The sequence below is a fragment of the Streptomyces sp. NPDC056296 genome (assembly GCF_042268605.1).
GTDB lineage: Bacteria > Actinomycetota > Actinomycetes > Streptomycetales > Streptomycetaceae > Streptomyces.
Genome location: NZ_JBHJRX010000009.1, coordinates 135108 through 191382, shown reverse-complemented (window position 1 = coordinate 191382; position 56275 = coordinate 135108). Strand labels below are relative to the sequence as shown.

Here is a 56275-nt window from a genome sequence, read left to right as displayed (position 1 = left end):
AACCAGCGCAGCCGGACCGGCGCGTGCCACTCGGCGTCGCCGATGTCCTGCAGCAGCGCGTCCAGCCGCGCGGTCTCGGCGTCGTACGGCGTGGCCCACTCGGGTACCGGGATGCGCGGCGGGCGCCGCTCCAGGCATCCGTCCAGGACGCGGGTGCGCAGGGCGGGGTCCAGGTCGAGGCTCTCCGGCCGCTGGAGCAGCCCGACCGCCTCACGCAGCCGCAGGGCCTCGTCGGCACAGGCGTCGCACTCGCCGAGATGCTCCTCGACGGCCGCGGCCTCCTCGGCCGAGCAGGCGGCCAGCGCCCACGCCCCGAGGAGCGACGTCAGCACGTGGTGCCCCAGCGCGACCGCCGCCCCGCCCGGCACCGCGTCGGGCAACGTCCGCCCGCCGTCCTCGACGGACGCGCGGGGCAGCGGTATACGCGGACCGGGACGGGATCCGCCGCCTCCGTCGTGGGACGCCGGCTCGTCGGGCCCACCGACCCCAAGGTGAGGCGTAGGTCCATCAAGCCCACCAGGCCGCCCACCAGTACCTTCGCCGGGCGCCGACCCGCCGGGCCCGTCGCCTCCTCCGTCATGGTGTTCCGGTCCTCCCGGGGCGCCCGGCAGGGCGTTGCCGCCTTCGGACGCACCGGGGCGGCCGGGACCGCCGAGCGTGCCGGGGGCATCGAGCGTGCCGGGTACGTCCGTGCCGGGTACGTCGGGCCCCGCCGACCCCGCCTGCCCCGTCGGCGCCCCAAGCCCCGCCTGCTCCCCGGCCCCCTCGGTGCCCGAGCCGTCGGGAGCCTCGAAGCCGCCGTTCTCGTCGTATGCCCCCTTCATGCCGCACCCCCGTATCCCGGCGGCGCCCCGGGGGTCTGCGGGGCGCCGGCGTCGCGGGCGGTGGAGAGGAGCTGGAGGCCGAGGCGGAGGCGGCGGCGGGCCTCGTCCTCCGTGACGCCGAGGTCGGCGGCGGTCTGGCGGTAGTCGCGGCGCTGGAAGTAGGCCAGTTCCAGGGCGGCCCGGAGCGGGGCCGGCATGGACTGGACGATGTAGTCGGCGCGGGCGGCGACCGAGGCGTGGCGCACCTTGCTCTCCAGCTCCTCGGTGGTGCCGGGGCCGCCGCGGGCGAGGGCGGCCGTCTCGGTGGCGCGCAGCCGCTGCACGGCCAGGCGGTGGGTCAGCGTGGCGACCCACGTGCGCAGCGGGCCCTGCCGGGGGTCGTAGGCGTCCGGATGCTCCCAGACGTGCGCGAAGACGTCGCGCGTGATGTGGTCGGCGGCCCGCTCGTCACCGAGCACGCGGTGCGCCAGGCCGTGCACGAGCGAGGCGAACCGGTCGTAGAGCTCGCCCAGAGCGGCGGCCTCCCCGCGCGCGAGCCGCTGCTGCATCTTGCGGTCCCAGCGCAGTGGTACGTCCCTCTTCGCCATACGGCCCCTTCACCCCCTGTGCGGTCCTCTGCTCGTTCCGTGCTCGTGCGTGCTCGTTCTCTGCCCGTGCCGGTCTCCAGCCTGCGGCCACCGTCTCCCCGAATGTAGTCGGCACGTCCGACACCGCACGCCCCTTTGTGTCAATGCGCGCCCCCGAGGGCCCGCAGGTGGTAAACGCCCCCGATCCGCCTCACCTACCCTCTATCGTGCGACCGGATTCGATCGAACAGGATCGAAACCGTCTGAAACAAGCCTCTTCTGACCAGACCCCGTTTCCGGTCGGGCGTTTGCGGGAACGGCCGGTGGGCAGGCGCGCGGCCAAGAAGCGTAAGCATGGCTTCCGTTTCGGGTGATTCCGGACGTTCCGACGAATGAAAGGCATGGTGGTGACGTTCAACGTGACCGGCGGCGAGCAGGGCCAGTGGGCCGTGCTCCAGGTGTCGGGCGAACTTGACCTGGTGACGTCACCGGTGCTGCGGCAGCGCGTGCACGACGAGGTGGCCGAGGGGCGGCACAGTCTTGTCCTGGATCTCTCCGAGGTCCTGTTCTGCGACTCCAGCGGGGTCGGCGTGCTCATCGCGTCCCGGCGGCTCATCCGCTCCTGTCAGGGTCGGCTGCGCCTGATACTGCCCGCCCAGGGAGCCGTCGACGGCTCCCACGTCAACCGCGTCCTCGGTGCGCTCGGGGTGCGCCGGCTCTTCGACGTCCACCCCGACATCGCCTCGGCGACCGGCGACGAACCGCGCCCGCTCTCCGCGTAGATCCCGCCCGCGGTCGCGTCCGGCGTCGTACGCTCCGAGCGTTACGCGGGAGCGATACGCACCCACCGAAACCGACGACGTGAGGCGGCCGGAGAAGACCATGGTCAACAGCGAGTACGAGCGCAGGATCGCCGCGCGGTTCGCCACCTTCGACCAGGACGGCAACGGGTACATCGACCGTTCGGACTTCAGCGGAGCGGCCAAGGCGGTGCTCGCCGAGTTCGGCACCGCCGCCCGTTCCGAGAAGGGCCAGGCCCTGTACGGCGGCGCGGAGGCGTTCTGGCAGGGCATGGCCGGCATCGCCGACCGGGACGGCGACCAGCGCATCACCCGCGAGGAGTTCGTCTCCGGAGCGGTCAAGCGGCTGCGGGACAACCCGGACCGGTTCGCCGAGATCGCCCGGCCCTTCCTGCACGCGGCCCTGGACGTCGCCGACACCGAGGGCGACGGAGCCGCCACGGTCGAGGCCGCCGCACGCGTGCTCACCGCGCTCGGCGTGCCCGGGGACGACGCCCGGTCGGTCGCCGAAGCGCTCGACGCGGACGGCGACGGTGAGGTGGGGGAGGCGGAGATCGTCCCGGCCTTCGCCCGGTACTTCACCGTGCCCGAGTAGCGCGTCCCGCGCCGACGGCCGTCGCCGCCTTCCCGAACAGATGTCGCGCGGGTGTCGCGGATCGTGGCAGGACGGCATCACAGAGCGTTGATACCGGGTTGTGTCCGCCGTGTGACCCGTCACGGCCCGGAGTCGGCGCCACATTCCGGTACCTTGTGTGGGATGCGAGTGGTCCCGAGCGCCAGCCGTGCCGGAGTTGCCCTTGGGGCGGCTCCGGAACCGGCGGTGTGCGCCTTGCCTCGCAGGGTGGAACGGCCGTCGGCCGCCGCCTGTTCGACTCCCCGGAACGAGCGTCGCACAGTATGCCGCACGGGTACTCCTTCGCGCTGGAATATGCCCGAAGCGCTTGTTGGGGTGACTGTACGTCAACCATGCTGTCCCACAGGGGATTCACGTTCCGTGATCCCTGACCCGGCCTTTGTTCTGGCCATGCAGAAAATGGCTACGATCGTGGCCCTCATGAGGCGCGAGCCTTTGTGTCCGCCGGTTCGGATGGTGTGAGCGGTGCAGGTGCTTCAAGTGCAGCTGGAGGTCGGGCCCGACCCCTCGGAAGTGGGGCGCGCGCGGCGGTGGGCACGCTCACGGCTCGCCGGGGCCGGGATAGAGGCCGACGAACCACTCGCCGAGACGCTGGTCCTGCTCGTCTCCGAACTGGTCACCAACGCCGTGGTGCACACCGGCAGTTCGGCCGTGCTGCGGCTGGTGCTGCCGGGGGCGGTGGCCGAGGGGGCCGAGGAGGCGACCGTCCGCCTCGAAGTGGACGACGCCAGCGACCGGGCCCCGGTGCCCCGTTGCGTGGACGGCGAGGCGACGGGCGGCCGGGGTCTTGCCCTCGTCGACGGCCTGGCCGACCGCTGGGGCTGGAGCCGGGAGGGCACCGGCAAGCGCATCTGGTGCGAACTGGACCGCTGCGCCGAGCGCGAGGACGCCGCGCCGGTCTGCGGAAGCGGTGGCGGCGCGGTGCCGTACGAGGGGTTCGCGTACGAGGTGGTGTAGCGGCCGGCGGTGCGGGATGCGCCGGGTGCACGAGCCTCCGCATCTTCCGGGGGTGATGCGGCGGTGCGCCGGGGCGTGCTTCCGTGCGCGTCCCGCGCATACCGGGCGTAAGTGATGAATCCCCCTTTGCCGGTTGACGGATCGTGACCGTTTCCTCACGCTTGTAGGCAACGATTCGCCGCGAGGGGACGACGAGGCCTCGGTGACGGAGCCCTCGACGAGCGTGGGTCGTGATTCGGCGGCGGTTCCCTCGGGGGCGACGGGAGCCGGGCGGGAGCGCCGGAGTCGGGTGGCGGCGCGCGATGCCATGCTCGGGGCGGACAGCGCCGCGCCGCCGTTCCGACGAGTCGGGGGAGTGCGGAGGATCCGGTGAGCGTGGTTCGGCTCCCGCTCACTGTCCACAGGCTGTGGACAACTCCGCGCGGAAAGTCCGCCGGTACGCGGTCGGGGTGACCCCGAGCGCCGCCTGCAAGTGCTGCCGCATCGACTGCGCCGTGCCGAAGCCGGCGTCGCGGGCCACCTGGTCGACGGAGAGCGCGGTGGACTCCAGCAGGTGCCGGGCCCGTTCGACGCGCTGCCCGGTGAGCCACTGCCCCGGGCTGACACCGACCTCCTCGCGGAAACGGCGGGTGAAGGTGCGTACGGACATCGACTCCTGGGCGGCCATGTCCCGCAGCTGGATCGGCTCCTGGAGGCGGCCGAGCGCCCAGGCGCGGGCGTTGGTCGTCGAGGACTGCTGGGGATCGGGCACCGGCCGCTCGATGTACTGCGCCTGCCCGCCGTCGCGGTGGGGCGGCACGACGGTGCGGCGGGCCACGTCGTTGGCGACGGCGGTGCCGTGGTCCCTGCGCACGATGTGCACGCACAGGTCGATCCCGGCCGCGACCCCGGCCGAGGTGAGCACGTCGCCGTCGTCGACGAACAGCACGTCCGGGTCGACCCGCACCTTCGGGAACAGCCGCTGGAAGTGCTCGGCGGACGCCCAGTGCGTGGTCGCCGGCCGGCCGTCGAGGTACCCGGCGGCGGCCAGGACGTAGCCGCCCGTGCAGATCGCGACGAGCCGGGTGCCGGGCCGGACGAGCGCCAGCGCGGCGGCCAGCTCCTCGGTGAGTACGCCCTCCTCGTGCACGGGGCCCAGCTCGTAGGAGGCCGGGACGACGACCGTGTCGGCGGTGGCCAGGGCCTCGGGGCCGTGCTCGACCAGGATCGCGAAGTCGGCGTCGGTGCACACCGGCCCCGGCGGGCGCACAGAACAGGTGACGACCTCGTACAGCGGGCGCTTCCGCTCGTCCTTCGCGCGCCCGAAGATCCGCTGCGGGATGCCCAGTTCGAAGGGGAGCAGGCCGTCGAGGGCGAGGACGACGACGCGGTGCGGCCGGGGAGCACGGTACGTACGGTCGGACGTCATGGCCCGATCCTAGCGAACGCTGTCTTTCGGGCCACTGGATCGGACGGACCGTGCATCGGAAGCTCAATGACGTGCCCCAGACAACCGACGCCGCCGCCGCATCCGTACACCGGCCGGAGCCCGCCCGCCCGCGCCGCCATGCCCGGGTGCACCGCGCCTGGTGGGTCGCCGCCGTCACCTTCGTGACGATCATCGGCGCCGCCGCCTTCCGCTCCCTGCCCGGCATCCTCATCGACCCGCTCCACCAGGAGTTCGGCTGGTCGCGCGGCACGATCGGCGCCGCCGTCTCCGTCAACCTCGCGCTCTATGGGCTGACCGCCCCCTTCGCCGCGGCGCTGATGGACCGCTTCGGCATCCGTCGCGTGGTCGCCGTCGCCCTGATCGTCATCGCGCTGGGCTCGGGCGCGACGGTGTGGATGGAATCCGCCTGGCAGCTCATCCTCTGCTGGGGCCTGCTGGTCGGCCTCGGCTCCGGTTCGATGGCGCTGGCCTTCGCGGCCACCGTCACCAACCGATGGTTCACCGAGCGGCGCGGCCTGGTCACCGGCGTCCTCACCGCGGCCTCGGCCTCCGGGCAGCTGATCTTCCTGCCGCTGCTGTCCTGGATCGTGGAGACGTACAAGTGGCGGCCGGCCGCCGTCACGGTCGCGCTCGCCGCCCTCGCCGTCGTGCCCTTCGTCTGGCTCCTGCTCCGCGACCACCCGGCGGACGTGGGCCAGAAGCCCTACGGCGCCAAGGAGTTCGTCCCCGCACCGGCCCCCGTGCCCGGCGCCGCCCGCCGCGCGCTCACGGTGCTCTTCTCCGCCGCCCGCACCGGCCCGTTCTGGCTCCTCGCCGGCACCTTCGCGATCTGCGGCGCCTCGACCAACGGCCTGATCCAGACCCACTTCATCCCCGCCGCCCACGACCACCACATGCCGCTGACGGCCGCCGCCTCGCTGCTCGCGGTCATCGGCGTGTTCGACGTGGTCGGCACGATCGCCTCCGGCTGGTTCACCGACCGCTTCGAACCGCGCCGCCTGCTCGCCGTCTACTACGCCCTGCGCGGCGTCTCCCTCCTCTTCCTCCCCATCCTGCTCGCGCCGACCGTCCACCCCCCGATGATCTTCTTCATCGTCTTCTACGGCCTCGACTGGGTCGCCACCGTCCCGCCCACCCTCGCCCTGTGCCGCGAGCACTACGGCGACGACAGCGCGATCGTCTTCGGCTGGGTCCTCGCCTCCCACCAGGTCGGCGCCGCCCTCGTCGCCTTCCTCGGCGGCGTCGCCCGCGACCACTTCGGCTCGTACGACGTGGTCTGGGTCGCCTCCGGCGCCCTGTGCGCGGCGGCGGCACTGATGGCGTTGGTGATCCGACGGCGCCCGGCTCCGGTGGCCGGCCTGTCGTGACCGTGACCGGGTCGCGGGCTGCCGGGCTGCCGGGCTGCCGGGCTGCCGTGCAGGGGTATGTGGGGACGACGCCCCGCCGCCGCTCAGCCAGGAAGCCGCGAGACCCGGCCCCCGTCCCTCTTCGCCACCGCCCTGGCTATCCGCCCCGCGTCGATCGCCAGCTCGCGGAGCATGCCGCTGATCGGGTTGGTGAAGCCGGTGAAGTACAGGCCGGGGGCGTTGTCGGGGAAGTGGGCGCCCTGGGTGACCGGTCTGCCGCGTGCGTCGAGTATGCCGAGGTGGCCGACCAGCCCCTCCAGGCCCCGGAGATAGCCGGTGGCGGCGATCACGGCGTCCGGTGCGACGCGGGTGCCGTCGGTGAGCACCACCTTGCCGTCCTCGAAGCCGTCCACGGCGGCCACGATCTCCACCCGGCCGCCGCGCACCGCGTCGATCAGGCCGACGTCCTGCACCGGGACGGCGCCCTCGGCGACCCGGGTGAGGAGGCCGGTGTCCGGGCGGGGCAGCCCGTGCGCCGACAGGTCGGGCGTGCTGATCCTGGCCAGCGGCCGGGCGAGCCGGTCGACGAGGCGGGTCGGCAGCCGCCGTACGAGGACGCCGCTGTACTGGGCGGGCCAGCCGGCGGTGGAGCGGCGGACGATGTGGGGCGCGGTGCGCACGGACAGCCGGACCCGGGCGGCCCCGCCCTCCACCAGGTCCACGGCGATCTCGGCGCCGGTGTTGCCGACGCCGACGACCAGGACGTCACGGCCGGCGTACGGGGCCGCGTTCCGGTACTCGGCGGCGTGCCCGACCTCGCCGGTGTAGGTGTCGCGGCCGGGCCAGTCCGGCAGGCGCGGAGTGTGGTTGTAGCCGGTGGCGACCACGACCGCGGCGCCGGTCAGCTCACGGCCGCCCGAGGCGTGCAGCAGCCAGCCGGCATCGTCGGGCGCGCGCTCGACGCGGTAGACCTCGACGCCGGTGACGATCTCCAGCTTGTGGTGCTCGGCGTACTTCTCCAGGTACCGCACCACGTCGTCCCGGGCCACCCACCGCCCGAAGCGGCGCGGCAGCGGCAGTCCCGGCAGCGCCGAGAGCCGGCGGGTGGTGTGCAGGCGCAGCCGGTCGTAGTGGCGCCGCCAGGAGGCGCCGACGTGGTCGGCCCGCTCCAGGACGACGGCCCGCAGACCCCGCGCGCGCAGCGCGTGAGCGACGGCGAGGCCGCCTGGACCGGCGCCGATGACGTACACGGGGCGGTCCGCGGGGTGTGCGGGCTGCGGTTCAGCGGACGCTGTGGAGTCGGCCATGCCGCGAGCGTAATCACGCTCTCGCTTGATGGGTCTCGGTCAAGACCGGAATCGGTTGCGGATCGGTCACGACCGCGCCGCCGGTCGGATTAAATGGCCCGATGGCCCACACACGCATGCAGACCCTCGCGCCCTCCCTCACCGAACCGCGCGGACACGGCCTCCACCTCCGGTCCTGGGACGCCGGCTCCGACGCCGACGCCGAGACGTGGCTGCGCGGCTGCCTGGACCCCGAGTTCCAGCGCTGGAACACACCGCTCAGGCTGTGGACGGACCTCGCCGGCGCCCGTGAGTCGCTGCGCGCCCGCGCCACGGAAGCCGGTCAGGGCAGGTCCGCGTCGTTCCGGATCACGGACGAGGCGAGCGGCACGGTGCTGGGTCACTTCGGCGTCAACGAGATCAACCTGCCGCTGAAGCTGGCACGGGTCGGCTACTGGGTGCTCCCCGAGGCCCGCGGCCAGGGGGTCGCCACCCGCGCCCTGCTCCTCGCGTCGCGCTGGGCCTTCGCGGAACTCGGCCTGTACCGCCTGGAACTGGGGCACGCGGCGGGCCACGACGCCTCCTGCCGGATCGCCGAGCGCTGCGGCTACGCCTGCGAGGGCACGCTGCGCGGGGCGATGTTCGAGGCCGGTCGGCACGACACGTTCCGCGACGCGCATCTGCACGCGCGGCTGGCGACGGACGCGGAGCCCTCGGCGCCTGCGGCGCCTGCCGGGCCCGCGGCGTCCTCGGCGCCCGCCGGGCGGTGAGGGCCCGCGACAGACGCAGAGCCCGCGGCGCCTGCCTGGCCCTGGGCGCCCGCGGCGCCTGCCTGGCCCTGGGCGCCCGCGGCGCCTGCCAGGCCCTCGGCGCCCGCGGCACCCGCCGGGCCCGCGACGCCCTCGGCCCCCGCCGGGCGGTGACCGTCGCTCACGGCCACAGCAGCCGCGTGCCCCAGCCGCCGCCTTCCTCCGTCCGCCGGTAGGACAGCCGTACGTGGCGGCGGCGGGCGTCCCCCTGGAAGAACTCCACCTCGTCGGGGCGCAGCCGGTACAGCGTCCAGGACGGGACGGGCGCGTCCGGCTCCCGGCCGGCCCGCTCCCAGGCCGCCTCGGAGGCGCGGGCCAACTCGTCCGGCGAGTCCAGGTCCGCGCTCTGCCGTCCGGTGAGGGCGGCGGCCAGGGCGCCCGTCGAGCGCGCGTGCAGGTCGGCGTGCGCCACGTCGGCCGGGGCGACGGCGACCGGGCCGCGCAGGCGCACCTGGCGGCCCAGCACCGGCCAGTAGAAGACGAGCGCCGCGTACGGGCGGGCGGCGAGGTGGCGGCCCTTGCGGCTGCCGGCGTGCGTGGCGAAGGACCAGCCGTCCGCGTCCACACCGTGCAGCATCACGACGCGTACGTCCGGCAGGCCCTCCGCGTCCGTCGTCGCCAGCGACACGGTGTGCGGCTCGGTCTGACCGGCCGCCACCGCCTCGGCGAACCACGCCGTGAACAGGGCCAGGGGATCGCCGGGCGCGGTGGCCGGGTCGAAGGGCGGCAGTTCGGTGACCGCGGGATCCCACACCCGCAGCGACCTCAGCGACTCGTGAAGATCGGTTCCCATGCCCCGATTGTCACGGTCGCCGGGCCCTGGTTCACACCGAGCCGAGGTCGGAGGAGACCCAGCGCTCGGGCCGCATGCGGACGATGACCTGCTCGCCGTGGTTCGCGGAGGCGAAGGCGACGTATCCGTCGACCTTCTCGGCGGGGAGGTAGCGGGCGGTGATCTCCCGCAGGTCCTCCTCGGTGGCGGTGACCGTCTCGACGACCGGCCCCTCCACCGACACGTACCGGATGGTGGGCTCCAGCCGGTCGACCATCAGGGAGAACCGGCCCGCCGCCTTGATCAGCTCGTTCTTGCGGCTGTCGAGGCCGGTCATGATCCATACGTCGCCGCCGGGCTCGTACTGGTACCAGATCGGCACGGTCAGCGGGGCGCGGCCGGCTCCCGCGTCGACCGCGAGCGCCGCGATGTGGGGCTCGGACAGGAACTTCTCACGCTCTTCGCGGGTCAGGGCCATTCCGGTCTCCTCCAGCGGTACGGACGTCGTTGCCCTGGCTCAACACGGGCCGGCCGGGCACAAGGCTGTTCCCCGTCAGGCGGCCGTCAGGCGTCCGTCAGGACATCGCTCTCCCGCCGGACGTCCGTCAGGACATCGCCAGGCGCTGCACCAACAGGAACGCGCCGATGCCCAGCATCGCGGCGCCCGACGTACGGGTGACCGCGCGGGCCGCGGCCGGGCGCGCGCCCAGGACGGCACGGGCGGCGAGACCGACCGTGAGGTAGACGGCGGCACAGCACGCCATGTGCAGCAGTCCCAGGACGACAGTCTGCACGGACACCGGCAGGTGCGCACCCCGGGTGACCAGGAACTGCGGCAGCACGGACAGGTAGAGCAGCAGGCCCTTGGGGTTGAGCCCGCTGATGGTGGCGCCGCGCAGGAAGACCCGGGCGCGGGAGCCGCCCTCCACGGTGGCCGGGCCGGCCTGCGCGGCACCCGGAGTGCCGGGCCGGCGCAGCACCGACCACCCCAGCCACACCAGGTACGCCGCCCCCGCCACCGTCAGCACCGTGAGCAGACCCGGCGACCCCGCCACCAGCACCGCCAGCCCGGCCGCCGCCAGCAGGGTGTGCAGCGCGTACCCGGCGACCAGGCCGCCCACCGCCCACGTCACCGACCGGTCGCGCAGCCCGGCGGTGATGGCGTACGCCCAGTCCGCGCCCGGCACGCACACCAGCAGGAGGTCCAGGGCGAGGAAGGAGATGAGGGAGTCCCGAGTCCATGCCGGGAAGATTAGGCGCATACGTCCCGAAGGTGTTCCCGAAGTTTTCGCTGGTCAGGGCATGTCGTGGAAGAATCTTCCCCGTGGACGACATGGACCGGAAGATTCTTGCCGAGCTCCAGCAGGACGGGCGGCTGACCGTGACCGAGCTGGCCGCGCGGGTGCGGCTGAGCGTCTCGCCGTGTCACCGGCGGCTGCGTGAGCTGGAGCGGTCGGGTGCGATCGGCGGCTACCGGGCGGTGGTGGACCCGGCCGCCGTGGGCCTGAACTTCGAGGCGCTGGTCTTCGTGTCGATGCGGCAGGAGGACCGGGACACGGTCGCCGAGTTCGAGCGGGCGGTCAGCGAGGTGGCGGAGGTGGTGGAGGCGCAGCGGCTGTTCGGGGAGCCGGACTACTTGCTGCGCGTGGTCGCCGCCGACCTGGCGGCCTACCAGCGGCTCTACGACGAGCGGCTCGCCACCCTGCCCGGGGTGCAGCGGCTGACGTCGACGCTGGTGATGAAGCATGTGGTGCAGGACCGGCCGCTGCCGGCGTAGCGCGGCGCGCGGCGCGCGAGGCCCGGATGACAGGCTGCCGGGCGTGCTGCTACTTGGTGGGCTTCTTGCCGGTGACGCCGAGGTGCATCAACAGCGCCAGGTTCGGCTTGAGTTCGGCCTGCTTGACGCCCCAGGAGGAGAACCCCTTCTGGTGCGACGCGGCGGCCGCGAGCATGACGACCAGCGAACCGGCGATCGCCGCGGGGCTCACGTCCTTGTCGACCTTGCCCTTGGCCTGGAGCTCGGCGACGGAGTCCGCGAGGGAGGAGTTCACCGAGTTCAGGATCTTCATCCGGATCTTGGAGAAACGTTTGTCTCCCTCCGCCGCGCCCAGGTCGACGACCCGGAGGATCGCGTCGTTCTTCCGCCAGAACTCCAGGAATCCGTCGACGAGTTCCTGCGCCGTCTGCCAGCCTGCCTTGCCGACCCACGAGCGGCCCACAGTCAGGTCGGCCAACACGGTGCTCTCGGCGGCCATTTGCTCGGCGATCTCCAGGACGGCGCCCTCGACGTCCGGAAAGTACTGGTAGAAGGTCGCGGGCGAGGTGCCGGCCTTGCGGGCGACATCGATGACTTTGACATCGCGATAGGGGGAGGAGCTGAGCATTTCGCTGAGGCAGTCGAGCAGTTTCTGCCGGGTCGCCTGCCCACGTCGACCGGCCACGCGGCCGTCGACGGTACGCACTTGTCCTGTCATGCCGTCAGCTTACCGACGGGTGATCCGAGCGCGATTCGGCCGACTGCAAATGGGGTGCGAGGGCCTGTCCGGCAATTCCCGTCGTCCGCCCGTAGGGCGGGCGGGAATTGCCGGACAGGCCCTTTGGGCGGTAGGAGGCTGGTGTGCCTGGTCTGCGCGGTGCGGGCGGCGCGGTTACTTTGACGGCATGGCCGAAAACGGGGCATCAGCGAAGCGGACGTCCGGCGACCCGGGCGAGGTGCCCGCACACCCGGAAGGCGTTCCCTGCTGGGTGGACGCGCAGCTCTCCGACGTGGCGGCGGGCAAGCGCTTCTACGGCGAGCTGTTCGGCTGGACCTTCGACGGGCCGGCGGAGGGCCCGGCGGATGCGGCGGGCGGCGAGTCCGTGTGGGCGCGGCTGGGCGGCGAGCCCGTCGCCGCGCTGGTCCGCAAGAGGGACGGCCGGATGCCCACCGTCTGGTCCGTGTACTTCCACACCCCGGACGCGGTGGCACTGGCCGAGCGGATCCGGGCGGGCGGCGGCCAGATCGTCACCCCGCCCCACCCGGTCGGCGGCCTGGGCACCACCGCGCTCGCCGCCGATCCCGACGGAGCCGTCTTCGCCCTCTGGCAGCCGGACGGCCACCCCGGCTTCGGGCGCCGGCACGAGCCGGGCACCTTCACCTGGACCGAGCTGTACACCCGGGACACCGAGGCCGCCAACACCTTCTACGGCGACCTCTTCCACGACGCCCTCTTCGGCCCGGACGCCGACCCCGACTTCGGCCGCGCCCCGGTCTCCTCCGTCTTCCCCGCCGAGATGCCGCCGCACTTCCTCGTCCACTTCCTGGTCGGGGACGTCGAGGCCGCGCTCGGTGCGGTGGCCCGGCTCGGCGGGCGGGTACGGGTGCCGCCGTTCGAGACGTCGTACGGAGGGGTGGCCGTGGTCTCGGACGACCAGGGGGCGTCGTTCGCGCTGCTGCAACGCTGAACGGGCCCTCGGAGCCGTAACCCTTTGCCCGGGATCGGGTGAGACACCCCGATTGTCCCCAGGTTCGCCACCAGCGCCTCGGACAGGAAGAATCGGGGTGCGTGGCGCCACGGAGGTGCGGTGGTGAGACGCTGCACTGCGGTCGCGTACATATGTGGGTGGCGCGGCCCGTACGGGGAGGTGGCAGGCAAGTGGTGGATCAGCTGACGCAGCACGATCCGCGGCGGATCGGGCCGTTCGAGGTGCTGGGCCGGCTCGGCGCCGGCGGCATGGGGCTGGTCTATCTCGCGCGCTCGGCGTCCGGCCGGCGTGTGGCGATCAAGACGGTCCGCACGGAGCTGGCGGAGGACCAGCTGTTCCGCGTCCGCTTCACGCGTGAGGTGGAGGCGGCCCGCGCGGTCTCCGGCTTCTACACGGCGGCGGTGGTCGACGCCGACCCGCGCGCGGCGGTCCCGTGGCTGGCCACGGCCTACGTTCCCGCGCCCTCCCTCGAAGAGATAGTGAACGAGTGCGGGCCGCTGCCGGCCCAGGCGGTGCGCTGGCTGGCGGCGGGCGTGGCGGAGGCGCTCCAGTCGATCCACGGCGCCGGACTCGTCCACCGCGACCTCAAGCCCTCCAACGTCCTCGTCGTCGAGGACGGCCCCCGGGTGATCGACTTCGGTATCGCGTCCGGCGTATCGAACACCCGTCTGACGATGACGAACGTCGCCGTCGGCACCCCCGCCTACATGTCCCCGGAGCAGGCGAAGGACTCCCGCAGCGTCACCGGCGCGAGCGACGTGTTCTCGCTCGGCTCCATGCTGGTCTTCGCCGCCACCGGACACCCGCCCTTCCACGGCGCCAACCCGGTCGAGACGGTCTTCATGCTGCTGCGCGAGGGCCCGGACCTCGAAGGGCTCCCGGACGAACTGCGCCCGCTCATCGAGTCCTGCATGCAGATGGAGGCGACCGGCCGCCCCAACCCCGCCGACCTCCAGGCGCAACTCGCCCCGCACCTGTTCGGCTCCGGCTCCGACGACAGCGGTACGGCGTCGGCGTGGCTGCCCGATCGGGCGGTGGCCCTGATCGAGAGCCGCCGCAACGGGCGCCCGCGCCCCCCGGTCAAGCCCGCCGCGACGGGCGGCGGACGCGGCGGTGGCGGTGGCGGTGGCCCGGCCGGCGCCCGCCCCGCCGTACCCGCGCCCGTGCTGCCGCCCCCGCCCTCGCGCGACCCCGTCGTACCGGCGCCGCCCGTGCACGGACCGTCGGTGCCCGCGCCCGTCGGCGCCCCCGACTCCGGCCCGGTCCGGCTGGCCGGCGCCCCGGTGCCCATCGGCCCCGGCCCGCGCGTCGCCGACATGCGCTCCGCGGCGGTCGCCGCGCCCCCGCCGGAGTCCGCCCTCGCCGCGTCCTGGTCCCGCCCGCGCCCCGGCGTCAACGGCGCCGACCCCGCCGTACCGGCTGCGGCCCCGCCCGCCCCCACCGCGCCTCCCGAGGCGTCACCGGCGGGCTGGCGCCCCTGGCGCTTCCGCATGTCCAACGACGTCTGGGGCACGCCGTCCGTCGCCGGGGACCTCGTCTACGTCACCTCCTTCGAGGTGCACGCCCTGGACGTGGCGACCGGGCGCCGCCGCTTCAAGACCCGGGACGTCGCCTGGTCGATGGCGGTCGCGGACGGCCGTATCCACGCCTCCGACGGCCCGACCCTCTTCGCCCTGGACGCCCGCGAGGGCGCCGACCTGTGGCGTCTGCAGACGGACGCCTGGGTGTACTCGCTGCAGGCGTCCCGCGGCACCGTGGTCACCGCCACCCGCGGCGGCGGCGTCCAGGGCTGGGAGGCCTCCGGCGGCCAGAAGCTGTGGGAGATCACCGGCGCCCAGACCGACTTCGAGTCCCCGGAGGCGGCCGCGGCCCTCCACGACGGCACGGTGTACGTCTGGCAGGACGCCCGGCTGCGCGCCCTGGACGCCCGCACCGGCGACGAGCGCTGGTCGTACCCGATCGGCGACGCCGCCTCCTGCGGCGGGGTCCCGGTCCGTGTCGCCCACGCCCCCGACGGCTACGTCTACGTCTGTGCCGGTACCCGGGCCCTCGCCCTGGAGGTCACCACCGGCCACGTCCGCTGGCACTTCGAGGCCCCGGCGGTCTTCCTCGCCCCGCCCACCTTCGTGCCGGGCCCCGCGGTGACCGGCGGCGGCGTCTACCTGGCCGACTACCTCGGCACGGTCTACGCCCTCGACGCCACCGACGGCCGCGACCGCTGGCGCATCGCCACGGAGGCCCGCTCCTCGACCGACCCGGTCCTGGTGGCCGCCGGCCACGTCCACGTGGGCAGCGGCAAGGGGCTCTACACCCTGGACGCGGTCACCGGCACTCCCAAGTGGCGCTTCCAGGCGGGCGGCGACATCGTGGGCGCCCCGGCGGTGGCCGAGGGCCGCATCCACTTCGGCTCGACCGACCACCTGCTCTACACCCTCAAGGCCGACGACGGCCGCCTCCGCTGGAAGCTGGCGACCGGCGGCGAGATCACCGGCTCACCGGTCGTCCGCGACGGCATCGTGTACGCGTGCAGCAAGGACCGCTGCGTGTACGCCCTGGACGCGGAGAAGGGCACGGGAACGGCCCGCACCACCTGAGTGCGGGCCGCGGCGGACACACGTCGGCCGCGGCGGCTCCCCTCCGCGCCGCCGCGGCCGATCCCCGTGTGGGAAGAAGGTCTACTTGCCGTCGCCGTCCAGGTCCAGGGCGGGCGGGGCCGGCATGGCGTTGTCCATCGTCTTGATGGCGTCATGGGCGGGCCCACTGGGCATGGCGTTGTCGAGCGTGGTGACGGTCTCGTCGTTCGCCGGCGGCGTGGGCATGGCGTTGTCCTGCGGGGTGATCTCCGCGTCCTGCTTCTTGTCGCTCATGTCATCAGTCCTTTGCTGCGATGTCGGCGAGTGGGCAACGCCCGTCCGGTAGCTCCCCCGTGGGCCGCCGGACGGGCGTTCGGAGCCGCACGATACTTCCCGGGCTCCCGGCCACCCCGCCTGCCCCCCGACGCGACGGTGTGGCGGGAACGACAGTGCCCGAGGGCGATAAACGAATGCTGAACGCCCCATCCGCACGCCCACAGCGGTGGCTGTCAGGCAGCCGTCAGGGGCGTAAGGAGCGCCCTCACCTCGTCCGCCTGCGGTGCGCCGCACTGCTGGAGCAGGTTGAGCGCCTCCTGCCAGCACGCCTTCGCCCGGTCCACCTGCCCGAGCGCGGACAGGGAGCGTCCCAGCAGCGTCAGGACGTTTCCCCGCATACGGTCGCCACCGATACAGCCCAGCGCCAGTGCCTGTTCCGAGTGCTGTGCCGCCTGCGCGGGACGACGCGCGGCCAAGTGCACCTCTGCGATACGGAAGTTGGTCGTGCCCTGCCAGAGGCGCTGTCGATGACCCTCGAAGATGCGCAGGGCGTCGGAGAACTGCTGGAGGGCCTCGCTGTGGCGGCCGGCCGCGGTCAGCGCGATGCCCAGCGTGAAGTGCCCGTTGGCCAGCCGCATGGTCTTGCCGATGTCGAGTTGCGCGGTCAGCCCGCGGTGCGCGATGGCCACCGCCTTCTCGGTGTTGCCCATACCCAGGTGCGCGCGGGAGAGGTTGCACAGACTGAGCGCTTCGCCGGCGCGGTTGTCGGCTGCCCGGTACCCGTCGATGGCCTGCTCCAGGAAGGCCCGTCCGTCCGCGTACCGGCCCTGGTGCAGCGAGATGAGCCCCCGGTCGTTGGCGACCCAGCTCACGGCGGTCGTGTCCCGCGCGGCCTCCGCCAGCGTCATCGCCGACTCCGCCTGTTCGGCGGCCTGCTGGATGCGGCCGGAGACCAGCAGGACGTTGGTGAGGGTGGTCCGGGCCCGGCCCTGCGCGCGTGCGTCCCCGGCGTCCTCGGTGGCGTCGCACATCGCGCGTGCCGTCGTCTCGTACTGGTGGGAGTTGGCACCGGACTCCGTCAGGTCCTTGGCCGCCCACAGCAGGTCGACCGCCCGCCGCAACCTGGCCGTTCCGGCGCACTGCCGCACGCACGCGAGCAACGGCGCCGCCTCGCTGTACAGCCAGTCCAGCGCCGCCGAACCGTCGTCGAACGTGAGCCCCGGGTACTCCGTCGGCTCCAGGCCGTCCACCAGCCGGTCGCCGGGCCGCTCGATCGCGTAGACGCCCGCCGCCGTGGCCAGGTAGAAGTCCAGCAGCCGCGACAGCGCGGCCCCCCGCTCGCTCGGCGGTTGCTCGTCCCGCTCCGCGCACGCACGCGCGTAGAGGCGGACCAGGTCGTGGAGCCGGTACCGGCCCGGTGCCGCCGATTCGAGCAGCGACGTGTCCACCAGGGACTCCAGGAGGTCCTCGGTGTCCTCCGCCGGGAGGTCCAGTACGGCCGCCGCCGCCGCGAGGGAGATGTCCGGGCCGTCGGCCAGCCCCAGCAGCCGGAAGGCGCGGGCCTGGGCCGGTTCCAGTTGGCCGTAGCCCAGTTCGAAGGTGGCCTTGACGGCCAGGTCGCCGGCCTGGAGTTCGTCCAGGCGGCGCCGCTCGTCCGCCAGCTTGGCGGCGAGGACGGACACCGTCCACGTGCGGCGGGCCGCCAGCCGGGACGCGGCGATGCGGATCGCCAGGGGCAGGAAGCCGCACGCCCCGACCACGTCCAGCGCCGCCTCCCGCTCCGAGGCCACCCGCTCCTCGCCCACGATCTTCGTGAAGAGGGCCAGCGCCTCGTCGGGGGACATCACGTCCAGGTCGACCAGGTGCGCCCCGGCGAGGTCCACCATCCGCACCCGCGACGTCACCAGCGCCGCGCAGCCGTCCGTACCGGGCAGCAGCGGGCGTACCTGTGCGGCGTCCCTGGCGTTGTCGAGGAGGACGAGGACGCGGCGGCCGTCCAGGACGGAGCGGTACAGGGCGGCCCGCTCCTCCAGGGAGTCCGGTACGGCCGAGTCGGCCGTACCCAGGGCGCGCAGGAAGGAGCCCAGTACCGTCTCCGGTTCCGCCGCCCGCGCGCCCGCGCCCTGGAGGTCGACGTACAACTGCCCGTCCGGGAAGGCGGCCCGCGCCTGGTGGGCGACGTGCACCGCGAGGGTCGTCTTGCCGACGCCGCCGATGCCGGCCAGCGCGGAGACCGCCATCACGCGGCCCGCGTCCTTCTCGCCGGAGGCGGAGGCCAGTACGTCGCTCAGCTCACGGACGGAGGACGCCCGGCCCGTGAAATCCGAGACCGAGGCGGGTAGCTGGGCCGGACGGACCGGGGGCGCCGTCGTCTCCGCGGCCGGTGCCGACGGCTCGGCCAGGCCCGGGTCGGCCTGGAGGATGCGCTGCTGGAGTTCCCGGAGGCCGGGCCGCGGGTCGACGCCCAGTTCGTCGGCGAGCAGGCGCCGCGTGTCGGCGTAGACGGCGAGTGCCTCGGCCTGGCGCCCGCTGCGGTAGAGGGCCAGCATCAGCAGTTCGCGCAGGCGTTCGCGCAGGGGGTGCGCCGCCGTGAGGGCCGTGAGTTCCGACACCGCCTCGGCGTGGCAGCCCTGTTCCAGGTCCATGTCGAGGCAGGTTTCGAGGAGTTGGAGCCGCCACTCCTCCAGGCGGACGCGTTGCGCCTGCGCGTAGGGGCCCGGGACGCCCGCCAGCACCTCGCCGTCCCACCGTGCCAGTGCGCGGCGCAGCACGTCACGGGCGTGGCACAGGTCCCCGGCGGTCCGTGCCTTCTCCGCCTCGGCGGCCAGGTCCTGGGCGGCGGCCAGGTCCAACGCCCCTTCGTCCAGGCCCCGCACGGCGTATCCGCCCGACTCGCTCACCAGGACCCCGGCGTCCAGCACCTTCCGCAGCCGGGACGCGTACGTGCGCAGCGCCGCCAGCGCCTGCGACGGAGGTTCCTCGCCCCACAGGGCGTCGATCAGTTCGGCGGCCGTGGCCGTACGGCCCTCGCGGAGCAGCAGCGCGGCCAGCAGGGCGCGCTGCTGCGGGGAGCCGGTGGCCAGCGGTTCCTCGCCGCGCCAGGCGCGTACGGGTCCGAGCACCCCGAAACGCAGCGCCGTCGACTGGTCCGGTTCCGCCGGGGACCCGGGACGCCGCTGCTCCGGTACCCGCGGTACACCGTCCATCAGAGTCCTTTCGAGGGGACTACCGGCTTCAGCCGGTGGGGGAATCGAATCGGCAACTGCGCTGCGGAGCAGCGCGGCGTCTCGTTCTGGACCTGAGTCGCCGTCTCTTCTGGTAGCGTTTTGGTTGTGGCTAGAGGTGATCGCCGGGAGTCGCTGAATCTGCGCGTTCCACCGGACTTGAAGCGGCAGGTCGAGGAGTACGCCGACGCGGCGGGTATCTCGATCAACGCTGCCGCGTGCATCCTTCTGGCCGAGGGCCTTCGGGCGGAACGCAGGCGCAAGGCGTGATCCGCGCGTACAAGTTCCTCCTGCGCCCGACCCGACGCCAGGCAGTGGCCCTCACCGACATGCTGCGGGACCACTGCTCGCTGTACAACGGCGCGCTCCAGGAACGCCGGGATGCCTACCGGCACGCGTCGAAGACAGCCGTCCGTTACGGCGGCCAGTCCGCGCAGCTGAAGGAGATCCGGGCGTTCGACCCGGAGCAGCAGGGCCGCTGGTCGTTCTCCAGCCAGCAGGCCACCCTGCGCAGGCTGGACAAGGCGTTCCAGGCGTTCTTCAAGCGGGTCAAGGCCGGGCAGACGTCCGGCTACCCCAGGTTCAAGGGGGTCGGGCACTTCGACACGGTCGTCTTCCCGAAGGACGGCGATGGCTGCCGCTGGGACTCCACCCCCGACGACCGTCCAACCCGCGTCCGCCTTCAAGGTGTGGGGCATGTGCGCGTGCACCAGCACCGGCCGGTACAGGGCCGCGTCAGGACAGTCTCGGTGAAACGCGAGGGGAACCGCTGGTACGTCGTCCTGGCCTGTGACAACGTGCCCGCCGAGGAGCTGCCGCCCACCGGCGGAACCGTCGGCATCGACATGGGCGTCGCCCACTTCCTGACCACATCCGACGGCGAACACGTCGCCAACCCGCGCTTCCTGAAAGCGATGGCCGAGGAGCTGGCCGAGGCTCAGCGGCACCTGGCGACGTTCCCCAGACGAACTCGGCAACGCACCAAGCGCCACCGCGCGGCGGCCCGGAAGGTCGCCAGGCTGCACGGCAAGATCCGGCGGCAACGGCTCGACTTCCACCACAAGACCGCACGTACGCTGATCGCCGACCATGACGTGATCGCGCACGAGCGGCTGAACACGGTGGGCATGACCAAGAGCCCCGCACCCAAGGCCGACCCCGAGCAGCCCGGCGGCTTCCTGCCGGACGGGGCTGCCGCGAAGGCCGGGCTCAACCGCAGCATCCTCGATGCGGGTTGGGCGCAGTTCCTCGGAATCCTGGCGGACAAGGCTGAGAGTGCCGGTCGCCTCGTGGTCCCGGTGGACGCGCGCAACACCTCCCGCACGTGCCCCGAGTGCGGGCACGGCGCGAAGGAGAATCGCGTCACCCAGGCGAATTTCGCATGCGTCAGATGCGGGTTCGCGGCCAACGCGGACCACGTCGGCGCGACGAACGTCCTCAACAGGGCCGGGCTGGTCCTCTGCGCGGCGGCTTAGCCACCGACGCAGGAAGCCCGCGCGTTTACGCGTGGGTGGAGTCACGCAGTCCCCCTAGGCATTCTGAGCAACTACGTCAGTTTGCCTTGTTCATGCCGACCTCGTCAGCCGTGGGAGACGCCGATCACAGCTCCCTCACCTGCTCCCTCACTCTCCAGGTCCACCCGCACCGTCAGCAGCCCCGTCCCGACCCCCATGGCCCGCACCGCGAGGCTGTTGAAGCGGGGCAGGCGCCGCAGGCGCGTGATCGGGTCGTCGTCGGCCAGGAGGTGGGCCGTCCCCGGGTGCCAGCGGCCCCGGATCCGCACCCGTACCCGCGGATCGGCCCGGATGTTGCGGACGTACTGGGACCGCTCGCCGAACTCCGACACCAGCCAGAAGGAGTCGCCCACCCGGCGCCCGCCGACCGGCGTGCGGCGGGGGAGGCCGGAGACGCGGCCGGTGGTCTCCAGCACGGTCTGGGTCGGCAGGCGGCGCAGGACGGCGTTGAGGCGTCGCTGGACGGCCGTGACGGCCCGGTACTTCTTCTCGGCGTAGGGCGGCTTCTGGGCGTAGGGCGGATTCCCGGGGTTGGACGGCTTCGACATCGTTCGTTCGCGCTCCCGTCTCGTGTGCCTCCATGTTCCCCGGAAAACCTCAGAGGGAAGATTTGGGCAGGGCCAAGAGACGGGTGGTGCGGGCGTGCGGGTCGTGACCTGGAATCTGTGGTGGCGGTTCGGGCCGTGGGCCGACCGGCAGAAGGCGATCCTCGCCGTGCTGGCGGAGTTGCGGCCCGATGTCGTCGGTCTCCAGGAGGTGTGGGCCGCCGACGACGGCGCGAACCTCGCCGAGTGGCTGGCCGGTGAACTCGGCCTGCACTGCGCCTGGGCCGCCTCCGAGGCCCCCGAGCGGTGGCAGCGGCGGATCGGGGACGACACGGTCGGGATCGGCACCGCGGTGCTCAGCCGCTGGCCCGTGGTGGAGCGGGCCGCGCTGCGGCTGCCCGCACCCGAGGAGCTCGACGACGGACGCCTCGCGTTCTACGCCCGCCTGGACGTGCCCGGCCACCCGGTCCCGTTCTTCACCGCCCACCTGAACTCGGGCGGCCACGCCTCGGCGGTGCGCCGCGAACAGGTCGCCGCGCTCGCGGACTTCGTCGCCGGGCACCGCCACGGCACCGCCTTCCCGCCCGTCGTCACCGGGGACTTCAACGCCACCCCCGACTCCGCCGAGGTCCGCCTCCTCACCCGTCCGACGCCCCCCGCCCCCGGGCGGGCCGCCGCCCTGCTCGACGCCTGGGAGTACGCCGACCCGTCGGCCCCGTCGGCCACCTGGGACGGCGCCAACCCGTACATCCCCGTCGGGCCGGTGCCGGGTGCGCGGATCGACTACGTCCTCGTCGGCCAGCCCGGCCCGGAAGGACTCGGCCGTGTACGCGCTGCACGACGGGCGGGCGACGGCCCCGTGGACGGTGTCTGGCCCTCCGACCACGCGGCGGTCGTCGTGGACCTGGCCGGGAATTGACGCCCTGAATTCGATGAAGGCTCAATTACCGTGCGTGTATGTGCCGGTGGTCAAGTGATCGATTCGTGGGTAGCATGCTCGTGTGCCTGGCGCTCCACCGACCAATGGAGTTCCGGTACATGCCGTTTTTCCCTCCTGACCAGAGGGTCGACGGCAGACCGAATCGGGGGAAGAAGTACCGGGGGGACCGTCGGTTTCCACGCCTGTTCAGATCGCCCATGTACGGGCTTCTTTCCCCTTGCGACGACGCAAGGAAGATGCGAATGAACAGCAATGCACTGCGTATGGCCGCCGTTTCGGCCGTCACGGCCGTCGCGCTCGGCGGGACCGCCGGTCTGGCCCAGGCGGCCCAGCCCGCCCCGAGCCCGGCGCGGGCCACCGTCACCGTCACGCAGCAGGCCGAGGCCCAGCAGGCGGCGCGCACCCTGCTGGCGAGCCCGCTGGCGGCCGAACTGTCCGCGGCCGAGCGCTCGGAGATGCGCGCGGTCGCCGACGGCCAGTACGCGGCGGCCGGCAAGTGGGGTGCGATCAAGGCCGCGTTCAGCAAGATCGGCGGCTTCGCGAAGGCCATCAAGGGCAAGTACAGCGACTTCAAGAAGTGGTACGACGGGCTGTCCTGGTGGGTGAAGGCCCCGATCAAGGCCATCACTCCGGGCCTGACGCTCCTTGAGATCTACAACGCCCTTCGCTGACGGCTGACGGCTGACGCGGGCTCCACCCGGTCGGAACACGAAGACACGGAGTACTCGGTATGACCGTCACCATGTCCCCCCGCGCCGCCACGGAAGGCACGTGGGCCCTGCCTCTGCTCGCGCTCGCTCCCCTGGCGCTGGTCAGGCTCTTCACGGAGCTTTCCACGCCGTGGCTCGCCGCTTCCTGGGGGCTTCTGGCCCTGTCCGCCGTCCTGATGGCGGTCGGGTGGAGCACGGTGCTGCGCCACGGGACCCGCACGGGCGGGGCATGGGCCACGTGTCTTCTCGTCCACGGGGCGTTCGTCTGGAATGTGATCGCCCTCGTCCGCCAGTAGCGCGGGAATTGCACGACTGCGCATTCTCCGCCGAGGAGCGAGAGCGGTAATCGGGGAAGGAAGTCCGAGGGACCTTCGGTTTCCACGCCTGTCAGATCACCTTGAGGCTTCCTTCCCCTTGCGATAACGCACGACGAGTCTACATGAGCGCTACACGGCCCGAGGCGGCGAACGATAATGCGGCCGGTTTCCCGATTACTCGAATATGCCTGCCGTCGGCCTGCCTTCGCCCTACCGTCGCCCCAGGAAAACCGGATTCGTGAACGCGGCCAGTGCCCCCGGCAGGGGTCCCGCCGCCGCCTCGTGCCGCAGTTCCGCCCGTACGTACGCCGCGTACGAGGCGGTCGTCCGCCACTCCACGACGCCCGACCCGGACACCGGCAGCGGTGGCCCGGTGAACAGCACGCCCTGGTCCGTGACGAAGCGCACCGTGCAGCGCGGCGCGCCCGACACCTCCAGGCGGACGGTGACCGGGCTGTCGGCGTCCACGCGCAGCCGCTCGCCGATGCCGGCGTGCTCGCCCCGGCCGCCGGACGCGGTGAGGGCCAGCGACACCTTCGCCGACTCGGCGACGTACGACCGCCCCGCCCGGATGCCCTCCTGGATCGCCTCCCGCGTCAGGTCGTCGGCGAGGACGACGGTCTGCGGGCGGCCGATGACGTCCGGGGCGCGGTGCGAGTCGCTGCTGCCCATCGCCGGGAGCCAGCCGCGTCCGTCCCGCCCGTCGCGCCCGTCCCGCACGGCGGCGACCAGCATGCCGTCCCAGTCGGCCAGCGCCACCTCGTCGTCGGGCGTGTAGGCCCCGTTCCACACCTCGACCGCGTCCGCCTCCCCGAACCCGAACTTCCAGTTGCAGCCGATGCAGGTGGCGTGCGGGTGGGCCGGGACGACCAGGCCGCCGGCGCGGCGGATCTGCCGGGCGAAACGGCCGAAGCGGTTGTCGCGGGCCCGGTAGCGCCAGTCGACGAAGGTGCCGGGGTCGGTGCCGAGGGCGACGACGTGGCCGTTGCGGGTCGTCACCTCCTCGCCGAGCAGGATCAGCAGGTCGTCCCCGGCCACCTCGGCCCAGTGCGCGTGCGCCGAGTGCGTGTTGTGCTCGGAGGAGTTGATGAAGTCCAGGCCCGCCGCCCGCGCCAGCGCCGCGATCTCGGCGAGCGTGTAGCGGCCGTCGGAGTACACGGAGTGCAGGTGGCAGTCGCCCCGGTACCAGGCACGCCCCCGCCCCTTGGCGCGCTCGGGCGGATACACCGGCCGTACGGCCTTGTCCCCGTCCCCGTCCCCGTACGTCAGCGTGATCGTGATCTCGTACGACAGCCCCCGCGGGGCCACCGTGTACGGGCCGAGCGCGACGTTCCACACACCCGCTCGCACGGGCCCCGGGATGTACCCCGGCGTCGCCTCGTCGGCCCGGACGAAGAACTCCGTGCGCGCACCGCCCGACCAGCCGCGGAAGCCCCGGCCCCCCAGATCGGTGCCGCGCTCGTCGAAGAGGCCGATGTCGAGGGCGTTGCCCTGGGTGCCGGCCGGGACGGTGGGGCGGTCGTAGGTGTAGGCGACCTTGATCTCCCGGACCCCCGTGGGGACTTCGACCGGGACGTACACGAAGTCGGGGGAACCGGGCGGAAGGGTGCCGCGCACGGTCCTGGTCTGTTGGTTCCGGCTGTTCCGGCCGGCCGCCGAAGCGAAGCTCACACTTCCCAACGTAAGCGCGGCGGCGGCTCCCGTCACGAACACCGCGCGTCTGCCGATCCCGGCGTGGTCGTCCTCGCACATGCTGCTGCTCCCAGGTGTCGTCAATGACATGACATCGGTGGTGCAGGGGTGGTGCGTGCAACCCTCGTATTGAGCCGTGAACTCCCGGGCAAGGAAAGGGGTTCGGCGGATTGAGAGCGGGAAACCGCGCGGTGGGGTGGCGGGCCCGCCGCGGTGGGCCGGCGGGACGGGCCCGGCGTCCTGATCATCCCGCTCGTATGCTCGAAGGATGACGACTTCCGCGACCTCCGGAACCGGACCCGCCGACCCCACGGGTCCTACGGGTCCCACCGAGAACTCCCTGCGTCGCGCCCTCAAACGCGCGCGGGACGGCGTCGCCCTCGACGTGTCCGAGGCGGCGGTGCTGCTCCAGGCCCGCGGCGAGGACCTCGAAGCGCTCACCGAGTCCGCCGCCCGGGTCCGGGACGCGGGCCTGGAGGCCGCCGGACGCCCCGGCGTCATCACGTACTCGAAAAGCGTCTTCGTCCCGCTGACCCGGCTGTGCCGGGACAAGTGCCACTACTGCACCTTCGTCACCGTCCCCGGCAAGCTGCGCCGCGAGGGACACGGGATGTTCATGTCCCCCGACGAGGTCCTCGACATCGCCCGGCGCGGCGCCGCCCTCGGCTGCAAGGAAGCCCTCATCACCCTCGGCGACAAGCCCGAGGACCGCTGGCCCGAGGCGCGCGAGTGGCTCGACGCGCACGGCTACGACGACACGATCGCCTACGTCCGCGCCATCTCGATCCGCATCCTGGAGGAGACGGGCCTCCTCCCGCACCTCAATCCCGGCGTCATGACCTGGACGGACTTCCAGCGCCTCAAGCCGGTCGCCCCCTCCATGGGCATGATGCTGGAGACCACCGCGACCCGCCTGTGGTCCGAGCCCGGCGGCCCACACCACGGCTCCCCGGACAAGGAACCGGCCGTCCGCCTGCGCGTCCTGGAGGACGCCGGCCGCTCCTCGGTCCCCTTCACCTCCGGCGTCCTCATCGGCATCGGCGAGACCTACGAGGAGCGCGCCGAGTCGCTGTTCGCCCTCCGCAAGGTCTCCCGCGCCTACCACGGCATCCAGGAACTGATCATCCAGAACTTCCGCGCCAAGCCGGACACGGCGATGCGCGGCATGCCCGACGCGGAACTGGACGAACTGGTCGCCACGGTCGCCGTCGCCCGGCACATCATGGGCCCGTCCGCCTGCCTCCAGGCCCCGCCGAATCTGGTCGACTCGGAGTACGAGCGGCTGATCGGCGCGGGCATCGACGACTGGGGCGGGGTCTCCCCGCTCACCATCGACCACGTCAACCCCGAACGCCCCTGGCCGCAGATCGACGAACTCGCCGAGAAGTCCCGCACGGCCGGCTTCGAGCTGCGCGAACGCCTCTGCGTGTACCCGGAGTTCGTCCAGCGCGGCGAACCCTGGCTGGACCCGCGGCTGCGCCCGCACGTCGCGGCCCTCGCCGACCCGGCCACCGGCCTGGCCCGCGAGGACGCGACGGTCGAGGGCCACCCGTGGCAGGAACCCGACGAGGCTTTCACCGCGACCGGCCGCACCGACCTGCACACCACCATCGACACCGAGGGCCGTACGTCGGACCGCCGCGACGACTTCGACGAGGTGTACGGCGACTGGGGCGCCCTGCGCGAGGCCGCCGCCCCCGGCATGACACCCGAGCGCATCGACACCGACGTACGCCAGGCGCTGGCGACGGCGGCCGACGACCCCACGAAGCTCACGGACGACGAGGCCCTCGCCCTGCTGCACGCCGACGGCCCGGCGCTGGACGCCCTGTGCGAGGTGGCCGACGACGTGCGCAAGTCCGTGTCGGGCGACGACGTCACGTACATCGTCACCCGCAACATCAACTTCACCAACGTCTGCTACACCGGCTGCCGCTTCTGCGCCTTCGCCCAGCGCCGCACGGACGCCGACGCGTACACGCTCTCCCTGGAGCAGGTCGCCGACCGCGCGCAGCAGGCCTGGGACGTGGGGGCGATCGAGGTCTGCATGCAGGGCGGCATCCACCCGGACCTGCCCGGCACCGCGTACTTCGACATCGCGAGGGCGGTCAAGGAACGCGTCCCCGGTATGCACGTGCACGCCTTCTCCCCGATGGAGGTCGTCAACGGCGCGACGCGCACCGGCATGTCCATCCGCGAGTGGCTGAGCGCGGCGAAGGAAGCGGGCCTGGACTCGATCCCCGGCACGGCGGCGGAGATCCTCGACGACGAGGTCCGCTGGATCCTCACCAAGGGCAAGCTGCCCACGGCGACCTGGATCGAGGTCGTCGAGACCGCCCACGAACTGGGCATCCGCTCCTCCTCGACCATGATGTACGGCCACGTCGACCAGCCCCGCCACTGGCTGGGCCACCTGCGTACCCTCGCCGGCATCCAGCAGCGCACGGGCGGCTTCACGGAGTTCGTGACGCTGCCGTTCATCCACACCAACGCGCCGGTGTACCTGGCGGGCATCGCGAGGCCGGGCCCCTCTATGCGCGACAACCGCGCGGTGACGGCGATGGCCCGTCTCCTCCTCCACCCGCACATCCCCAACATCCAGACAAGCTGGGTGAAACTGGGCACCGAGGGTGCGGCGGAGATGCTCCGCTCCGGCGCGAACGACCTCGGCGGCACCCTCATGGAGGAGACGATCTCCCGCATGGCGGGCTCGTCGTACGGCTCGTACAAGTCGGTCAAGGACCTGATCGCGGTCGCCGACGCGGCGGGCCGCCCGGCCAGGCCCCGCACGACGCTGTACGGCCCGGTGTCCGAGGAGCGACAGCGGGCGGCGACGGCGTCGGACGGTCATCTGCCGGAGCTGCTGCCGGTACTGGACTGACGTCCGGCCGGGGCAGGGGCACGGGCCGCCCGCAGTACGATGATCGGGCCCCCGGTGTGTCGGGGTTCTCGTAGCTGAGGAGATGCGTGCCCGTGCCTGCCCGACTTCCCTCATGGGCCTGGGTCTCCGGACTGACCGTGGGGGCGATCGCGGCGGTGAGCGTCCTGGCCGTACAGGCGGACCAGGGAGCCCGTCCCACCGCCGCGGACGCCAAGCCGAGCCCCTCCGCGTCGGCCGACGCGCACCCGACGCCGAAGGAGACCGCCCCGACCCGGGTGCCGGACGGCTCCGGCACCGGGCGGCGCGTCGTCTACTCGGTCGGCCAGGACCGGGTGTGGCTGGTCGACGCCAGCGACGCCGCCCGACGGTCCTTCACGGTGTGGCCCGGAACGGTCGACCCCGACCCCGGCGAGTACAGCGTCGGCACCCGTCGCGAGGACCCGACGACGGGCTCCGACGGCATTCAGGTCGAGCAGATCATGTACTTCGCCCAGGAGGACGGCGTGTGGGTCGCCTTCTCCAACGCCGTGGACGGCTCCTCGCCGCCCCCGGCCGCCGCCGACGCGAACACGGGCGGCATACGGCTGCCCAAGGCGGACGGCGACGCGCTCTGGGAGTTCGCGACGTCCGGCACGAAGGTCACGGTCGTCGGGTAGCGTCCGCGTCACCGGGCGTGAGCTGGGCGACGATCAGCACGACACCGCTGATCAGGAACATCCGGGTGGCGGCGTCCAGCCCGTTCCAGTCCTCCGACTGCCACATCGCGAACCACTCCCCGCCGATGGCGAGGAACCCGGCCCCGAACAGCAGCATCAGCATGAGCGTGCCGTACGTGGTCATGCGCCGCGCGGGGGCGTGGTCCCGGCGTAGCCACAGCCAGGTCGCGTAGATCAGCACGAGCGCGGCGACCGTCTCCCAGACGATGATCGCCACATATGCGGTGTCCTGAACGCCCTTGCTCGTGATCGCCCGCCACATCAGGTCGTCGTCCTTGAACGTCGTGTCCATCGCGAGGACGTGGCGCACGAACTGCTGGTTGCTGCCGAAATCGGTGATGTTCCCGAGGGCCACGAGGGCGATGTAGAGGGCGAGGATGCCCGTGAGGACGGGGGCAGCGAGAGAGAGGGCGCGTGGGGTGGTCGTCATGACGACGATCTTCCTCCCACGGCCCGATCCGTCAACGCCCGGTCGCGAACTCGACGAACTCCGTCCAGGAGGCGTCGGAGAACGCCAGTCGGGCGCCGCGCTGCCTGTCCTTGGAGTCGCGGACGTGGACGGTGGTGTCGACGTGGGCTATGGCTACCTCGACGCAGTCGGGGCCGTCATTGCCGCTGTAGCTGCTCTTGAACCACTCCAGTGCGGTCATGCCTCTTCTCCCAGCACTTTCTCGACGAAGGCCAGCGACTCCCGGGGGGTGAGAGCCTGCGCCCGGATCATGCCATAGCGCATCTCGAGGATCTGGACCTCCCGAGGATCGTGGATCACCCGGCTGTACAGCTGTCCTTCCGAATGCCCGAGTGTCTTGCCGTCCCGGAGCTTCAGCAGTCGGAAGGAACCCATCACGCCCGCGTGTTCCTCCCTGTCGGTGGGCATCACTTGTAGCTCGACGTGCCGCAACGTCCCAACTTCCAGCAGGTGTTCGAGCTGGCGGCGCAGCACCATTCTGCCCCCGTACGGTCGTCGCAATGTCACCTCCTCCAACACGAAGGTGATCGTCCTCCGGGGCTGGGGCTCGAAGACGCCCTTCCGCGCCATGCGTCCGGCGACGTGGCGCTCGATCTCGTCATCGGTGTACGCGGGCCGCCGCATGGCGTACAGCGCCTCCGCATATTCCGGCGTCTGAAGCAGGCCGTGAATGTGATGGCTGGCGTAGGCGCCCATCTCGACGGACTCGGTCTCCAGCTTGGCCAGGTCCCGGACCAGTTTCGGATACCGAGCCTTCTCCACGTCCTCCTTCATGGTCGCGAGCTTCCCGCCCGCGCCCAGAACCTCGTCGGCCTTGTCCAGGAAGTCCGGCTTGGGGACCCGGCGCCCGCGTTCGACGGACGAGACCATGTCCTCGCCGTAGCCGATGGCGGCCCCGAGTTCCGCCTGCCGCATCCCGGCGGCTTCCCGCCACATCTTGATCTGCCGACCGACCGTCTTGAGTACGGCCGCGGCTTCCTCGTCCTCCACGTCTTCCCCTCCCGGCGTACGACCCGTACGACTACGGCAGGCACCCGGACAGTCACGCTGGGTACCGAGGTCGTCGCTGTTCAGAGTAGGGACCGGCGGCCACGCTGGGTGACGTGAATGCGAAATTGGACCTACAGGCCGCCTCTGTCGGACAGCGGTTCGCGATCCAGCTGTCCGCGACGCGAAGAGGCGCCCGGCTCGCCCGGCTGCTCGCCGAGCGCCAACTCGACGACTGGGGGCTGCCGTCCGAGGAGGTGACGCAGGTGGTGGCGGAGCTGGCGTCGAACGCCGTCCTGCACGGGCGCGTGCCCGGCCGGGACTTCCGGCTGGCGCTCTGGCTGCGCACCGACGGCACCCTCCGTGTCGAGGTGACCGACGCGCGGGGCGACCGGGTCCCGCGCGCCGCCGACCCGGTGGCCGAGGACGCGGAGTCGGGGCGCGGACTGCGCATCGTGGCGGCGTACGCGGACCGTTGGGGTGTGGACGAGGGGCCGGCCCCCGCCAAGACCGTCTGGGTGGAGATGTCACCGGGTCGTGGCCGGACGTGACCCGGCCGGACGCGACGCCAAAGACCAAAGAACCGGGGAAAGAACCCAACCCACCCCCGCCGCCCCCGGCGCTCACTCTCCGGAGTGAAAATCATCAACTCGGCTGGCGTGGGGAGGCGTTCGTGGTGCAGCGTCAGCCGCGACAGCAACCCCAGACATGATTCGGCCCCCGCCGGGACTGCCATCCCACTGCGAGGGCCTAATCACCAAGGAAGCGGAACCTTCCCGATGACTGAGCAGCACCCTAGCGCGCACGCGCGCCCCGCGTCCGGCCGTTACCCCGGCGGTGTCGAGCACGACAACCACCCCCACCACGACAACTTCACCGTGGTCGGGAACCACCTCCTCCAGCACCCGGAGCTGTCCCTGACGGCGATCGGCCTGGCCGTCCACATCCAGTCGCTGCCCGCCGGAGCCCCGGTCGGGATCAAGTCGCTGGCGGGCAAGTTCCCCGAGGGCGAGATCCGCATCGCCGCCGCGCTGCGGGAGTTGGAGGAGCACGGCTATCTCGCACGCACCAAGGAGCGTCTTCAATCGGGCCGAGTCGTGACCCGGACGGTCTCCAGCAATCGGCCGCGCGCCGCCTTCGCGGCCGTGGCGCGCCCCGCCCGGCCGGTCGCGGACGAGTCGGCATCCCCGACCCTGGCGCTCCGTGCCGACGCCGCCCCGGTGACGCACCCGGTGACGCACTCGACGGTGAACCCGGCGGCGGGCCAAGGGGCGGAACCGGCGGTGAACCCGGCGGCGGGCCAAGGGGCGGAACCGGCGGTGAACCCGGCGGCGGGCCAAAGGGCGGAACCGGCGGCGAACCCGGCGGCGGACCGAAGGGTGGACCCGGCGGCGAACCCGGCGGCGGACCGAAGGGTGGACCCGGCGGTGGGGCTGCTCGCCCGCCTCCGCGTTCACGACTCCCGTCTGCTGCTGACCGAGCGCGACGTCCGGCGCCTCGCCCCGGCCGTCATGACCTGGCTGGAGCGCGGCGTGCCCGCGACAGCCGTGGAACGGACGCTGACAGCCGGTCTGCCCCAGGAGCCGATCCGTCACCCGGCGGCCTTCCTGGAACGCCGCCTCACCGCGGACCTGCCTCCGGCGCTGCCCGCGCCACGCCCGTCGGTCGCCGGCCCGCGCCTACCCGACCCCCTCCAGACCTGTGACGGCTGCGAACGCGCCTTCCGCGCCCCGCGGCCGGGCCGCTGCCGTGACTGCCGCGCGAGCAGCCCCACCGACCAGGTAGCCGCGTAAACCGCGAACACCCGACGGCAATCCGTCCTCCACCCGCTCATCCGAGCAGCCCGATGACAGAACCGCCCGAAGTGTTCACGCTTTCCGACTCACATGGCCGCCAGGGCGAGCGCGGCCGCGTTCAGAGCCAGATACCCGGCGGGGAAGGCGATGTTGTGGAAGACCCGCGTGCGGACGTGCGCGACGACGGCACCGACGAAGAACAGGACGAGACCGACCGTGGCGGCGATACCGAGGGGCCGGGCGCCGAGCAGACCGATGAGGAGCCCGGCGGCTCCGGCGGCCTTGAGCACGGCCAGCCCCGGGATCCACGACGCGGGGACCTCCACCTCGGCCGAGTTGGCGAGGACGAACCGGGCCCCCATCAGGTCCGCGACGGCGATCCCGGCGTTCGCCGCGACAGCGACGACGGTGACGATCACGTAGGCCGTGAACACAAGCCTCTCCCTCCACCCGTCTCCCTGGACCCAGCCTCACCTCGGCGTGCCGCGACGTCCAATACCTGCGCCTATAACCTGACGGCATGGACGTCGACACCCGATTGCTGCGGTATTTCGGGGCCGTGGCGGAGGAAGGGAGCCTCACCCGGGCCGCCGAGAGGCTGTTCGTCTCGCAGCCCGCGCTGACCAAGCAGATCCGGCAGTTGGAGGCCGGGCTCGGCGTGGACCTGTTCACGCGGTCGAGGACCGGCATGACCCTCACCGAGCCGGGACGGGCGCTGGCGGAACGGGCTCCTGCCCTGCTGGCCGGGTGGGAGCGGGCGGTGCGGGAGACGAGGTCCGCGGCGAGCCGTGCGGCCCGCGTCCTGCGGGTCGGATTCATCGCCAGCGCCGCCAACGAGGCGACACAGCCGATCATCGCGGAGTTCGCCCGGCGTCGGCCGGGCTGGCGGGCGGAGATGCGGCAGGCCGCCTGGTCGAACCCGTCCGCCGGACTCGCGGACGCGGACGTGGACGTGGCCCTCGTCCGCCTGCCGTTCCCGGGTCAGGAGGCGCTGCGGGCGGAGGTCCTGTTCAGCGAACCCCGCTGCGTCGTGCTGCCCGAGGCGCACCCCCTGGCCGCTCGCGAGGTGATCGCCTTCCGCGACCTGTGGGACGAGCCGTTCGTGGCGGCCCCACCCGAAACGGGCCGGTGGCGGGGGTACTGGCTGGCCGCCGACGAGCGCGACGGCCACCCGGTGCGCGTCGGCGCGGTCACCGAGCAGCCGGACGACTGGCTCAGCGCGATCGCCAACGGATACGGCATCGCCCTCGCCCCCGAGTCCGCGGCCCGCTTCTACACCCGCCCCGGCGTCGTCCACCGCCCCGTCACCGGAGTGAGCCCCACCAGTGTCGGTGTCGCCTGGGCCCCCGCCGACGACGACAACCCCGTCGTCCAGGACTTCGTCCGCTGCTGCCGCGAGACGCGCGTCGCCACGTGAACGTTTCCACACCGTTCCGGCCCTGACCGGCCACCCTCGTTCGAATACAGTGCTGGACGTCGTACGTACGGACAGTGGTGCGTGCAGTGATGTGGGCAGTGCCGAGGGGAGGTCCAGGTGGGCGCGACGACCGGTGCCGTCTGGGGGCGTGCCGAGCAGCAGGACTTCCGTAGCCGGGTGCGCGGGACGCTGCTCGGGGTGGCCGTCGGGGACGCCCTCGGCGCGCCCGTCGACGGGCTGGACCTCGACGGCATCCGTGAGGCCCACGGCGCGGAAGGGCTCACCGACCTGGCCCCCGCCTACGGCCGGCGCGGTGCCGTCACCCACCTCACGCAGCTCACCCTGTTCTCCGTGGACGGGCTGATCCGCGCCCAGGTACGGCGGGACACCGGCGCCTGGCATCCGCCGACCGACCTGCACCGGGCGTACCGGCGTTGGGCCGCCACGCAGCGTGACTGGGGACCCGACCTGCGGCGCAAGGACGACGGGTGGCTGGCCCACGAGGAGTGGCTGTACGCCCGCCGGGACGCCCCCCGCCACCTGCTGCTCGGCCTCGGCGACGAGACCATGGGCACGCCGGAGGCACCCAAGAACCCCGGTGAGCGCGGGCCCGAGGCGGCAGCCCGGTCGGCGCCGTTCGGGCTCCTGGTCGGCTGGGAGCCGCAACTGGTCGCCCAGCTCGCCGTGGAGTGCGCGGCGCAGACCCACGGCCATCCGACCGGCAACCTGGCGGCGGGCGCGTACGCCGTGATCGTGCACGGGCTGGCGCGCGGCGAGAGCCTCGACGGAGCCGTGCAGCGGGGACTCGCCCTGTTCGCCGCCAGGCCGGGACACCAGCCCGTGTCGGACGCCCTCCAGCACGCGCTTGGCGCGGTACGGCAGGGGATGCCGGGCCCGGGTCGGGTGACCGAGCTGATCGGCGAGGGGACGGCGGAGGGGCTGGTGGCCGCCGCGGTGTACTGCGCCCTCGTCGGGGAGGACGTACGGCACGGGCTGCGGCTCGCCGTCAACCACGGCGGGCCCTCCGCCGCGACCGGTGCCCTGACCGGCGGGCTGCTAGGCGCACTGCACGGGGAAACGGCCCTCCCACCGGCCTGGCTCGCCGAGCTGGAGGGCCGCCCGACGATCCTGGAACTGGCCGACGACTTCGCCATGGAGATGACCCAGGGCCCCGCACTGCACGGCCCGGCGGGATCGTCGCCGGGGTGGCTGGCACGGTACCCGCGGGGTTAGCGAACGCCGGGATCCTCCGGGAGCCGACCGAGCGGTCAGCCCTGGTCGCCCACCCGGGTGCGTCCCACCGCGTCCTCCACGCCGCCCGCCGGCGCCGGTACGGCCGCCGCCGCGCCGGAGGCGTCGTCGTCGCCGTCCGTGTTGACCCGCTCGATGATCGCGAGCCGCTCCGGGGTGTCCTCCGGCTTCACGAAGCCGATCAGGACGTACAGGACCAGCGACACGGCCAGCGGGATCGACACCTGGTACTCCAGCGGCACCCCGCCCTCCACGTTCCAGTTGATCGGGTAGTTGACCAGCCAGAAGGCGAGCAGGCCCAGCGCCCAACTGGTGAGCGCGGCCGTCGGGCCCGAGCGGCGGAAGGGCCGCAGCAGACCGAGCATCATCGGGATCGCGATCGGACCCATCAGTCCGGCGACCCACTTGATCACGACGGTGATGATGTCCTTGAACGTCGGCGAGTCGACCTGCGTCGCCACCGCCATCGACAGGCCGAGGAAGACGACCGTCGCCAGCCGCGCCGCCAGCAGCCCGGCCCGTTCGCTCCAGCCCCTGGCCCGCGCCGACAGCACCGGCGCCACGTCACGGGTGAAGACGGCCGCGATGGCGTTGGCGTCCGAGGAGCACATGGCCATGGTGTGCGAGAAGAAGCCGACGATGACCAGGCCCAGCAGCCCGTGCGGCAGCAACTGCTCGGTCATCAGGGCGTAGGAGTCGGAGCCGTCCGCCTTCTGCGACTCCACCAGCAGCGGCGACATCCACATCGGGAAGAACAGCACCAGCGGCCAGACCAGCCACAGCACCGCCGACAGCCGCGCCGACCGCTCGGCCTCGCGGGCGTTGCTCGTGGCCATGTAGCGCTGGGCCTGGTTGAGCATGCCGCCGTTGTACTCGAAGAGCTTGATGAAGAGGAACGCGAGGAGGAACACCGTGCCGTACGGGCCGACCAGCGGTTCGCCGTGGCCCTGGAGCTCCGGCTCGTCCCAGACGCCGAAGAAGCCGCCGTGGTCGCCGAGTTTCATGACCACGGCCACGAACATCGCCACACCCGCCAGCAGCTGGATGACGAACTGGCCCAGCTCGGTCAGCGCGTCCGCCCACAGGCCGCCGATCGTGCAGTAGATGCCCGTGATGACGCCGGTGATCAGGATGCCCTGGTTGAGCGTGATGCCGGTGAAGACCGACAGCAGCGTGGCGATGGCCGCCCACTTCGCGGCCACGTCCACGATCTTCAGCAGCATGCCGGACCAGGCGAGGGCCTGCTGGGTCGGCAGGTTGTACCGGTTCTTCAGGTACTCCAGGGGAGAGGCCACGTGCAGCCGTGAGCGCAGCCGGTTGATGCGCGGCGCGAACAGCTTGGACCCGATGGCGATGCCGAGCGCGATGGGGAAGGACCAGGTGACGAAGGACGTGACGCCGTAGGTGTAGGCGATGCCCGCGTACCCGGTGAACATCACCGCGCTGTAGCCCGACATGTGGTGCGAGATGCCGGAGAGCCACCAGGGCATCTTGCCGCCGGCCGTGAAGAAGTCGCTGACGTTGTCCACGCGTTTGTGCGACCAGACGCCGATCGCCACCATGACGGCGAAGTAGCCGATGAGCACGGACCAGTCGAGACCGTTCATGTGCCCCCTTCCGGGGTCCGCCTTGTGAACTCCGCTCAGCTGGCTGACACTTCGCACGAGCGGGGTAGGGGCGAGGCAGGCCGCGAAGTGCCCGCTCATCGTGGTTGCGACGACGCGGGCACGACAAGGAAGGGGAGGGTCAAGAGCAAGTAAAAATGTTCGGCTTGCTGACCTCGGTTCACCTACATGAACATCGCGACGGCCTCCCGAGGCCGCCTACTTCAGCTCGTCCGGGCACGGCGTGCCCCGCTTCAGCCCGTACGGCGACGCCAGCCGGTACGTGCCCGCCTCGGGGGCGATCAGCACCGTCCACTTGTCGCCCTCGGCGGTCTCCTCCGTCTCCGTCAGACATCCGTTGACGTTGTCGAACGTCTTCGGCGTGCCCTCCGGGCCGTTCTTGGAGGCCTCCGTCTCCTGGGGCGGCTCCAGCTTCTTGCCCTCGGCGTCGACGAGGCTCAGCCACGGCGAGTACGGCATCCGGACCAGGATGCGGCCCGGCTGCTTCACGTCGATCGTCCACTCGTCCTGCTCGGCGCTCTGGACGACCGCGTTCGGCTCCGCCAGCGGCGTCGGGTCGAGCACCTCGAACAGCTGCCAGTTGGCGTCCCCCCAGACCTGCTTCAGATACGGCAGGCCCCGCTGGAGCAGCTCCCGCTCGCGTTTGCCGCCGTCGCCGTCCGGCTCGCCCTTGGGCAGCACCACGTAGTGCACGGCCCAGCGCTTCAGCCACTCGTGGTAGTTCGCCGAGTTGAGCGTGTCGTCGTAGAAGAGCGGGTTGCGCTCCATGTCGGCCTGGCGGGTCCAGCCGCGGGCCAGGTTCACGTACGGCGCGAGCGCCGAGGCCTCCCGGTGGGAGCGGGCCGGTACGGCCTCCACCCGGCCCCTCTCCGCGCCGACCTCCTGCAGTTCGTTGAGGAGCGGTGCCAGCTCGCGTGCCCAGGAAGCGGTCGGCTGGGTGTGGATGACGTCGTCGGCCGACTTGAAGCCGATCCAGCCGACGAAGCCGACGATCGCGACCACGAGCGCGTACCACTTGCGCGTCCGCGCCACCGTGAACGGCAGCGCGGCCACCAGTGCCGCCCCGGCGAAGAGCATCGCGAGACGGGTGATGTTGGAGCCGATCTGGGAGCTGATCAGCCAGACCAGCAGCACGGACAGGCCGTAGACCGCCGACGTGATCCGTACGGTCGTCCAGGTGCGCGGCACGAACGCGTACACCAGGGCCGCGTACACGATCGGCAGGACCGCCGAGCCGAAGGCCATCGGCTGCGTACCGGAGAAGGGGAACAGCACGGCCGACAGGGCGACGACCGCCGCCGGGGCCAGCCCCAGCGACCAGGCGCCCGGGCGGCGCTTCTGGAGGAACAGGGCCACCGCCACCAGGCCCACGAACAGACCCGCGACCGGCGAGGACATCGTGGACAGCGCGGCCAGCGGCGCCGCGCACAGCCCCTTGGCCCACCGGTCGTGCCGCCAGCGGTAGGGCCAGCAGAACACCGCCGCGACCGCGCCCAGACCGAACATCATGCCCAGCCCGAACGTCACCCGCCCCGACGCCGCGTTGCCCAGCAGCCCGAACAGGCCCGCCAGCGACGCCCACAGCGGATTGCGGACCACCCGGCTGCGGATCAGGATCATCGTCAGCAGCCCGGCCGACAGTGTCCCCGCGATCATCATCGTCGTACGCACGCCGAGCACCGACATCAGATACGGCGAGACCACGCTGTACGACACCGGGTGCATGCCGCCGTACCAGGCGAGGTTGTACGCCGAGTCCGGATGGCGGCCGACGAACTCCGACCACGCGTCCTGCGCGGCGAGGTCGCCGCCACTGTTCGCGAACGTGAAGAACCAGGCGATGTGGAGGATTCCGGCCAGCGCGGTCACGGACAGCACGGGGTGGCGCAGCATGCGCTCGCGCACGGACAGGAAGGCGGCCTTCACAGCGGACGGCGCTTCCGGCTCTGACCGTTCCGGCTCGGTACGGTCCGGCTCACGGCCGCCGTCCCCGGCGTCCTCGCGGGGCGTGGGTACGTGTGGTCGCGGGCCGGCTTCCGGGCCCGGATCGGCGTCGTCGGCGCGTGTCGGCTCCGCAGTGGCCACCTGAAGGCACTCCCCGTGTCCCGTCTTCTGCTTACGGCCGTGTCCCGTTCCCGTGACCGGCGACCTGCCCCGTTTCGTGACGCTAGCACGCACTCCCGCACCGTGGCTTCCTCCCCTCCGGGACCCCGCGGCCACCCTTCGGGACCTTCCAGGAGCTTCCGGGACGCGAACGCCCCCGCGGCCGGGTGGCCGTGGGGGCGTTCGCGTCGGTGCGGCCCGGGCGGGCAGGCCGTCAGCCCACGCGGGTCAGCTTGTCCGTGAAGGCGGGCTCCACGAGGTCCTCCTGCAGCGCGACCGGCACCTTCACCGCGCCGGCCGCCTCGCCGTCGCCCACCGTGAGCGTGCCGACCTTCGTACCGGCCGCGGCCGTGTGCGGCACCTCGTCCGCCTTGAACGTCAGTTTGACGGTCAGGCCCGGCCAGCCGACGGCCTTGACGTCCTGCGTGGCGACGACCGGCGTCCGGCCGCCGAGACCGTCGTCGACGTATCCGACGACGCTCCCCTTCTTCAGGATCGTCGACGACTCCAGCGTGTCCTGCGCGGCCCGGATCAACTTGTCGCTGGAGTCCAGCGCGGCACCGAGGATGGTGTTGTCCTTGCCGCCCGCCGGCTGGCGCACCACGGCGCCGACGATGGTCCGGGTCTCGCCGCCGATCTCCTTCTTCGCCGCGAAGACCAGGTTGCCGAGCGCGGAGGTGGTGGTGCCGGTCTTGATGCCGACGACGTTGTTGTGGCCGACCAGGTGGTTCCAGTTGGAGTGGTTGACGCCCTTGTAGTCGTCGTACGACATCATCGCGGCGACCTCACGGAACGCGGGCTCCTTCATCGCCTCCTTGGCGAGCTTCACCTGGTCCACGGCCGTGCTCACCGTCGTGTTGTTCAGACCCGACGGGTCGGTGTACGTCGTGTTCGTCATGCCGAGGTCCTTCGCGGCTGCGTTCATCTGCTCCACGAACGCCTTCTCGGACCCCGCGTCCCAGCGGGCGAGCAGCCGCGCCACATTGTTCGCGGACGCGATCAGGATGCTCTCCAGGGCCTCGCGCTGGGAGATCGAGTCGCCCTGGAACACGTTGACGGTCGACTCCTGGCCGGCCTGCGACTGGTCCTCCGCCGCCTGGTCGATCTCGATCTTCGGACCCTCGGCGCCGCTCTTGAGCGGGTGGTCGCGCAGGACGACGTACGCGGTCATGACCTTGGCGACACTCGCGATCGGCACGGGCTTCTGATCACCGGACGAGCCGAACGTGCCGATGCCCTGCACGTCCAGCGCGGCCTGTCCGCTGGACGGCCACGGGATCTCGGGCTTGCCGCCCTCGAAGGTGAAACTGTCCTGTGCCGTGAGGTCGAGCTCCGGCTCGGGCAGCTCGCGCATCGACTGCACGACGCCGAAGACGATCACCAGCAGGATGACCAGCGGGGTCCAGATCTTGACCCGGCGCACCGTCGTCCGCAGCGGGGTCTCCGGGGGCGGCGGGGTGTTCGTCAGCTCCGCCAGCAGGTCCAGCGGCGGCTTCGGCGGCAGCGGCTGCTGCGTCGTCCGCTCGGGCCCGACCTGCGGTACGGCGGCGGTGGCCCCGGTACGGGGTGCCTGCGGCGCCCTGGGGGCCTCGGGCGGGGGCTTGCGCGTCGCGGGGTCGTCCGGGTGCCGGAGCGCGACGAACTTGCTGGTCCGCTCGGCCTCGGTCTCGGCGGGCCGTACGGGGGCGGCGGCGCCCTTGCCGGTCTTCTTGGGCGGGTTGGCGGTGTCGCCCAGCTTCAGCATGGTCGTCGGCTGGTCGACGGCGGGCGCGGAGGGCCGCGGGGCCCTGAATACGGCGGTGGGATGATCGACGGAACGCCCGTCGCCCTCCTCGGAGTCACCGCGGGCATCGCCGTCGGCAGCCCCGTCAGCGCGCTCCCCCTCCGGGCTCCCCGCGGGGCCCACGGCCGCGTCGGAGCGGCCGCCGGACTCCCCGCCCACGCGCTCTTCGCCGCCCTCGGTCGCGTCGGAGTCCGCGGTGTCGGCAGCGCCCGCGCGCTCCTCCGTGCCCTCGCGCGCGTCGGAGTCCGCGGCGGCGTCGGCGGTGGCGGCAGCGCGTTCGTCGTCGCGCTTTTTCGCGTCCTGCGGTGCGTCTGGGCGGTCGTCGGGTTCGCCGCCCGGGTGCGCTTCGCCGTCTTCGGGCGCGTCGGAGGCCGCGGTGGCGGCAGCGCCCGCGCGCTCCTTCGTGCCCTTGCGCGCGTCGGAGTCCGCGGTGGCGGCAGCGCGTTCGTCGTCGCGCTTTTTCGCGCCCTGCGGTGCGTCTGGGCGGTCGTCGGGCTCGCCGCCCGGGTGCGCTTCGGCGTCTTCGGGCGCGTCGGAGGCCGCGGTGGCGTTGGTTGCGGCGTCGGCGGTGGCGTCGTCGCGCTTCTTCGCGTCCTGCGGTGCGTCGGAGCGGTCGTCGGGTTCGCCGCCCGGGTGCTCCTCGGCGTCCTCGGGCGCGTCGGTGTCGGTCCCGGATCCCGTGCCGGCGTCCGTGGCCGTCGCGTCGCGCTCGTCCTCGGGCGCGTCGGAGTCCGCAGCGGTGTCCCGCCGGGTCTCCTCCGCGGCCCCCGCGCGCGGCGTGTCCTCGGCGCCGGCCTCTGCGGCGGCCCGCTCGTCCGCGGTCGCCACCCAGGCCGCGACGGCGTCCCGCAGCCGGCCGTCGGTGGAGGCGGCGGGCTCGGCGCGCTCGTCCTCGGAGGTGCCGGACGTATCGGACGCCTCGGAGACGTCAGACGCTTCGGGCGTCTCGGCGGAGCCGTCCTCGACGGGGTCCTCCGAGCCGGCGCCCTCGACCCCGGCCTCCGCCTCCGCGTCGGACTCCGCGTCGGACTCCGCCTCCGTCTCGCGAACCGACAGCACCCGCGTCGCCGTATCGACACCCCCACGGGACCCGGCGGACCCCGCGGACCCCGCGGACCCCGCGGACCCCGCGGACGCCGACGGCTTCGCGTCGTCCTCCCGTGCCACCGCCAGCCGCGGATCACGCGTCTCGCTCGCCTCGGTCCTGGCTTCGGGAACCGGACCCGCGCTCCCCGACGTCGGTTCTTCCGACGACTCACGCTGCTTCGACCTGTCGGGGGACTCGCCCGCCACCGATGCCTCCTCCATGCGCCGCACGCCTCACGCGCGCTACCGAACCCGTACCGAAACCATGTACCAGTGTCCTGTGTACGGGTGGAACCCACGCGGTAGACGAGAACGACATACCTACTGGTTCCATTGCGAACCGGTCACGCACCCTCGACAGACCAATGTGAGAGGGGTCACCCTGTCTTTCATCCACGCGGGGAGGCATGGATGGGCAGGAGCCGCAGAACACTTCCGGAAGAGCTTCTGCTGCTGGCGTTGGACCCGACCACGGGTACCACCGCACAGCCGCAGTCGCTCGACCTCGGTCTGGCCGGAGCACAGCTGGTGGAGCTGGCGCTGGCCGGACGGATAGCCCCAGACGGGGATCGTATCGCCGTGGTGGCACCACGGCCGACAGGAGATCCAACACTGGACTGCGCGTTGGAGTTGCTGCGAAGGCGTGGCGCTCCCGTACGGGCGGTCAACTGGATTGGCGGGCCCCGCCTGGGGCTGCGCCAGACCTACCTCTCGCATCTGGAGCGATGCGGCATGGTGCATGCCGTGGAGGGACAGATGTGCGGGGTGCTGCCGACGACTCGCTATCAGGCGACGGACACGGCGATCAGCAGGGAGATCAAGGCCCGCCTCGACTCGGCGATCCGCACCGGCGTACCGCCGGACCCGCGGACCGCGGCGCTCGCCGCGCTGGCCCACGCGGTCGGTCTCGGCAAGCACCTCTACCCGGGCAACGAAGGACGCTCGTCACGGTCCCGCCTGCGGGACCTCATCAGGCACGACCCCATGGGCGGACTGGTGGCGCACGCGGTGATGGACGTCCAGAACGGCGCGGGGGCACAGCCACGCCGCGCTCCGGCCCCGGCCGGCCGCCAGGCCGCGGGACCGGGTGCCAGGCCCGCCCCGGAACCCGCCCGCGGTGTTCCGGCGCAACCACGCCACGGATCCATGGCGCGTGCGGTGGCCCACTGAGCCGCACCCACCGCAGCAACGCACAGCAGTAGACGCACAGCAGTGAGTCACCGCCGCACCGCCAGTCCCCTATGCCCGGTCACGGGAGCCGCAGGATCGCGCGGGGCGGCGGGACCGACCGTACGTCCGGCACGCCCGGACGGCGGTACGGTCCCGCCGCCCCGCGCGGCCATGTGTGCGGGTGGCGCCCCGAACTGGCGTGTACGCGGCGCATATCGACCGTTTCCCAGCGGTGGAAAGCACCTTGGTGGCAGTCTGCTCAGCAGCAGATACGCAAAGTGGCAGGTATGAGTCACGCAGCCGGAGGTGCACGTCCCGTGGCGTCCAATGTCAATCCCACCGTCAGGCGACGCCGGCTGGGCCAGGAGCTGCGCCGGCTCCGTGAGCTCAAGGGCATGACGGCCGAGGAGGTGGCGGAGCGGCTGCTGGTCTCGCAGTCGAAGATCAGCCGCCTGGAGAACGGCCGGCGCAGCATCAGCCAGCGTGACGTCCGCGACCTGTGCGGGGTCTACGAGGTCGAGGACCAGCGGATCGTCGACTCGCTGATGCAGATGGCGAAGGACTCGCGCCAGCAGGGCTGGTGGCACGCCTTCGGGGACATCCCGTACAGCGTCTACATCGGCCTGGAGACCGACGCGGAGTCGCTGCGGACCTACGAACCCCAGATCATCACCGGCCTGTTGCAGACCCGGCCCTACGCCGAGGCGCTCATCCAGGGCGCCCTGCCCGAGACTTCGGTCGCCGACATCGAGAAACGGGTCCAGGTCCGCATACGGCGCCAGGAACGCATCTCCGCCGACACCAACCCGCTGCGGCTGTGGGTGGTCCTGGACGAGGCCTGCCTGCGCAGGGTGGTGGGCGGCAAGCAGGTGATGCGGGAGCAGCTGGAGCACGTCGCCGAGATGTCGCAGCTGCCGCACATCACCGTGCAGGTGCTGCCGTTCGACGTCGGGGGGCACCCCGGCATCAACGGGCAGTACTCGATCCTGGAGTTCGCCGACGCCGCCGACTCGAGCGTCGTGTACATCGAGGGCGTGACCAGCGACCTGTACCTGGAGAAGGCGCAGGACGTGCAGAAGTACACGGTGATGTACGAGCATCTGCGGGCGCAGGCCCTGAACGTGGAGGAGTCGCGGCGGCGCATCGAGGACGTGGCGAAGGAGTACGCCCGCTGATGCGGGGACGGATCTTACATCCCTGGTGCGTAGTACTGGAAGAGTCGCCTGGAATATGCCACCCGGTCGGGTGAATGGCTGCTCCGTACGGCTGGGTCAGCGAGTAGCGTCGATCACGCCAAAGATCACGCGTCATTGGCGTGAACCACACTCAGCGACTCACCATCGGAGCAGACATGGCAATTCTCCAGGGCGCCCAGGAATCGTGGACCAAGTCCTCCTACTCCGGAGGAAACGGCGCGTGCGTCGAGGTCAAGTCACCGGTCGTGGCGGCGCTCGCCGTCCGCGACTCCAAGGTCTCCGGAGGACCGACGCTGGCCTTCCCCGCGGACGCGTGGAACGCCTTCGTGACCTCGGTCAAGGAGTAACGACTCCGCGCGCCGTCCGCCGGCCCGACGGGGCCCTCTCGACCAGTTCGCCGACCTTGCCGAGAGGGCTCTGTTCAGTTCCGGTCCCGCGTCGGCTCAGCTCGGTCGAGCTCAGCTCACGGGGAACGCGATGTCGCACACCGGGTCCGCGGGGCCCGACGCCTCCCAGTCGGCGAAGTACACCTCACGGCACGGACCCGCCACCGTCAGACCCTGAGCGGCGATCCACTCCTCCACCGCCTCGAAGGCGGCCAGGATCTGCGGATGGGCCACCTGCGCCTTGGTGATCCGGGTGTAGGCCAGCCGCCGGGCCGGCTCCACCCGCACCTGCGACTGCCAGGCCCGCCCCCGCTCCTCGCTCCACACCCGGGCCGCCGCCTCGTCGGCGACCGGCACGCACGACTCCGCCGGGCCGTCGCTCTCCATCGACACCTCGGCGTGGTAGACGACGAACGGCGCCGCCGTCACACCCCCGCAGCCCCGCGCCGCCTCCTCCAGCCGGGTCAGCGAGGCACCGATCCACGCCGGCAGCTCGCCCGCCAGCGTGTGCCGGGTCTCGCTGATCACCACCTGCTCGGGCACGTCCACCGTCTCGACCACGAATTTTCCGTACACCTCGGAGCTCCTCCCCGAAAGACGTCCACGGAGGTAGTCGGCGAGCGTCCGCTGTCCGGCCACCCGGGCCTCCACTCCCGCCCAGTAGGCGTCGAGCAGTACGGCGGCCCCGGGCCCGTCCGCGTGGACCACCTCCGCGACCTTCGCGAGCGGCATGTCCAGCTGGCGCAGCAGGGCCACGAGCCGGGCGCGTTCGGTCTGGCCGGTGCGGTAGTAGCGGTAGCCGGTGGCCTCGTCCACATGGTCGGGCACCAGCAGGCCCATACGGTCGTACAGCCTGAGGGCCTTGGCCGACAGCCGGGCCCGCGCGGCGAACGCCCCGATGGTCAGCAACTCGTCGTCGCGTGCATCGTCCACGTCGTCATCCTCCGTCGCCGGGCGGCCTGTTCCGCCCGGCGACGACGACGCTCGGGCCTGCCCCAGGGGCAAGGTCAACCCGCCAGCCGCTCCTCCACGGCAGCCACGACCTCGGCCGACTCCGGCTCGGCCTGCGGCGAGAACCGGGCGGCGACCTTGCCGTCCCGCCCGATCAGGAACTTCTCGAAGTTCCAGCGGACGTCCCCGCTGTGCCCCTCGGCGTCGGCGAACCCGACGAGCCGGTCGTACAGCGGATGCCGGCCCTCCCCGTTGACGTCCACCTTCTCCGTCATCGGGAAGGTCACGCCGTACGTCGCCGAGCAGAACTCGGCGATCTCGTCGGCGCTGCCCGGCTCCTGGCCCATGAACTGGTTGCAGGGCACGCCGAGCACGGTGAGGCCCTGCTCCGCGTACCGCTCGTGCAGCCGCTCCAGGCCGGCGTACTGCGGGGTGAGCCCGCACTTGGAGGCCACGTTGACCACCAGTACGACCCGGCCCTCGTACTGGGAGAGGTCGGCGGATCCGCCCTGGAGGGCGTCGATCCCGACGTCGAGGGGAAGACTGTCGTCGCGCTGCGTGTTCTCTGAGGTCGTCATGAGCGGATGCTAGCCCCGCGACATGTCGCGCCGGCGGGCGCGTCACTCGGCCTCGATTGGATTAAGGACCGCTCGGGAACTCCTGCGCCAACAAACCGTTGCATAGTCTAAGAGACTGGGGAGGGACGCCTGAGAACAGGGAAGAGGCGACTCTTGAGCGCTGCGACACCGGAGTAGTCATGACCGTGAAGAAGTCGCCGTCCAGTTCAGCGATGCTGTCCTGGACGCCCGCCGCGGCCATGACCGTGGTCGCCGTCGTGGACCTCACGGCCGGGCCGGGGGTGGGGCTCCTGCCGCTGGTGTCGCTGGGACCGGCGTTCGCCGGACTGGTCGGCGGCTGGCGGCGTACGGCGGTGATCGGGCTGGTCGCGCTGCTGCTCTGCGTGGGCCTCGGCCTGTACAACGGCCTCTTCGACCGCCCCCGCGGCTACACCGCCATGGTGTCGGTGGCCGGTGTGACCGGCGTCGGGATCGCGGCGGCCGTGATGCGCTCGCGCCGGGAGGCGGAACTGGCCAGTGTGCGGTCGATCGCGGAGGTGGCCCAGCGGGTCCTGCTGCGCCCGGTACCGCTGACCGCGGGCCCGCTGCACGCGGCCGTCTCGTACACCTCGGCGCTCGCCGAGGCCCGGATCGGCGGCGACCTGTACGAGGTGATGGCCTCCCCGCACGGCGTCCGGGTGATCGTGGGCGACGTGCAGGGCAAGGGCCTGGCGGCGGTGGAGACCGCGGCCCGGGTCCTCGGCGCCTTCCGGGAGGCGGCGTACGACGAGAAGGACCTGGTCAAGCTCGGCGAGCGGCTGGAACGCAGCGTCGCCCGCGAGCTGGAGGACGAGAAGTTCGTGACCGCGATCGTCGCCGAGATCGGCTACGACCACCAGGTCGTCCTCCTCAACTACGGCCACCCGGCCCCGATGGTCGTCCACCGCGACGGCACCGCCGACTTCCCGGAGCCGCCCTCCTACGCCCTCCCGCTGGGCCTGGCCGCACACGGCGGCCCCGGCCCGGAGCCGTATCCGGTGCCCTTCACCCCCGGAGACCAGCTGCTCCTCTACACCGACGGCGTGACGGAGGCCCGGGACGAGGAGGGCGGCTTCTACCCGCTCGCCGAACGTGCCCACCTCCTGAAGGACTGCGACGTCCACCGGGCCCTGGACGCCCTCCGCGAGGACCTGGTGCGGCACGCGGCGGGACCGCACCACGACGACGCCGCGATGCTGCTGCTGCGGTACCAGGGCCATGACGGCGGGGGAGCGGCCGGGCCGGCGTGAGCGTTCAGGCCCGCCGGCCGCCGGCCGACGCCATGCCGAGCCAGGTGTGCGGGTTGCCCTCCCAGCACCAGCCGAGCTTCGGGGCCTTCTGGCTGATCCAGATCGCCGGGACCCGGCGGTCGCCGGACCGTGAACCGCCCAGCGAGAAGCACTTGTTCTTGACCAGGACCTGAGGTGCGTGCGTCATCAGCGCGATGCCCTCCTCGATGGTGAGCAGTCCGCGGCCCCGCTCGGCGACGGTGGCCATCGCGTCGCCCGGCACGGCCCCGCAGAACTCCTCCCCGCGCTCGACGTCGAACAGCAGGTGGACGCCGTCCCGGCCGGGCGGCTCGGCCTCCTCGGTGGCGACGAACCGTTCCAGGGAGCCGGGCTCGAAGGAGCGGTCGACGAACCCGGGCAGCCGGCCCCCGTGCAGCGTGGTCAGCGGCATGGTCCGCTCGGTCGGGGCGAGTTCGCGGGTGACGACCAGGACGAAGGGCACCCGGCCGGACGCGGCGGGGTCGTACTCCTGGCCCGGGTCGCCCGCGTGGGCCACGGCCTCGGCGCGCAGCGGTGCCACCAGCTCCGCGAACTGCTCCGGGGTGCGCCCGCAGAGCGCCGGGTAGCCGAGCGCGTCGAGTGTGCGGACCTGCCGGTCGAACTCGGCTGCGGCGTCGAAGACGGGGGAGTCGATGGTGTGGTGCGTCCGGTCGGTCAAGCGGGTTCCTTCCGTCGAGGCTGTCGCGGGGCGGCCGGGATTGCGGCTGGTGTCGGTCAGGGGAGCTCCTTCGTCGCGATGGCCTCGATGTCGGCCGGACTGCCCGACATGATCGTCCGGACATGGCGGGTGACCAGTTCGACCGGCCAGTCCCACCACGCGGCCCGCTGAAGTCGCGCGACGTCGTCGGCGTCGTACCGGCTGCGGATGGGACGGGCCGGATTGCCGCCGACGACGGTGTACGGCGGGACATCGCCGGTGACCACCGACCCCGCGGCGACGATCGCCCCGTCCCCGACGCGCACGCCGGGCATGACGGTGACGCCGTGGCCGAACCACACGTCGTTGCCGACGACCGTGTCGCCGCGGCTGGGCATGCCGGTGACGAGGTCGAGCGTGGCCTCGGCCCAGGCGCCGCCGAACATGGTGAACGGGAACGTCGAGACGCCCATGGTGGGGTGCTCGGCCCCGGCCATCAGGAACCGGGTGCCGGACGCGATCGCGCAGTACCTGCCGATGATCAGCTTCTCCGGCCCGTAGGCGTAGAGCACGTTGCGCGTCTCGAAGGCGGTGGCGTCGTCGGGATCGTCGTAGTAGGTGAAGTCGCCGACCTGGATGCGTTCGTCGGTGACGAGCGGCTTGAGGAGGACGACCCGCGGGTGCTGGGCGAGCGGGTGCAGGACGCCGGGGTCGGGTGCGGTGCCGGCGGCGGGCCCGGGAGCGGTGGTGGGGTCGGTGGGATCGGTGGTGGGGTCGATGGTGGGGTCGGTCATGCGGTGACCTCGATTCTGGCCAGGGAGCCGGTTTCCAGCGCGCACCACACGGCGCCGCCGTGCCGGGCGATGCCGTGCGGTTCGCTGTCGGGGCGGGACAGCGCGTACGAGGTGACGTGGCCGTCGACGGTGATCCGGCCGATCCGGCCACTGCCCCACTCGGTGAACCACAGCGCACCGTCGGGCCCGGCCGTGACCGCGTGCGGCCGGGTCGCGGGGTCGGACAGCGGGTACTCGGTGATCTCGCCGTCGACGGTGATCCGGCCGATCCGCCCGGCGCCGATCTCGGTGAACCACAGCGCGCCGTCGGGCCCCGCGGCGATGCCCACCGGCGCGGCGCCCTCGGTCGGCAGGGGGTGGGCGGTGCCGCGGCCGTCGGTGGTGAGCCGTCCGACGGCGTTCTGCTGATTGAGGGCGCACCACAGGGCCCCGTCCGGGCCGACCGTGATGGCCGACGGGAAGGCGCCGGGCGCCGGGTACTCGGTGACCTCGCCGTCCATGGTGACGCGGCCGACGCGGTCGACGCCGGACAGCGTGAACCACATGGCTCCGTCCGGCCCGGCGACGATCCCGAACGGCCCGCCCTCGGGGGTCGGGGGCGCGAAGGAGGAGTAGCTGCCGTCCGGGGCGATACGGCCGACGCGGTGCGCCCGGTACTCGGTGAACCACATCGCCCCGTCCGGGCCCGGCGCGATCACGGTCGGTCCGGCTCCGACCGGGTGGACGGTGACACTCCCGTCGCCCGGGTCCCGGCGGGCTACGGCGTCCTGGTGGACGAGGGTGAACCAGAGGGCGCCGTCCGGCCCTTCGGTGAGGGCGTAGGGGCCGGCGTCCGGGCTGCTGACGGTGAACTCCCGTAACGTAAATTCGTTTATCGAGGGTAAGATTACGCAGGAGGCATCCAAGCTGTCAACATAAAAATACTACTGTGGTAAGATTGCCCGCATGGACCTGAACACGCCGGCGCCCGGACTCCGCGAGACCAAGAAGCGCGAGACGCGGCAGCTGATCTCCGACCACGCGACCAGGCTCTTCATCGAGCAGGGCTTCGAGCGCACGACGATCGCCGAGATCGCCGACGCCGCCCGCGTCGCCAAGAAGACGGTGACGAACTACTTCCCGCGCAAGGAGGACCTGGTCCTCGACCACCAGGACCAATTCGTCGCCGCCCTGGCCGGCACCGTCACCGCGCGCGAACCGGGCGAGACCCCGCTGGCGGCCCTGCGCCGTGCCTTCCTGGCGGCGGTCGAGGCCCAGGACCCGATCGCGGGCTTCGCCGGCCCGGCCTTCACCCGCATGATCGCCGACAGCCCCACCCTCACCTCCTGCCTGCGCGGCCTCCACGACCGGCGGGAGGAGTCGCTGACCGCGGCCCTGGCCGGGGCGACGGCCACCTCGCCCGACGACATCACGCCCCGCACGGCCGCGGCACTGCTGGGCGGAGTCCACCGGGTCCTGTTCTCCCGCATCCAGGAACTGACGCTGGCCGGCTCGGCCAACCCGGAGATCGCCCAGGTGCTGACGCGGGAGGCGCCGCGCGCCTTCGACCTGCTGACACCGGCCCTGGCGGAGTACGGCCGCTCCTGAGCCCGCCCCGGTGGCGGTCCCGGATGCGGGTGCGCGGGGTCGGGCGCAGACTGGCCGGGTGAGCGGAACGCACACCAAGCGGGACGAGAACGCACCCGGAGCCGGTCGCGCCGCCTCCCAGCCGCTGGCGCTCGCCGCCATGATGTTCGCGGTGGCGATGACGTTCATCGACCAGACGATCGTCTCGATCGCGGCCCCCGACATCGTCTCCGAACTCGGGCTCTCCACCTCGGGCATGCAGTGGGTGATCAACGCCTACCTGCTCTCCCTGGCCGCCTTCTTCGCCCTCGGCGGACGCCTGGCCGACCTGTGGGGCCCGCGCCGCGTGGTCGTGGCGGGCACCCTCGTCTTCGTCGTCTCCTCGGTCCTGTGCGGCTGCGTACCCACCGGAGACCACGCGCTGACCTGGCTCGTCGTCTTCCGGGCCACCCAGGGTCTGGGCGCCGCGCTGCTCTTCCCGGCCGCGCTCGCCGTGGTCGTGGCGGTGTTCCCCGTGGAGCGCCGGGGCCGCGCCCTGGCCCTTTTCTTCGGCCTCACCGGCGCCCTGACCGCCGTAGGACCGCTGCTCGGCGGCTGGCTGACCGCCTGGACCTGGCGGGCGATCTTCTGGGTCAACGTTCCCGTCGCGATCATCGCGCTGATCCTCACCGCGCTCGCCCACATCTCCGACCGCCGCCGCGACGAGTCGCTGGACGTCAGGGGCGCCCTGCTGATCGTCGCCGGCATGGGCCTGAGCGTGCTCGGCTTCCAGCAGGCGTCGGCCTGGGGCTGGGACAGCGCGGCGACGTGGCTCTGCATCGCGGGCGGCCTCGCCCTCCTCGCCTTCTTCTGCCACTACGAGCTGCGCACCACCCGCCGCCACCCCCTGATCAACCTGGCCGTCTTCCGCGACCGCGCCTTCACCGTGGACACGCTGGTGCTCTTCTTCGCCATGCTGGCGTTCGTCCCCGTGTTCTTCTTCGCCTCGGTCTACGCCCAGGTCTCCCTCAGCGCCTCACCCAACCAGGCCGCGCTGTACCTGCTGTACTTCTTCGCCGGGTTCGCCATCGCCTCCCAGTGGGGCGGCCGCATCCTCGACAAGCGGGGCGCCCGCCCGGCCATGCGGATCGGCTGCGCGGTCGGCGCCGTGGGCTTCGCGCTCTGGGCGGGCAAGCTCACCGACCTGTCCATGCACGACCAGTGGCCCTACGTCGCGCTCGCCGGCGCGGGCATCGGCTTCATCCTGGCCCCGGCGTCGACGGACGCTGTCAACCGCGCGATCAACGCCTCGTACGGCGAGGTCACCGGCATCACCCAGACCGTCCGCAACTACGCGGCGAGCGTGGGCCTGGCCGTCTTCGGCACCATGCTGACCCACACGATGACCGACAGGGTCACGGAGACCCTCCGCACCCGCGGCGTACCGCCGGACGCGGAGCATTCCGTCGCCCGCGACGTCACGGAGGCGATCACGGGCAACGCGGACGCCCGCACCCCCACGGGCGACGGCGCGACGGAGACGACGATGCGGGGGGCGATGCCCGCGATCCGCATGGACTTCGCCGAGGCCAACCAGTGGGTCTTCTACGCCATGGCCGTCGCCCTCGCGGTCGGCTACTTCTGCGCACTGCGCCACCCGGGAGGCCGGGCGGTGGCGGCGGACGGCGCCGAGCGGGGCTGAACCCCTGACCGGAAGAGCCGGTCGAGGTGGTGGGTGAGCAGCCCCGTCGTCACCGCCGGGTGAGCCGTCGCGGGTCAGGAGCGTGCTGACGGCGGTCCGACCGCCAGGACGTCGAGCATCGCCCGGGTGGCCGGGCTGGGGTTGAAGCGGCTCCACACCAGGTACTCGACGCGACGCGGTCCGTCGACCACCGGGACCAGCGTCAGCCCGGGGTCGTCGTCGGCCCGCGGCCGGATGAACGCCGACGGCAGCAGCGCGATGCCGAGCCCACGCCCGACCAGCCGGGTGATCAGCTCCACGACGCCGGCTTCGTACGCGACGTCACGGGCCAGGCCCGCGGCGGCGAACGCCTGGTCGGACTGGGCCCGGGCGGGTGTCCCGCTCACGAAGTCCACGAACGTCTCCTCGGCGACCTCCGGCAGGGTGACCCGGGAAACGCCCGCCAGCCGGTGCCCGGCCGGAACCATCAGCACGTGCTCGTCGTGGGCGAGGACGACGCACTCCACACCGGAAGGCCGTGCACTCTCCGGCATGCCGAGGAAGGCGATGTCCAGATCGCCTTCGCGGACCGCCGCCGCCAGTTCGTCGCTGCGTCCGGAACGGAGAGCGACGTGCACGTCCGGGTGCCGGGCGCGATACCGCTGGAGCAGCTCCGGTACGTCGACGGCGGCGGTCGTCACGATCACGCCGACGGCGAGCCGGCCGCGTACCACGCCGGTCGCGGCGGCGGCGTCGGCGGCGGCGCGGTCGGCGGCGGCCAGGCACTCGCGTGCGCCGGCGACGAACGCCGCCCCTGCGGGGGTCAGTTCGACACGGCGGCTGGACCGGGCGAACAGCTTGACCCCGAGTTCCCGTTCCAGGCCGGCTATCCGGTGGCTGAGCGACGACTGCACCACGAAGCAGCGCTCGGCGGCGCGGGTGAAGTTACGGGTCTCGGCCACGGCGACGACGTAGCGCATCTGCTGGAGGTCCACACCGGCCATCGTTTCGGCTCATGGCTGCGATGACAACCATGTGTTGGACGCATGGCCGGGCTGGTCCTGAGACTGCCTCACATGCACACCTCGACCGAGCGGGCACCGAGACCGCCGCGCATCCCGTACGCGTGGCAGGCGGCCACCCTCGCCCTGACCGCACTCGCCCCCGCCGTCTGGGGCACGACCTACGTCGTCACCACGGAACTGCTCCCGCCCGGACACCCGTTGTTCGCCGGAATGCTGCGCGCACTGCCCGGCGGGCTGCTCGCGCTGGCGATCACCCGCGTGCTCCCGCGCGGGGACTGGTGGTGGAAGGCCACCGTCCTCGGCGCGCTCAACATCGGTGCCCTGTACCCCCTCTTGTTCGTGACGGCCGAGCGACTCCCGGGCGGTGTCGCCGCCACCCTCGGTGCCGCCCAGCCGTTGATGGTCGCCGGGCTGGCCGTCGCGCTGCTCCACGACCGGCCCACGGCCTGGCGGCTGGTCTGGGGCGTGGCAGGCGTGGTCGGTGTCGGGCTCGTCGTACTGGGGCCGCAGGCCCGGCTGGACGCCGTCGGGGTCGCGGCCGGCCTCGCCGGTACGGCCGGCATGGCGACCGGGATCGTCCTCACCAAGCGGTGGGGGCTGCCCGCGGGCGTCGGCCCACTGACCCTGACCGGCTGGCAACTCACGGCGGGCGGTGCGCTCCTGCTCCCGCTCACCCTCGCGATCGAGGGAGCGCCGCCGCGCATCGACGCCGGAGCCGCCGGCGGATACCTGTGGCTCGGCAGCGCGGGCGGTCTGATCGCGTCCACGCTGTGGTTCCGCGGCATCGGAAAGCTGCCGGTCGGCGCGTCCGCTCCGCTGGTGCTGCTGTCCCCGCTCGTCGCGACCGTCATCGGCATCGGGCTGGGCGAGTCACTGAACCTGCCGCAGACCTTCGGCTTCGCCCTCGCCCTGACCGCGTTGCTCGCGGCGCAGCTCAACGTCCCGAACCGGTCGGGCCGCGCGGCGCGCGGCAGTCCGGCGGTCCGGGAGAAGACCGAATCCGAGCAGACCTGATGGCCGACGCGCACGTACGAGAAGGACGGACCCGATGAAGACAGGCATGACGATCGCCGTACTGGGCGCCACCGGAATGGTCGGCAGCCGGGTGGCCGACGAGGCCGCCGCTCGCGGACACCAGGTACTCGCCCTGTCCCGGAAACCCGAGCGCGAGAACCCGGGCGACCCGAGGAACCCGGGCGACCCGAGGAACCCGGGCAAGCCGAACGTGACGCCGATCGCGGTCGACGCGAACGACTCGCACGCCGTACGCGAGGCGCTCGCGGGGTCCGCCTCCCACGGCCCCGCGGACGCCGTCGTACTGGCGTTGCGCACCGTGCCGGTCGACGAGGAGTTCCTGGTCGGCGCCACCCGCACGGTGCTGGACGTCGCCGCACGGCTCGGCGTCCGCGTCCTCGTGGTCGGCGGCGCCGGCGCGTTGCGCAGCCCCGGCGACCGCGATCTGCTGGTCGCCGACAACCCGGCGTACGTGCCCGCCGACATCAGGGCCGTAGCCGCCGCCGGAATCGCCCAGCTGCGAGCCTGCCAGTCCCATACCGACGCCGACTGCGTCTACCTGAGTCCTCCGGCACTGCTCGAACCCGGCGAACGGACCGGCCGCTACCGCCTCGGCACCGACACCCTGCTCACCGGCGCCGACGGCCTGTCCCGGATCAGCGCCGAAGACCTGGCCGTCGCCGTGGTCGACGAAATCGAGACCCCGGGCACCGACCCTCTCATCACGGTCGTGCACGCCGAACACCCGTCCACATGAGCGGTGGAAAACTCCTGTGCGCCGGCTCGCACACCTCTGCGATCATCCCCGAATGGCGCACAGTCTCGCATCGCTGGTCATCCGGCATACCCACCGCCTTCCCTCCCCCGAGGGCTCTGCCGGGGAAGGAGCCGCCGCCGCGCGGCAGTTCGACGCGGCGCTGACATCCGTGGGCTTCAAGCTCTCGGCCGAGCTGCTGGAGCGGCTGTCCGGGCTGTCCGAGGCCGCGGTCCTGCACACGGCCGAGCGGACGCTGCACACCGTGAGCGAGATGGTGGGCGACCACGTCCGGCACAACGCGTATTTCATCGACTTCCCGGCGAACGTGCCGGACACCGAAGAGTTCTGGATGCGGTGCGTGACGAAGGCGCTCGGCGACGACACGTCGCGCGAGAACGTGCTGACGCAGCTGGCGCACGGGGTTCTGGACCTGCTCAGCCTTCCCGCGTACGGCCGCTACCAGCACACCTACGAGGAGATGCTCGCGGCGCAGGACGAACTGATCGCCGCGGCGGGCGACCGGGTGACCGTCCTGCACCTCGGACGGGACCTGGACGACGAACTCACCGACCTGTACCTGGCGCTGGCGGGCAGCACGACGCCACTGGGCGAGGACCACCTGCGCGACCTCAAGGCCCTCGCCGAGCGATGCGCGCTCGGCCCGCAGCCGGAGACGATCCCCGTCCGGGAGAACCGGGCGGTCGTCAACGAGGCCCGCCTCGGCGTCGGCGCCGGCCTCCTGCTGGACACCGTCACCGATGTGCTGCGGCTGGCCTGCGCGCTGTCGGGCGGCGACGTGACGCTCCAGGAGCCGACCCGGTTCCGGACGCTGCCGCGGCCGGTGCGCCGGGGACTGCTCGCGGGCCTCGACGCGGTGGTCGCGGCGAACCCCGCGAAGCTCGCCGACGTGCACGCGCACCGGGAGCCCTTCAAGCGTCTCGGTGAGCGTCTCCATCCGCACGAGTACCCGAGCTGGCCGCACGCCGCCGACGTGTTCGCCGTCGCGCGGGGCGAGAAGGAGGCGCGGTCCTTCGGCAGCCGCCTTGAGCAGCTGCTCGACGAGTCCGACGTCCCCGGTGCGGTGAGGCTGCTGAAGTCCGCGCCCGGCAGGCTGTTCCGCGCCCTGGACGTCCTGCTGCGCATCGCCGCCGACCAGGAGGAGCGGGACGCGGTGGTGGCCGCCGCGGTGGAGGTCGCTCCCGAGGTCTCCGGCCGGGTCGTCCTCTCGGTCCGTGAGCACTTCCACAATCGGGAGCGGGAGACCGACGAACCCCGCATCTTCATCAACCGCCGGGGCCGCGCCTGGGTCGCCCGCGACGCCCGGCCTCCGGTACCGGCCGCCGACCGCGACCGCCTGATCGCCGCCCTCGACGCCGAGATGCGCCGCCGGCTCCCGGTACCGGGCCGGCTGCTGCTCGACCCCGACATCCTCGACGTGGCGCTCCCGCTCAGTGGCAGGGCGACCGCGGCGGGGTTCGGCGTACTGCCGCGGGGTTCGGTCTCGGAGGTCGACGGCGAACGGCTGCGCTTCTTCATGTACTGGAAGGAAACCGAGCACCGGACCGACTACGACCTGTCGGCCCTGCTCCTGCACAGCGACTACAGCACCGACTCCTGGCTCTCCTACACGGCCCTCACCGCCGTCGGGGGCGAGCACTCGGGCGATGTCACCGAGGCGCCCGACGGGGCCTCGGAGTTCATCGAGCTGTCCCTGGACCGGGTGCGCAGCACGTTCATCGTCCCGCAGGTCAACATCTACGCGGGCGAGAGCTTCGAGGAGGTCGAGGAGTCGTTCTTCGGCTTCATGCTGCGCGAGGGTGCGCAGAGGGGCCGTCCGTTCGAGCCGCGCACGGTGCGGATGAAGTCGGAGCTGCGTGGGACGGGTCGGGTGGCGCTGCCCCTGGCCTTCCGGCGCGGGGACGACGGCAGGTGGCGTGCGAAGTGGCTGCACCTGTACCTGAAGGGCATCTCGGCGCAGAACCGGGTCGAGGAGAACCAGCTGTCGGTGTCCAAGGTGGTGCGTGCACTCGTGGAGCGCGAGCAGCTCACGATCGGGTACCTGATCGACCTGATGTCCCGCGAGACCACGGCCCTGGACCTGTGGGACGGCGGGCCGGTCCCGGAGGAGCCCGTGACGTACATCGGTCTCGAACGCCCCGAGGGGCTGCACCCGGACTCCCGGGTCGTCACCCTCGAAAATCTGCGCGACTTGATACCGGGCTGAGTGCTAGCGTTGCCCGCGGCGAGGCCATGAAGGGGCTTCCTTCTCATTTCACTCTAAATGAACCCAAGTCCCTTCGCTTTCCTCGCCTTCTACGCCGCACCGGGCGGCACCCCCCGCCCCCCCCGAGGAGGCCACCCGACCACCACGGAGAAAAAAACCACCACCCCACCGCACCCCGTCGAAAAACCGTCCCCCCACACCCCCAGTCGGGACAAGG

At 72.3% G+C, this 56275-nt stretch carries 53 protein-coding genes (1 of these 53 running past the window's edge); 28 read left to right on the top strand and 25 right to left on the bottom strand.

Translation table 11 applies throughout. From position 1 onward, the window contains the following. Both ACFCZF_RS09230 and ACFCZF_RS09225 read right to left on the bottom strand, forming a co-directional pair. Positions 1-824: the 5' portion of a zf-HC2 domain-containing protein gene (locus ACFCZF_RS09230; RefSeq protein WP_376671120.1), read on the bottom strand. It extends 760 nt beyond the left edge of the window; only the first 824 of its 1584 coding nucleotides appear in the window; the start codon lies at positions 822-824; the stop codon falls past the left edge of the window. Then, on the bottom strand, positions 821-1411 hold the full coding sequence (locus ACFCZF_RS09225; protein ID WP_375924971.1) for a sigma-70 family RNA polymerase sigma factor: 591 nt from the start codon (positions 1409-1411) through the stop codon (positions 821-823). The genes ACFCZF_RS09230 and ACFCZF_RS09225 overlap by 4 nt, the downstream gene beginning before the upstream one ends. A 380-nt stretch (positions 1412-1791) precedes the next feature. On the opposite strand from ACFCZF_RS09225, the gene ACFCZF_RS09220 reads away from it, so the two are divergent. From ACFCZF_RS09220 to ACFCZF_RS09210, 3 genes are all read left to right on the top strand, one after another. Continuing rightward, a complete protein-coding gene (locus tag ACFCZF_RS09220; RefSeq protein ID WP_375924977.1) occupies positions 1792-2172 on the top strand; it encodes an STAS domain-containing protein in 381 nt (126 codons plus the stop codon). Between the two features lie 100 nt (positions 2173-2272). Continuing rightward, positions 2273-2785 carry an EF-hand domain-containing protein gene (locus ACFCZF_RS09215; RefSeq protein ID WP_376671119.1) on the top strand — a complete coding sequence of 171 codons (513 nt, stop codon included), beginning with the start codon at positions 2273-2275 and terminating at the stop codon, positions 2783-2785. A gap of 519 nt (positions 2786-3304) precedes the next feature. Then, positions 3305-3781: an ATP-binding protein gene (locus ACFCZF_RS09210; RefSeq protein ID WP_376671131.1), complete on the top strand. Its 477-nt coding sequence runs from the start codon at positions 3305-3307 to the stop codon at positions 3779-3781. Positions 3782-4172: 391 nt separating this feature from the next. On the opposite strand, the gene ACFCZF_RS09205 is transcribed toward ACFCZF_RS09210, so the two are convergent. Further along, positions 4173-5189: a GlxA family transcriptional regulator gene (locus ACFCZF_RS09205; RefSeq protein ID WP_376671118.1), complete on the bottom strand. Its 1017-nt coding sequence runs from the start codon at positions 5187-5189 to the stop codon at positions 4173-4175. Positions 5190-5260: 71 nt separating this feature from the next. Here ACFCZF_RS09205 and ACFCZF_RS09200 point away from each other — a divergent pair, with 71 nt between their 5' ends. Next, positions 5261-6577, top strand: coding sequence for an MFS transporter (locus ACFCZF_RS09200; RefSeq protein WP_376671117.1), 1317 nt, complete (start codon positions 5261-5263; stop codon positions 6575-6577). Between the two features lie 83 nt (positions 6578-6660). On the opposite strand, the gene ACFCZF_RS09195 is transcribed toward ACFCZF_RS09200, so the two are convergent. Next, positions 6661-7863 (bottom strand): flavin-containing monooxygenase, encoded by a 1203-nt coding sequence (locus ACFCZF_RS09195; RefSeq protein ID WP_376671116.1) that lies wholly within the window; start codon positions 7861-7863, stop codon positions 6661-6663. 101 nt (positions 7864-7964) lie between these two features. On the opposite strand from ACFCZF_RS09195, the gene ACFCZF_RS09190 reads away from it, so the two are divergent. Further along, positions 7965-8612 (top strand): GNAT family N-acetyltransferase, encoded by a 648-nt coding sequence (locus ACFCZF_RS09190; RefSeq protein WP_376671115.1) that lies wholly within the window; start codon positions 7965-7967, stop codon positions 8610-8612. 160 nt (positions 8613-8772) lie between these two features. Here the strand turns inward: ACFCZF_RS09190 and ACFCZF_RS09185 are convergent, their stop codons facing one another. From ACFCZF_RS09185 to ACFCZF_RS09175, 3 genes are all read right to left on the bottom strand, one after another. Then, positions 8773-9444, bottom strand: coding sequence for a pyridoxal 5'-phosphate synthase (locus ACFCZF_RS09185; protein ID WP_376671114.1), 672 nt, complete (start codon positions 9442-9444; stop codon positions 8773-8775). A gap of 31 nt (positions 9445-9475) precedes the next feature. Then, entirely contained in the window at positions 9476-9901 is a 426-nt protein-coding gene (locus ACFCZF_RS09180; protein ID WP_376671113.1) for a pyridoxamine 5'-phosphate oxidase family protein, read from the bottom strand. A gap of 127 nt (positions 9902-10028) precedes the next feature. Continuing rightward, a complete protein-coding gene (locus ACFCZF_RS09175) occupies positions 10029-10685 on the bottom strand; it encodes a LysE family translocator (RefSeq protein WP_376671112.1) in 657 nt (218 codons plus the stop codon). A gap of 62 nt (positions 10686-10747) precedes the next feature. Between ACFCZF_RS09175 and ACFCZF_RS09170 the strand changes: the two genes are divergently transcribed. Beyond that, positions 10748-11200, top strand: a complete 453-nt coding sequence (locus tag ACFCZF_RS09170; protein WP_310872844.1) for an Lrp/AsnC family transcriptional regulator — start codon at positions 10748-10750, stop codon at positions 11198-11200. A gap of 49 nt (positions 11201-11249) precedes the next feature. Here the strand turns inward: ACFCZF_RS09170 and ACFCZF_RS09165 are convergent, their stop codons facing one another. Continuing rightward, complete coding sequence (locus ACFCZF_RS09165; protein WP_376671130.1) at positions 11250-11885, bottom strand: TetR family transcriptional regulator; 636 nt, start codon at positions 11883-11885, stop codon at positions 11250-11252. 199 nt (positions 11886-12084) lie between these two features. Between ACFCZF_RS09165 and ACFCZF_RS09160 the strand changes: the two genes are divergently transcribed. Together ACFCZF_RS09160 and ACFCZF_RS09155 are read left to right on the top strand one after the other, a co-directional pair. Next, the gene (locus ACFCZF_RS09160; RefSeq protein ID WP_376671111.1) at positions 12085-12867 is read left to right on the top strand and encodes a VOC family protein; all 783 of its coding nucleotides are present in this window, start codon (positions 12085-12087) and stop codon (positions 12865-12867) included. Between the two features lie 191 nt (positions 12868-13058). Beyond that, a complete protein-coding gene (locus ACFCZF_RS09155; protein WP_376671110.1) occupies positions 13059-15482 on the top strand; it encodes a PQQ-binding-like beta-propeller repeat protein in 2424 nt (807 codons plus the stop codon). Between the two features lie 81 nt (positions 15483-15563). On the opposite strand, the gene ACFCZF_RS09150 is transcribed toward ACFCZF_RS09155, so the two are convergent. Both ACFCZF_RS09150 and ACFCZF_RS09145 read right to left on the bottom strand, forming a co-directional pair. Then, positions 15564-15755 carry a hypothetical protein gene (locus tag ACFCZF_RS09150; RefSeq protein ID WP_375914124.1) on the bottom strand — a complete coding sequence of 64 codons (192 nt, stop codon included), beginning with the start codon at positions 15753-15755 and terminating at the stop codon, positions 15564-15566. 215 nt (positions 15756-15970) lie between these two features. Beyond that, complete coding sequence (locus ACFCZF_RS09145) at positions 15971-18943, bottom strand: BTAD domain-containing putative transcriptional regulator (protein WP_376671109.1); 2973 nt, start codon at positions 18941-18943, stop codon at positions 15971-15973. A gap of 126 nt (positions 18944-19069) precedes the next feature. On the opposite strand from ACFCZF_RS09145, the gene ACFCZF_RS09140 reads away from it, so the two are divergent. Together ACFCZF_RS09140 and ACFCZF_RS09135 are read left to right on the top strand one after the other, a co-directional pair. Continuing rightward, a complete protein-coding gene (locus tag ACFCZF_RS09140; RefSeq protein ID WP_375925681.1) occupies positions 19070-19231 on the top strand; it encodes a toxin-antitoxin system HicB family antitoxin in 162 nt (53 codons plus the stop codon). Next, positions 19228-20436 carry an RNA-guided endonuclease InsQ/TnpB family protein gene (locus tag ACFCZF_RS09135; protein WP_376671108.1) on the top strand — a complete coding sequence of 403 codons (1209 nt, stop codon included), beginning with the start codon at positions 19228-19230 and terminating at the stop codon, positions 20434-20436. Before ACFCZF_RS09140 ends, ACFCZF_RS09135 begins: the two co-directional genes overlap by 4 nt. Positions 20437-20540: 104 nt before the next feature. Here ACFCZF_RS09135 and ACFCZF_RS09130 read toward each other — a convergent pair whose 3' ends face one another. Next, positions 20541-21023 carry a nitroreductase family deazaflavin-dependent oxidoreductase gene (locus tag ACFCZF_RS09130; RefSeq protein ID WP_376671107.1) on the bottom strand — a complete coding sequence of 161 codons (483 nt, stop codon included), beginning with the start codon at positions 21021-21023 and terminating at the stop codon, positions 20541-20543. Positions 21024-21117: 94 nt separating this feature from the next. Between ACFCZF_RS09130 and ACFCZF_RS09125 the strand changes: the two genes are divergently transcribed. The 3 genes from ACFCZF_RS09125 (at position 21118) to ACFCZF_RS09115 (ending at position 22966) form a co-directional block, all read left to right on the top strand. Next, entirely contained in the window at positions 21118-21939 is an 822-nt protein-coding gene (locus tag ACFCZF_RS09125; protein WP_376671106.1) for an endonuclease/exonuclease/phosphatase family protein, read from the top strand. 263 nt (positions 21940-22202) lie between these two features. After that, positions 22203-22631 carry a hypothetical protein gene (locus ACFCZF_RS09120; RefSeq protein WP_376671105.1) on the top strand — a complete coding sequence of 143 codons (429 nt, stop codon included), beginning with the start codon at positions 22203-22205 and terminating at the stop codon, positions 22629-22631. A gap of 59 nt (positions 22632-22690) precedes the next feature. After that, positions 22691-22966: a hypothetical protein gene (locus ACFCZF_RS09115; protein WP_376671104.1), complete on the top strand. Its 276-nt coding sequence runs from the start codon at positions 22691-22693 to the stop codon at positions 22964-22966. Between the two features lie 231 nt (positions 22967-23197). Here the strand turns inward: ACFCZF_RS09115 and ACFCZF_RS09110 are convergent, their stop codons facing one another. After that, positions 23198-24739 carry a CehA/McbA family metallohydrolase gene (locus ACFCZF_RS09110; protein ID WP_376671103.1) on the bottom strand — a complete coding sequence of 514 codons (1542 nt, stop codon included), beginning with the start codon at positions 24737-24739 and terminating at the stop codon, positions 23198-23200. Between the two features lie 208 nt (positions 24740-24947). On the opposite strand from ACFCZF_RS09110, the gene ACFCZF_RS09105 reads away from it, so the two are divergent. Then, positions 24948-27560 (top strand): bifunctional FO biosynthesis protein CofGH, encoded by a 2613-nt coding sequence (locus tag ACFCZF_RS09105; protein WP_376671102.1) that lies wholly within the window; start codon positions 24948-24950, stop codon positions 27558-27560. Between the two features lie 92 nt (positions 27561-27652). Further along, entirely contained in the window at positions 27653-28216 is a 564-nt protein-coding gene (locus ACFCZF_RS09100) for a hypothetical protein (RefSeq protein ID WP_376671101.1), read from the top strand. Here ACFCZF_RS09100 and ACFCZF_RS09095 read toward each other — a convergent pair. Genes ACFCZF_RS09095 through ACFCZF_RS09085 form a run of 3 tightly spaced genes read right to left on the bottom strand, consistent with a single transcriptional unit; the run spans position 28200 to position 29735 of the window. Then, positions 28200-28706 (bottom strand): DUF2165 domain-containing protein, encoded by a 507-nt coding sequence (locus tag ACFCZF_RS09095; RefSeq protein WP_376671100.1) that lies wholly within the window; start codon positions 28704-28706, stop codon positions 28200-28202. The two genes, ACFCZF_RS09100 and ACFCZF_RS09095, sit on opposite strands and share 17 nt — an antisense overlap. A gap of 31 nt (positions 28707-28737) precedes the next feature. Then, positions 28738-28926, bottom strand: coding sequence for a DUF397 domain-containing protein (locus ACFCZF_RS09090; RefSeq protein WP_376671099.1), 189 nt, complete (start codon positions 28924-28926; stop codon positions 28738-28740). Beyond that, entirely contained in the window at positions 28923-29735 is an 813-nt protein-coding gene (locus tag ACFCZF_RS09085) for a helix-turn-helix domain-containing protein (RefSeq protein ID WP_376671098.1), read from the bottom strand. The genes ACFCZF_RS09090 and ACFCZF_RS09085 overlap by 4 nt, the downstream gene beginning before the upstream one ends. A 104-nt stretch (positions 29736-29839) precedes the next feature. Between ACFCZF_RS09085 and ACFCZF_RS09080 the strand changes: the two genes are divergently transcribed. Together ACFCZF_RS09080 and ACFCZF_RS09075 are read left to right on the top strand one after the other, a co-directional pair. Then, positions 29840-30283: an ATP-binding protein gene (locus ACFCZF_RS09080; RefSeq protein ID WP_376671129.1), complete on the top strand. Its 444-nt coding sequence runs from the start codon at positions 29840-29842 to the stop codon at positions 30281-30283. A gap of 228 nt (positions 30284-30511) precedes the next feature. Further along, positions 30512-31525, top strand: coding sequence for a helix-turn-helix domain-containing protein (locus tag ACFCZF_RS09075; protein WP_376671097.1), 1014 nt, complete (start codon positions 30512-30514; stop codon positions 31523-31525). A gap of 89 nt (positions 31526-31614) precedes the next feature. Here ACFCZF_RS09075 and ACFCZF_RS09070 read toward each other — a convergent pair whose 3' ends face one another. Then, positions 31615-31962 (bottom strand): DoxX family protein, encoded by a 348-nt coding sequence (locus ACFCZF_RS09070; RefSeq protein WP_376671096.1) that lies wholly within the window; start codon positions 31960-31962, stop codon positions 31615-31617. A gap of 86 nt (positions 31963-32048) precedes the next feature. Here ACFCZF_RS09070 and ACFCZF_RS09065 point away from each other — a divergent pair, with 86 nt between their 5' ends. Together ACFCZF_RS09065 and ACFCZF_RS09060 are read left to right on the top strand one after the other, a co-directional pair. After that, positions 32049-32945, top strand: a complete 897-nt coding sequence (locus ACFCZF_RS09065) for a LysR family transcriptional regulator (RefSeq protein WP_376671095.1) — start codon at positions 32049-32051, stop codon at positions 32943-32945. Positions 32946-33062: 117 nt separating this feature from the next. Further along, positions 33063-34178 (top strand): ADP-ribosylglycohydrolase family protein, encoded by a 1116-nt coding sequence (locus ACFCZF_RS09060; RefSeq protein WP_376671094.1) that lies wholly within the window; start codon positions 33063-33065, stop codon positions 34176-34178. Between the two features lie 35 nt (positions 34179-34213). Here ACFCZF_RS09060 and ACFCZF_RS09055 read toward each other — a convergent pair whose 3' ends face one another. From ACFCZF_RS09055 to ACFCZF_RS09045, 3 genes are all read right to left on the bottom strand, one after another. Next, entirely contained in the window at positions 34214-35803 is a 1590-nt protein-coding gene (locus ACFCZF_RS09055) for a sodium:solute symporter family protein (protein WP_376671093.1), read from the bottom strand. 216 nt (positions 35804-36019) lie between these two features. Then, complete coding sequence (locus tag ACFCZF_RS09050; protein WP_376671092.1) at positions 36020-37906, bottom strand: MFS transporter; 1887 nt, start codon at positions 37904-37906, stop codon at positions 36020-36022. A gap of 232 nt (positions 37907-38138) precedes the next feature. After that, complete coding sequence (locus ACFCZF_RS09045) at positions 38139-41000, bottom strand: D-alanyl-D-alanine carboxypeptidase (protein ID WP_376671128.1); 2862 nt, start codon at positions 40998-41000, stop codon at positions 38139-38141. Positions 41001-41204: 204 nt separating this feature from the next. On the opposite strand from ACFCZF_RS09045, the gene ACFCZF_RS09040 reads away from it, so the two are divergent. The 3 genes from ACFCZF_RS09040 (at position 41205) to ACFCZF_RS09030 (ending at position 43506) form a co-directional block, all read left to right on the top strand. After that, positions 41205-41963 (top strand): GPP34 family phosphoprotein, encoded by a 759-nt coding sequence (locus ACFCZF_RS09040; protein ID WP_375914169.1) that lies wholly within the window; start codon positions 41205-41207, stop codon positions 41961-41963. Between the two features lie 317 nt (positions 41964-42280). Beyond that, entirely contained in the window at positions 42281-43138 is an 858-nt protein-coding gene (locus ACFCZF_RS09035) for a helix-turn-helix domain-containing protein (protein ID WP_375914172.1), read from the top strand. 176 nt (positions 43139-43314) lie between these two features. Continuing rightward, positions 43315-43506, top strand: coding sequence for a DUF397 domain-containing protein (locus tag ACFCZF_RS09030; RefSeq protein WP_376671091.1), 192 nt, complete (start codon positions 43315-43317; stop codon positions 43504-43506). Between the two features lie 111 nt (positions 43507-43617). Here the strand turns inward: ACFCZF_RS09030 and ACFCZF_RS09025 are convergent, their stop codons facing one another. Together ACFCZF_RS09025 and ACFCZF_RS09020 are read right to left on the bottom strand one after the other, a co-directional pair. After that, complete coding sequence (locus ACFCZF_RS09025) at positions 43618-44478, bottom strand: MerR family transcriptional regulator (RefSeq protein ID WP_376671090.1); 861 nt, start codon at positions 44476-44478, stop codon at positions 43618-43620. Positions 44479-44552: 74 nt separating this feature from the next. Further along, positions 44553-45074 (bottom strand): glutathione peroxidase, encoded by a 522-nt coding sequence (locus tag ACFCZF_RS09020; RefSeq protein WP_376671089.1) that lies wholly within the window; start codon positions 45072-45074, stop codon positions 44553-44555. A gap of 179 nt (positions 45075-45253) precedes the next feature. On the opposite strand from ACFCZF_RS09020, the gene ACFCZF_RS09015 reads away from it, so the two are divergent. Beyond that, positions 45254-46342: a PP2C family protein-serine/threonine phosphatase gene (locus ACFCZF_RS09015; RefSeq protein ID WP_376671088.1), complete on the top strand. Its 1089-nt coding sequence runs from the start codon at positions 45254-45256 to the stop codon at positions 46340-46342. 4 nt (positions 46343-46346) lie between these two features. On the opposite strand, the gene ACFCZF_RS09010 is transcribed toward ACFCZF_RS09015, so the two are convergent. Genes ACFCZF_RS09010 through ACFCZF_RS09000 form a run of 3 tightly spaced genes read right to left on the bottom strand, consistent with a single transcriptional unit; the run spans position 46347 to position 48717 of the window. Further along, a complete protein-coding gene (locus ACFCZF_RS09010; protein WP_376671087.1) occupies positions 46347-47039 on the bottom strand; it encodes a DUF5701 family protein in 693 nt (230 codons plus the stop codon). Positions 47040-47095: 56 nt separating this feature from the next. Continuing rightward, entirely contained in the window at positions 47096-47812 is a 717-nt protein-coding gene (locus ACFCZF_RS09005; RefSeq protein ID WP_376671086.1) for a CatB-related O-acetyltransferase, read from the bottom strand. Further along, positions 47809-48717: a virginiamycin B lyase gene (locus tag ACFCZF_RS09000; RefSeq protein WP_376671085.1), complete on the bottom strand. Its 909-nt coding sequence runs from the start codon at positions 48715-48717 to the stop codon at positions 47809-47811. The genes ACFCZF_RS09005 and ACFCZF_RS09000 overlap by 4 nt, the downstream gene beginning before the upstream one ends. 40 nt (positions 48718-48757) lie before the next feature. On the opposite strand from ACFCZF_RS09000, the gene ACFCZF_RS08995 reads away from it, so the two are divergent. Together ACFCZF_RS08995 and ACFCZF_RS08990 are read left to right on the top strand one after the other, a co-directional pair. Further along, a complete protein-coding gene (locus ACFCZF_RS08995) occupies positions 48758-49399 on the top strand; it encodes a TetR/AcrR family transcriptional regulator (RefSeq protein WP_376671084.1) in 642 nt (213 codons plus the stop codon). Between the two features lie 139 nt (positions 49400-49538). After that, a complete protein-coding gene (locus ACFCZF_RS08990) occupies positions 49539-51059 on the top strand; it encodes an MFS transporter (RefSeq protein ID WP_376671127.1) in 1521 nt (506 codons plus the stop codon). A gap of 74 nt (positions 51060-51133) precedes the next feature. Here ACFCZF_RS08990 and ACFCZF_RS08985 read toward each other — a convergent pair whose 3' ends face one another. Continuing rightward, positions 51134-52033, bottom strand: a complete 900-nt coding sequence (locus ACFCZF_RS08985; protein WP_376671126.1) for a LysR family transcriptional regulator — start codon at positions 52031-52033, stop codon at positions 51134-51136. 81 nt (positions 52034-52114) lie between these two features. Between ACFCZF_RS08985 and ACFCZF_RS08980 the strand changes: the two genes are divergently transcribed. From ACFCZF_RS08980 to ACFCZF_RS08970, 3 genes are read left to right on the top strand one after another with little or no spacing between them, the layout of a single operon-like run. Then, positions 52115-53077, top strand: coding sequence for an EamA family transporter (locus ACFCZF_RS08980; RefSeq protein ID WP_376671083.1), 963 nt, complete (start codon positions 52115-52117; stop codon positions 53075-53077). 34 nt (positions 53078-53111) lie between these two features. After that, positions 53112-53834, top strand: coding sequence for an NAD(P)-dependent oxidoreductase (locus ACFCZF_RS08975; RefSeq protein ID WP_376671082.1), 723 nt, complete (start codon positions 53112-53114; stop codon positions 53832-53834). Between the two features lie 52 nt (positions 53835-53886). After that, positions 53887-56058: a hypothetical protein gene (locus ACFCZF_RS08970; RefSeq protein WP_376671081.1), complete on the top strand. Its 2172-nt coding sequence runs from the start codon at positions 53887-53889 to the stop codon at positions 56056-56058. Positions 56059-56275: the final 217 nt, after the last annotated feature.

Bases quoted from the DNA above. Each gene is read 5' to 3' on its own strand.
- ACFCZF_RS09225 (WP_375924971.1), bottom strand. From the start codon at position 1,411: ATGGCGAAGAGGGACGTACCACTGCGCTGGGACCGCAAGATGCAGCAG.
- ACFCZF_RS09220 (WP_375924977.1), top strand. From the start codon at position 1,792: ATGGTGGTGACGTTCAACGTGACCGGCGGCGAGCAGGGCCAGTGGGCC.
- ACFCZF_RS09215 (WP_376671119.1), top strand. From the start codon at position 2,273: ATGGTCAACAGCGAGTACGAGCGCAGGATCGCCGCGCGGTTCGCCACC.
- ACFCZF_RS09205 (WP_376671118.1), bottom strand. From the start codon at position 5,189: ATGACGTCCGACCGTACGTACCGTGCTCCCCGGCCGCACCGCGTCGTC.
- ACFCZF_RS09195 (WP_376671116.1), bottom strand. From the start codon at position 7,863: ATGGCCGACTCCACAGCGTCCGCTGAACCGCAGCCCGCACACCCCGCG.
- ACFCZF_RS09190 (WP_376671115.1), top strand. From the start codon at position 7,965: ATGGCCCACACACGCATGCAGACCCTCGCGCCCTCCCTCACCGAACCG.
- ACFCZF_RS09185 (WP_376671114.1), bottom strand. From the start codon at position 9,444: ATGGGAACCGATCTTCACGAGTCGCTGAGGTCGCTGCGGGTGTGGGAT.
- ACFCZF_RS09180 (WP_376671113.1), bottom strand. From the start codon at position 9,901: ATGGCCCTGACCCGCGAAGAGCGTGAGAAGTTCCTGTCCGAGCCCCAC.
- ACFCZF_RS09175 (WP_376671112.1), bottom strand. From the start codon at position 10,685: ATGCGCCTAATCTTCCCGGCATGGACTCGGGACTCCCTCATCTCCTTC.
- ACFCZF_RS09160 (WP_376671111.1), top strand. From the start codon at position 12,085: ATGGCCGAAAACGGGGCATCAGCGAAGCGGACGTCCGGCGACCCGGGC.
- ACFCZF_RS09150 (WP_375914124.1), bottom strand. From the start codon at position 15,755: ATGAGCGACAAGAAGCAGGACGCGGAGATCACCCCGCAGGACAACGCC.
- ACFCZF_RS09145 (WP_376671109.1), bottom strand. From the start codon at position 18,943: ATGGACGGTGTACCGCGGGTACCGGAGCAGCGGCGTCCCGGGTCCCCG.
- ACFCZF_RS09130 (WP_376671107.1), bottom strand. From the start codon at position 21,023: ATGTCGAAGCCGTCCAACCCCGGGAATCCGCCCTACGCCCAGAAGCCG.
- ACFCZF_RS09120 (WP_376671105.1), top strand. From the start codon at position 22,203: ATGAACAGCAATGCACTGCGTATGGCCGCCGTTTCGGCCGTCACGGCC.
- ACFCZF_RS09115 (WP_376671104.1), top strand. From the start codon at position 22,691: ATGACCGTCACCATGTCCCCCCGCGCCGCCACGGAAGGCACGTGGGCC.
- ACFCZF_RS09110 (WP_376671103.1), bottom strand. From the start codon at position 24,739: ATGTGCGAGGACGACCACGCCGGGATCGGCAGACGCGCGGTGTTCGTG.
- ACFCZF_RS09105 (WP_376671102.1), top strand. From the start codon at position 24,948: ATGACGACTTCCGCGACCTCCGGAACCGGACCCGCCGACCCCACGGGT.
- ACFCZF_RS09095 (WP_376671100.1), bottom strand. From the start codon at position 28,706: ATGACGACCACCCCACGCGCCCTCTCTCTCGCTGCCCCCGTCCTCACG.
- ACFCZF_RS09090 (WP_376671099.1), bottom strand. From the start codon at position 28,926: ATGACCGCACTGGAGTGGTTCAAGAGCAGCTACAGCGGCAATGACGGC.
- ACFCZF_RS09075 (WP_376671097.1), top strand. From the start codon at position 30,512: ATGACTGAGCAGCACCCTAGCGCGCACGCGCGCCCCGCGTCCGGCCGT.
- ACFCZF_RS09065 (WP_376671095.1), top strand. From the start codon at position 32,049: ATGGACGTCGACACCCGATTGCTGCGGTATTTCGGGGCCGTGGCGGAG.
- ACFCZF_RS09055 (WP_376671093.1), bottom strand. From the start codon at position 35,803: ATGAACGGTCTCGACTGGTCCGTGCTCATCGGCTACTTCGCCGTCATG.
- ACFCZF_RS09040 (WP_375914169.1), top strand. From the start codon at position 41,205: ATGGGCAGGAGCCGCAGAACACTTCCGGAAGAGCTTCTGCTGCTGGCG.
- ACFCZF_RS09030 (WP_376671091.1), top strand. From the start codon at position 43,315: ATGGCAATTCTCCAGGGCGCCCAGGAATCGTGGACCAAGTCCTCCTAC.
- ACFCZF_RS09020 (WP_376671089.1), bottom strand. From the start codon at position 45,074: ATGACGACCTCAGAGAACACGCAGCGCGACGACAGTCTTCCCCTCGAC.
- ACFCZF_RS09015 (WP_376671088.1), top strand. From the start codon at position 45,254: ATGACCGTGAAGAAGTCGCCGTCCAGTTCAGCGATGCTGTCCTGGACG.
- ACFCZF_RS09005 (WP_376671086.1), bottom strand. From the start codon at position 47,812: ATGACCGACCCCACCATCGACCCCACCACCGATCCCACCGACCCCACC.
- ACFCZF_RS08995 (WP_376671084.1), top strand. From the start codon at position 48,758: ATGGACCTGAACACGCCGGCGCCCGGACTCCGCGAGACCAAGAAGCGC.
- ACFCZF_RS08990 (WP_376671127.1), top strand. From the start codon at position 49,539: ATGATGTTCGCGGTGGCGATGACGTTCATCGACCAGACGATCGTCTCG.
- ACFCZF_RS08980 (WP_376671083.1), top strand. From the start codon at position 52,115: ATGCACACCTCGACCGAGCGGGCACCGAGACCGCCGCGCATCCCGTAC.
- ACFCZF_RS08975 (WP_376671082.1), top strand. From the start codon at position 53,112: ATGAAGACAGGCATGACGATCGCCGTACTGGGCGCCACCGGAATGGTC.
- ACFCZF_RS08970 (WP_376671081.1), top strand. From the start codon at position 53,887: ATGGCGCACAGTCTCGCATCGCTGGTCATCCGGCATACCCACCGCCTT.